This window comes from Micromonospora sp. NPDC000442 (assembly GCF_042898635.1).
Taxonomy (GTDB): Bacteria; Actinomycetota; Actinomycetes; order Mycobacteriales; family Micromonosporaceae; genus Micromonospora.
In genome coordinates, this window is the sequence record NZ_JBIAYZ010000003.1 from 326084 (window position 1) to 383186 (window position 57103).

The window sequence follows — 57103 nt, forward strand, 5'->3', positions numbered from 1 at the left end:
CGACGATCACGGTCTCCACTCCCCGCAGCGAATCCCGGGCGGCCGAGGTGAGCAGCAGGAACAGCGACTCCGGCGTGGTGATCAGGATGTCCGGCGGGGTGCGGGCGAAGGCCCGCCGCTCGTCGGCGGGGGTGTCGCCGGTACGCATCCCGACGGTGATCTCCGGCGGGGGCAGGGCGAGCCGGGTGGCGGCCTGCCGGATGCCGGTGAGCGGGGCGCGGAGGTTGCGCTCGACGTCGACGGCGAGTGCCTTGAGCGGACTGACGTAGAGCACCCGGCAGCGCTGTCGAGGGTCGGCCGGGGCCGTTTCGCGGGACAGCCGGTCGAGTGACCACAGGAACGCGGCGAGGGTCTTGCCGGAGCCAGTGGGCGCCACGACCAGGGCGTGCCGGCCGGCGGCGACCGCGTTCCAGGCACCGGCCTGCGCCGCGGTCGGCGCGGCGAACGCCGCGCCGAACCACTCCCGGGTCGCCGGGCCGAACTGAGAGAGCACCTGCGCGCCGGGGGCCGTGCTGGAATCCGCCACGAACCAATCCTGCCCCCGGGTACCGACATTCGTCCGTCGCGAGTCAGGCGGCCTATGTCTTGTTAAGGCGTTTAAGGCGACTTGCGGCTAGAATCCGTTAAGTCTTACTTAACTGCTTGCTCTTGCAGGGCAACATAAAGTAACTTCACCCGCGTCGTGGTGAGCGGTGGAGGGGGTCGGATGGCCGTCGAGGAGCGGAGTTCGAGGCCCAGCCCCGACATCCTGATCCGCAAGGTCGACAGTCATGTCACCGCCCTGCGCGTCGGGCTGCACGGCCCGGATCTCGAGCTGGCCGAGCGGCTCGCCAGTTGCCTGCGCGAGCTGGTCGTCTCCACCGCGCAGGCCAGCGCCGCCGACCGTGCCCAGGTGCGGGCCGCCGTGCACTACTTCGTACTGCGTCGCGAGAGCCGTGGCCGGTTGTTGTCCGTGCGGTCCCTGGCCGCCGCGCAGCGACTGGTCAACAAGGCCGCCTCCCAGCTGGGCCGGCCGGACCTGGTCGTCGAGGGGTGCCCGGGTCGCGGCAGCGCCGCGACGGACGCCGCCGCGCACAGCTGATTCGGTCTATCCCGGTGGTTCGCCGCATTGACGGCGAAAGTGTGCTTATTTCGGGAAAAGCATCCATAGCGCGCTGAACTGTCGTCTGATCGCTGCTAGACCCCCAACCCCCATGGGGCGTCTCGGCCACGTCGACCGGGAGCGCGCGTGCTCGTACTGCTGATCCTGCACCTCGTGGCGGCCGTCGTGGCGCCACTGCTGGTCCGTCGGTGGGGTCCGCGCGCCTGTTACCTGCTGGCACTGGCGCCGGCGGCCGCCTTCGGCTGGGCGTTGGTACGCACACCCGACGTGGCACGCGGCGGTGCGGTGGTCGAGACGTACCCCTGGATTCCGGAACTGGGGTTGGACCTGGCGCTGCGGATGACCACCCTGTCCTGGCTGATGACACTGCTGGTCGGTGGCGTCGGCGCGCTGGTGCTCGGCTACTGCGCCCGCTACTTCCCACCCGACGCGCTCGGCAACTCGCGGTTCGCCGGCGTGATGGTCGCCTTCGCCGGGGCGATGCTCGGGCTGGTCCTCGCCGACGACCTGCTGCTGCTCTACGTCTGCTGGGAACTCACCACCGTCTTCTCGTACCTGCTGATCGGGCACAGCACGGAACGGCGGTCGAGCCGTTGGGCAGCCGCCCAGGCGCTGACCGTGACCACCCTCGGCGGCCTCGCCATGCTGGTCGGGTTCCTCATGCTCGGTCACCACGCCGGCACCTACCGCTGGTCGGAACTGGCCCAGCAGCCGCTGCCCGGCGGGGCGTACCTGGTCGTCGCGGTACTGCTGATCCTGGTCGGTGCGCTGTCGAAGTCGGCGGTGCTGCCGTTCACCTCGTGGCTGCCGGTGGCGATGGCCGCGCCGACGCCGGTCAGCGCGTACCTGCACGCGGCGGCGATGGTGAAGGCCGGCGTCTACCTGCTCGGCCTGCTCACCCCGGTGCTGGCCGTGGTCGGACCGTGGCGTCCGGTGGTGCTGATCGCCGGCCTGGCCACCATGCTGGTGGGTGGTTGGGCGGCGCTGCGGCAGACCGACCTGAAGCTGCTGCTGGCATACGGGACGGTCAGCCAGCTCGGGCTGCTGACGGTGGTCGTCGGGGTGGGCACCGCGGACGCCGCGCTCGCCGGTGTGGCCATGCTGCTCGCCCACGCGCTGTTCAAGGCGGCGCTGTTCCTGGTGGTCGGCGTGATCGACCATGGTGCCGGAACCCGAGACCTGCGCGAGTTGTCGGGACTGCGGCGCACGGCGCCGGTGCTGACCGGCGTGGCCGTGCTCGCCGCCGCCTCGATGGCCGGACTGCCACCCCTGCTCGGCTTCGTCGCCAAGGAGGCTGTGTTCGCCGCCTTCGCCGACCGGCCGCTGGTCCTGGCGGTGCTCGTGGTCGGCACCGTGCTCACCGTCGCCTACAGCATCAGGTTCATCTGGGGCGCGTTCGCCGACCGCCCCGGCGCCGCCGCCACCGACCTGGGGCGGATCGAGCCGTCGCTGCTGGCCCCACCGGCCCTGTTGGCCGTCGTCGGGCTCGTCGCCGGCCCGGCCGCGGGAGCGCTGGATCACCTGCTCCGCCCGTACCCCGAACTCTTCGGCACCGTCGGGAAACACCTGGCCCTGTGGCACGGGTTCACCCCGGCGCTCGGTCTGTCCGCGCTGGCCCTGGCGGGTGGTACGGCGCTGTTCGCGCTGCGTGGCCCACTGGCACCGGCGCTGGCCCGGCTGCGGTGGCCGGTCACCGGCCAACGGGGATACGAGTTGATCACCCATCGCTTCGACCGGGCCGCGGTGGACGTCACAAGCGTCACCCAGCGGGGCTCGCTGCCGCAGTACCTCGGTCTGATCCTGATCGTCCTGGCCGCGGTGCCGGGCGGGTCGGTGATCCTCATCCAACCCTGGGAGCAGCCACTGGACCTGTGGGCCACCCCCGCGCAGCCGGTGGTACTGCTGGTGGTCTGCGTCGCCGCCCTGCTCGCCGTGGGCGCCACCCGGCGGCTGACCGCGATGCTCCTGGTCGGCATGACCGGTTACGGCACCGCCATGCTGTTCGTGCTCTATGGCGCGCCCGACCTGGCGCTGACCCAGTTCCTCGTGGAGACCATGACCATCGCGATCTTCGTGCTGGTGCTGCGCCGACTGCCCGAGCGATTCTCGATGCGGCCCCTGCGGCGCAGTCGCTGGATCCGGCGGACGATCGGGGTGATCGTCGGTACGACAGTGGCCGCGCTGGCCGTCGGAGCCGCGGCGGCCCGGCAGGCCCGTTCCATCTCGGAGGACTTTCCGCACCTGGCGGTGGACCAGGGACACGGCCGCAACGTGGTCAACGTGACCCTGGTGGACATCCGCGCCTGGGACACCCTGGGGGAGGTGGCGGTCCTGGTGGCCGCGGCGACCGGAGTGGCAAGTCTGATCTTCCACCAGTCGCGCACCGGGCCGCGTCCCCGACGGCGGGAGGTCGCTGAGGACGAGGCGCCCGCAGGCCGGGCGGTCTGGCTGCGCGGCGGGGCGACGCTGCACGAGCGGCAACGGTCGATCGTGCTGGAGGTGGTCACCCGACTGATCTCGCACACCGCGGTGCTCTTCTCGCTCTACCTGCTCTTCTCCGGGCACAACGCGCCCGGTGGCGGCTTCGCCGGAGGGCTGGTGGCCAGTCTCGCGCTGACCATGCGGTACCTCGCCGGTGGCCGGTACGAGCTGGTCGAGGCGGCGCCGATCGGTGCCGGCACGGTCCTCGGTGCCGGCCTGTTGCTATCGGTCGGCAGTGGGGTGGCCTCCGTGATCGTCGGCGGCACCGTGCTGGAGAGCACCACGATCGACCTCTGGCTGCCGTTGATCGGCCACTTCTACCTGGTCACCTCGCTTTTCTTCGACGTTGGTGTGTACCTGGTGGTGATCGGTCTGGCGCTGGACGTGCTGCGCAGCCTCGGCGCCGAGGTGGACCGGCACATCGAGGCGGCCGGCGAGGCCGGGGGCGGGCTGGCCGACCGGCGGGGTGAGGCAGGGTGAGGGCCGCCGGAGCGAACCTGGTCTCCTTCGTCACGATCGGGGTACTCGTCGGCTGCGGCGTGACCCTGCTGCTGGAACGCAGCCTGAGCCGGGTCCTGCTCGGCGTCATCCTGATCGGCAACGGCGTCAACCTGTTGATCGTTTTCGGCGGTCGGTCCGGGAAGGCGCCAGTGGTCGGGGTCGGCGACGAGGCGGCGATGAGCGACGCCCTGCCCCAGGCCATGGTGCTCACCGCCATCGTGATCACTTTCGGCTTCACCGCCTTCCTGCTGGCGATCAGCTACCGCAGCTGGTACCTGAGCGGCGACGACGAGGTGCCCGACGACATCGAGGACCGGGAGATCGTCCGCCGGGCCGCCCAACGGGAGATGTCCGTCGCCGACCTCGCCGGCGAGCCGCCGACGGCCGACCCTCAGCAGGTCGACGCGCCGGCCCCACCCCGCGAGGAGGGCCCGGGATGAGCCGGTACGCGTCGACCGGGCCGGGCCGGTGGCGGCGATGAGCACGCTCGTGCCACTGCCGGTGGTGCTACCGCTGCTGGGTGCCGCGTTGACCCTGCTGCTGGCGGGCCGGCCGGGGAGCCAGCGGACGGTAAGCGTGGGTTGCCTGAGTATCAGCCTGACGGTGGCGGTGGTGCTGCTGGTGCAGGCGTACCGGCAGGGGCCGCTGGTGGTGCAGATCGGCGGCTGGCCGGCACCGGTGGGCATCGTGCTGATCGCCGACCAGTTGGCCGCGCTGATGCTTGTGGTCTCCTCGGCGGTGACCCTCTGCGTGCTGCTGTACTCGATCGGGCAGGGCCAGGCGGAGGTCGGGGAGAGGTCCCCGGTGGCAATCTTCCACCCGACCTATCTGGTGCTGACCGCCGGTGTGTGCAACGCGTTCCTCGCCGGTGACCTGTTCAACCTCTTCGTCGGCTTCGAGATGCTGCTCGCCGCCAGCTTCGTCCTGATCACCCTCAACGGCACCGGGCCGCGCATCCGCACCGGCTCCACCTACGTCATGGTCAACATCCTGGCGTCGATGATCTTCCTGATCTCGGTGGGCCTGGTCTACGCGGCCACCGGCACCCTCAACCTGGCCCAGCTCACCGCGCGGCTGGACGCGCTACCGGCCGGCGTACGCCTGAGCCTGCAACTGATGCTGTTGGTGGCCTTCGGCATCAAGGCGGCGGTCTTCCCGCTGTCGGCCTGGCTGCCCGACAGCTACCCGACGGCCCCGGCCCCGGTCACCGCGGTCTTCGCCGGCCTGCTCACCAAGGTCGGCGTGTACGCGATCATCCGGACCCAGACCCTGCTCTTCCCGGGGCAGCAGGCCGGGGAACTGCTGATGGTGGCGGCCGGACTGACCATGCTGGTCGGCATCCTCGGCGCGGTGGCCCAGTCGGACATCAAGCGGCTGCTGTCGTTCACGCTGGTCAGCCACATCGGCTACATGATCTTCGGGGTCGGGCTTAGCACTGTCGCCGGGCTGGTCGGTGCCATCTTCTACGTGGTCCACCACATCACCATCCAGACCACCCTGTTCCTGATCTCCGGACTGGTCGAGCAGCGGGCCGGCAGCACCGACCTGCGCCGCCTCGGCGGGCTGGCCCGGCTGGCACCCCTGGTGGGCGTGCTCTTCTTCGTCTCGGCGATGAACCTGGCGGGCATCCCGCCGTTCTCCGGCTTCCTGGGCAAGCTGGGCCTGCTCCAGGCCGGTGTCGCCGTGGGCGGGCCGCTGCCCTGGACGCTGGTGGCGGTGGGCACCGTTACCAGCCTGCTCACCCTCTACGTGGCGAGCCGGGTGTGGAACATCGCCTTCTGGCGCTCACCCTGCGAGACGGTCGCACCGACCGCACCGCTGCCGGCGCTGATGGTCGGCGCCACGGTCGCCCTGGTGGCACTCGGGGTGGCGTTGACCTTCGTGGCGGGACCGTTGTTCGAGTTCACCGGGCGGGCGGCGGAGGATCTGATCGAGCGCACCCCGTACGTGCGCGCCGTCCTGCCCGGCGGGGCGTCATGAGCGCGCCCGATGCCGTGCCGCCCGCATCGCCGGACCGGCGGACCCGGACGGGCCGGTGGCGTGACCAGCTGATCGCCTACGGCTGGCTGGTGCTGGCCTGGAACCTGTTCTGGGGCGAGTTCACCTGGGGCAACCTGCTGGGCGGGCTGCTGACCGCCGGCGTGGTGCTGCTGTTCTTCCCGCTGCCCCCGGTGACCTTCCACGGCCGGCTCCGGTTGCGGGGTCTGCTGGTGTTCGGCGGCCGGTTCGTCGTCGAGTTGGTCCAGGCCAGCGCCCACGTCGCCCGGATCGCGGTGCAACCGGGCTACACGCCCCGTTCGGCCATCATCGGCGTGCGGCTGCGGCTGCCCACCGACCTCAACCTGGCCCTCACCGCCGAGGTGCTCTCCCTGGTGCCCGGCACGTTGATCGTGGAGGTGGACCGGGACGCCGGAATCCTCTACGTGCACGTGCTCGACGTACGCGGCCCCGCCGCCCTCGCCGCCAGCCGTGACCAGGTCCGCGCCGTGGAACGGCGGATCGTCGAGGTGATCGGCTCGGACGCCGAGCTGCGCCGGGTGCGAACCGGATCCGTAGACAAGGAGTTCCCGTGACCGTCTTCCTCGCCGTCGTCCTCACCAGCCTGCTGTCGGTGACCGCCCTGCTCGCCCTCGTCCGCCTCTACCGGGGCCCGACCCTGCTGGACCGGGTCGTCGCCGCCGACATGCTGCTCGCCACCATGGTCGGCGCCGTCGGCGCGGAGGCGGCGGTCAACCGGCACGCCACCACCCTGCCGGTGCTGGTGGTGCTCGCCCTGCTCGGCTTCGTCGGTTCGGTGTCACTGGTCCGATTCGCCGTCCGGGACCGGCCGTGACACCCGGTGCCGTCGCGGACTGGCTGGCGGCCGTCAGCCTGACCACCGGTGCGCTGCTGAGCCTGGCCGCCGCCATCGGGGTGCTGCGCTTCCCGGACACGCTGAGTCGGATGCACGCGGCCACCAAGCCGCAGGTGCTCGGCGTGCTGCTCCTGCTGCTGGGGGTGGGCCTGCGGCTGCGCAGCCCGGCCGACCTCGGCATGATCGTTCTCGTCGGGGTCTTCCAACTGGCCACCGCCCCGGTCGCCGCGCAGATGATCGGTCGGGCCGCGTACCGGGCGGGGCGGGTGGACCGGAACCTGCTCGACGTCGACGAACTGGCCGACCGCTGAACCAGCCCACCCTGGCCGGCAGAACAGTACGCACACCCGCCCGGCCCGGGCCGCGACGCCGGTAGAATGACCGCATGATCGACTCTTCTGCCCAGGAGGGCAGCAGTAGCCAGCCGGGTAGGCCCCGGCATCCCCACACACCGACGACCCCGGGAGCCCTGAACCTCCCGTGTTGATCCTCGTCGGTCTTCTTCTGATCGTTGTCTTGACCGTCGCGACGGGTTACTTCGTCGCGCAGGAGTTCGGCTACGTCGCGGTCGACCGCGGCAAGCTGAAGCAAGCCGCCGCCGAGGGGGACCAGGCGTCCGCCCGGGCCCTCGAGGTCGCCGGCCGGCTGTCGTTCATGCTCTCCGGTGCGCAACTCGGCATCACCGTGACCGCCCTGCTGGTCGGTTACGTCGCCGAGCCATACCTCGGTGCCGGCCTGGCCGAGCTGCTCGGCGTGGCCGGCGTCTCCACCGGCGTCAGCCTGCCGTTGTCGGTCGCGCTGGCCCTGGTCATCGCCACCGTGGTGCAGATGGTCGTGGGCGAGCTGGCCCCGAAGAACCTGGCCATCGCCCGTCCCGAACCGGTCGCCCGGGCGTTGTCCCGTTCCACCCTGGTCTACCTGGCCATCGCCGGCCCGCTGATCAAGCTGTTCGACAAGTCCGCGGTGCGGCTGCTGCGGCGGGTCGGCATCGAGCCCATCGAGGAGCTGCCCAGCGGCGCCACCCCGGAGGACCTGGAACAGATCATCGCCGAGTCCCGGCTGGAGGGGCACCTCGACGCCGACATGTCGGCGCTGCTGGACCGGGGGCTCGACTTCCGGCAGTTGACGGCCGGAGAGGCCATGGTGCCCCGCGTCGACGTGCACACCGTGCGGGCACACGAGCCGGTCAGCCGGGTGGTCGAGCTGCTCGACACCGGCCGCTCCCGCTTCCCGGTGCGCGGCGCGGAGGGCGTCGACGACCTGGTCGGCGTGATCGGCATCGCCGACGTGCTCCAGGTGCCGCCGGCCGAGCGCGCCACCACACCGGTCAGCGCGGTGGCCGTACCGCCGCTGCTGGTGCCCGAGACGCTGCCGCTGCCCACCGTGCTGGACCGGCTCCGTTCCGGGCACCGCCAGCTCGCCTGCGTGGTCGACGAGTACGGCGGCTTCGCGGGCGTCATCACGCTTGAGGACATCGCCGAGGAACTGGTCGGCCCGATCCGCGACGAGGACGACCCGCCGGAGCGGGCCCCGGCGCGGCAGGAGGACGGCTCCTGGGTGGTACCCGCCCGCTGGCGCATCGACGAGGTCGCCGACAGCACCGGCATCGCCCTGCCCGAGGGCCCCGAGTACGACACCATCTCCGGGCTGGTCATGCGGGAGCTGGGCCGGGTGCCCGAGGTCGGTGACCGGCTGGAGATCAGCCTGCCGGCCGACGGCGACAACGGGCAGGTGCCGCCGCGCGCCCTGGTCGAGGTGCTCGCGGTGGACCGGCACGTGGCCGACTCGGTCCGCCTCCAGGTAAGCGACGGGCCTGCGGAGGTGACGGCATGAGCACCGGATTCGCGCTGATCACCTCGGTGGTTCTGCTGGCGCTCAACGGCTTCTTCGTCGCCGCCGAGTTCGCCCTGGTGGCGAGCAAGCGGTACCGCCTGGAACAGGCGGCGGCCAGCGGCACCCGGGCCGCCCGGGCCGCTCTCGACGGCGTACGCGAGCTGTCCCTGATGCTGGCCGGTGCGCAGCTCGGCATCACCCTGTGCACGCTGGGCCTCGGCGCCCTGGCCGAGCCGGCGATCGAGCGGCTGCTCAGTCCGCTGCTGCACGCCGTCGGTCTGCCGTACGGTGCCAGCCACGTGATCGCGCTGATCTTCGCGCTGAGCCTGGTCACCTTCCTGCACCTGGTGGTCGGCGAGATGGCACCGAAGTCCTGGGCGATCACCCACCCGGAACGGTCCGCGCTGCTGCTGGCGCTGCCGTTCCGGGCCTTCGCCCGGGTGGCTCGTCCGGTGCTGTCGGTGCTCAACGCGGTAGCCAACGCGATGCTGCGGCTGGTGAAGGTCAACCCGCAGGACCAGTTGGCCCAGGTGCACGGCCCCGACGAGTTGCGGATGCTGCTGGAACAGTCCCGGGAGCACGGGCTGCTCGGTGCCGCCCAGCACGAACTGCTCACCAGCATGCTGGAGTTGCAGGGCACGACGGTCGCCCAGGTGATGGAACCGTTCGACCAGATCGTGACCGTGCGCCGGGACGATTCGGCGGGCCGCATCGAGCAGGTCAGCCGGGACAGCGGCCGGTCACGGCTGGCGGTGCTGGACGCCGCCGGTCACGTCTGCGGCCTGGTGCACGTACGGGAGGCGGTGCGGGCCACGGCCGGCCGGCCCGACGCCACCGCGGCCGATCTGATGAACGACGCCATCACGATCCCGGACACCGCCACCGTGACCGAGGCGGTGGCCGTGATGCGGGCCCGCCAGTCGCAACTCGCTCTGGTCCGCAACGGTGGTGGGCCCACCCGGCCGGTCGGCTTCGTCGCCCTGGAGGACCTGCTGGAGGAGGTCATCGGGGAGTTCGACGACGAGACCGATCCGATCCCGCGCGCGGTACGCCGGCTCAGATAGGGGCACACGGGTGCGGCTGACGGGGGTGTCACCGGGATCGGGCGGAACGGGCCTGACGGTGCAGACCGCGCTGGCCAACCCGAGCACCCGCCCCGGCCTGCGCCTGCCGGGGCGGGTGAACCTCATCGCCGGTTCCGTCGACGTACCGGTCCTGCATGTCCGGCTCGGCCTGGTCGGCACGGTCGAGCCGGACGATCCCGAAGCTCCCCGCCGGCTGGTGCAGTTCCATCAGGCGCGGGTGGCCGGCGTCGGGGTGCTGCGGGCCGGCCGGGCCCGGTCGATTCCGTTCGAGCTTGCGATCCCGTGGGAGACGCCGGTGACCACGTACGGCGGGGTGCCGTTGCTCAGCCTGCGGATGGGACTGCGTACCGAGGTGGCGATCGAGGCCACCCGGGACCAGGGCGCGATGGTGCCGGTCTTCGTCCACCCGCTGCCGACCCAGCAGCACATCCTCGCCGCCCTGAACACGCTCGGCTTCAGCGTCCGCCAGTCCGGCCTGGTCGACGGCCGGCTGCCCGGCGTGGAGCAGGCCCTGCCTCTGCACCAGCGGTGGGGCTTCTGGGTCGGTCCGCTCTACGCCGGGCCGATCACCGAACTGGAGGTGATCTTCGTGGCCAACTCCGCCGGTCTGGAGGTGATCCTCTGGTGTGACCGGCGGCTGGCGCTGGCCGGGATCACCCACACCAGCATCAGCCGGTTCCGGATCTGGCACGTCGGCGCCGACCAGCGGGACTGGATCACCACCGTGGACGGCTGGCTGCGCGAGGCCATCAACCGGCACGCCGCCGCGGCGGCGCACGCCGACTGGTCGGCCCCCATTAACGAGTCGGCCCACGTCAGTCGCCCGCCCGACCGGCCGCTGCCACCCGGTCCGCCGTCTGGTGGCGACGCGGGCGGTGCCGGTGTCGGTGGCGGCGAGGGTGGTGGTGGTGGCGGCGGTGGCGGCGGCACCTGACGCCGTCCGCGCCGGCACCTGACGCCGTTCGCGCCGGCATCGCAGCGGCTCATCTGCCGGGAGCGCGCCCGCGCGTGTGGTCAGCCCTGCGCGAGCTTGAGGCCGAAGCCGAGGAAGAGGGCACCCACGGCGCTGGTCGCGCCGGCCGCCAGCCGGCGGCGCCGGCTGAACTGGACGGCCAGGAACGTGCCCGCGAAGATCAGCGCGGTCAGGTAGAGCGCGCTGGTCACCTGGGCGATCAGACCGAGCAGCAGGAACGACAGCGCGGGCCAGGGGTACGTCGGGTCGACGAACTGGATGAAGAACGAGACGAAGAACAGGATCGCCTTCGGGTTGAGCAGGCTGATCACCAGCGCCTTGCGGAACGGGCTGCGCGTCGCCGCCGGCTCCGCGGCGTCGATCAACCGCGGGGTGCCCGGGTCATTGCGGTCCCGCCAGCGTCGCCACGCCCCGCGCAGCATGGTCAACCCCACATAGCCCAGGTACGCGGCACCCGCGTACTTGATCACGAGGAAGATCGGGGGGTACGCCTTGAGCAGCGAGGCCACTCCGACGGCGGAGAGGAACATGAGTATCGCGTCACCGACCCAGACGCCGCTCGCCGCCTGGTAGCCGACGCCGACACCGCGCCGCGCGGCGGTGGAGAGGACGAACAGCGAGTTGGGGCCGGGCAGCAGCACGATGGCCACGGTCCCCAGCACGTACGTCCAGATGTCGGTGATTCCCAGCACGTCCGACATCATCGGGCCGACACGGGCCGAGCGCGAAGCCTTTCCCGCAGGCTGACCTGTGCTTTCGGCCACTCGTCGACGGTCATCGAATACTGCACGGTGTCCCGCCACGAGCCGTCGGGTCGCAACCGGTGCATCCGCAGCACCCCCTCCCGGGTCGCGCCGAGCCGCTCGATGGCGCGCTGCGAGCGCTCGTTGCGAATGTCGGTGTGCCACACCACCCGCACCGCGTCGAGTTCCTCGAAGGCGCGGGTGAGCAGCAGCAGTTTCGCCTCGGTGTTGATCCCGGTGCGCCACCACGGCCGGCCGAGCATGGTGTGCCCGATCGCCACCGACCGACGCTCCGGGTCGATCTCGTAGTACGAGGTGGTGCCGACCACCGCGCCGGTCACCGCGCAGCGCTGGGCCCAGGCGACCCGCTCCTGCCGGTGCTGCTCGGCCAGGGCCGCGACGATCACCTCACGCAGCTGCTCCGGCCCGCCTGGCAGCGGCCGGCTGAGGTGCCGCCAGACCTCGGCGTCGGCGGTTGCGGCGTACAACTCGTCGGTGTGGGCCTCATCGAGCGGCTCCAGCAGCACGTGTGCGCCGCCCAGCACCGCCGGTTCCTGCCAGGGCGAGCGGTGCGGGCGCAGGTACGCCGGCAGCGGTGCGGTGACCCCGGCGTCCGGCTCCGGCAGGCCGGCGGTCAGCCGCAGCGGCACCACGCCGGCCCAGTGCGCCAGGTCGAGATCGGCCGGGTCGTCGCGTACCCCGCCGGTGCGGGTGCGCAGTGACACCTCCGTCAGCGGCAGCGCCAGCACGGCGGTCTCGGCCAACTCCCGCCGGTTGGGCGGGCGGCTGTCCGCCGCGCGGCCGGTGCCGACCTTCTCCACCAGGGCGGTCAGCACGTCGGACTTCTCGCCCGGGTCGGTGACCAGGTGGGCGGTACCGTGCGCGACCACCGACCGGTAGTTGGCGCTGTGGTGGAACTGGGAGCGGCCGTAGACCAGGCCGTCGAGGAGGGTGACCGCGACGCAGACCGGCAGGCCGTCGGCGCGGGCGGCGAGCAGTGGCCGGCTGCCGGTGGAGCCGTGCAGGTAGAGCGTGTCACCGATGCGTATGTGCAGCGTGGGCAGCACGCGGGGCTCGCCGTCCACGGTGAACCCGAGCGCACAGTGGTACGCCTCGTCGAGCACGGCATGGGTGGCGGTGCGGTCGTAGCTCATCCGGTCCCGGGAACGGCTGGCGGTGGTGCGGGTGGTCGGCGAGTACATGCTTCCACCTTTGTTCTAGTACAATCTCATCTTTGTGTCAGCACGCTACCAGGTGACCGGTGCGACGGCCGTCGAGATTTCGGCCAGCATCGAGTCCGGCATCCGCGAAGCCGCCCTCGCTCCCGGCGACCCACTGCCACCGGTGCGCACCCTCGCCGCCGACCTGACCGTCAGCCCGGCCACCGTCTCCCGCGCCTACGCCGAACTGCGTCGTCGCGGACTCGTCGTCACCGCCGGCCGGCACGGCACCCGGGTACGCCCCCGACCACCCGTCGCCGCCCGCCGAGCCGCACTGCGCCCGCCGCCCGCACCCGGGCTGCGCGACCTGTCCCGAGGCCAACCCGACCAGCGGCTGCTGCCGCCGCTGCGGCGGCACCTGGCCGCCCTCGCCGATACCGTCGGCGACCCGGTGGGCTATCCCGACCTCGGCGTACTGCCCGAGATGTCCGAGGTGGCCGCAGCGCGGCTCGCCGCCGACGGGGTGCCGGCCCCCGGGCTCACCCTCACCGGCGGCGCGCTGGACGGCATCGAACGCCTGCTCGGCGCGCACCTGCGCCACGGCGACGCGGTCGCCGTCGAGGATCCGGGCTGGGCCGGCCTGCTCGACCTGCTCGCCGCGCTCGGGCTACGGCCGATCGGAGTGCCCATCGACGACGACGGGCCGATCGTCGCCGGAGTCGCCGCAGCCCTCGCCGCCGGCGCGCGAGCACTCATCGTGACCAGCCGGGCCCAGAACCCGACCGGCGCGGCCGTCTCCGCCGACCGGGCCGGCGCCCTGCGCGACCTGCTCGCCGGACGGGCCGACCTGCTCCTGATCGAGGACGACCACGCCGCCGAGCTGGCCCGCGTACCGCTGCACCCGCTCGCCGGGGCGACCACCCACTGGGCCTTCGTCCGCTCGGTCAGCAAGCCCTTCGGCCCCGACCTGCGCCTGGCCGTGCTGGCCGGAGACGAGACCACGGTGGCGCGGGTGGCCGGCCGGGCCCGGGTCGGCACCGGCTGGGTCTCCACCGTGCTGCAACGGCTCGTGCTCTCGCTCTGGGAAGATCCGGAGACGGACGCCCTGATCGACCGGGCCGCGGAGAGCTACGAACGACGGCGCCACGCCCTGATCACCGCCCTCGCCGACCGTGGCCTGCCCGCCCACGGTCGCAGCGGCATCAACGTCTGGCTACCGGTGGACGACGAGACCAGTGCGCTGACCACCCTGCGTGACGCCGGCTGGGCGGTCGCCCCGGGCGCGCTCTACCGGCTCGCCGGCCCGCCGGGGCTGCGCATCACCGTCAGCGACCTGCACGAGAAGGAGATCCCAGCCCTCGCCGACGCGGCCGCCCGCGCGGCCCGCCCCACCCCCTCACCAGGCTTCACCGCCTGACCGACCCCCAGGTCTGCGGCAGGATACCGGCGTCATGAGGGCTGGGCGGGCTCCGCTTGCGGCATCTCGGGGCGTCCCGGCCGGCGGATACACCGAGTTGCGGCATGTCGGGCCTGCCTCCCCAGGGCTGCGGGCCGCCCTGCTCGCGTGAGGCGCGCCACAGCGGGTAGAACAGTCGCCATGGCCGACACCGACACCGCGCCCGGCGCCCAGCGGTTCATCCCGCCGCAGACCGACACCCTCGACGACCTGCGGGCCGCCGCCACCGGCTGCCGGGGCTGCGAGCTGTACCGGGACGCCTCCCAGACCGTCTTCGGCCGGGGCGACGCCAGCGCCCGGGTGGTCTTCGTCGGCGAACAACCCGGCGACATGGAGGACCAGAAGGGACTGCCCTTCGTGGGCCCCGCCGGCCGACTGCTCCGCAAGGCGGTCGACGACGCCAAGCTGGACCCGGCCCACATCTACCTCACCAACGCGGTGAAGCACTTCCGCTTCGAGCTGCGCGGCAAACGGCGGATCCACCAGACCCCCGACCGGGTACACATCACCGCCTGCCGACCCTGGCTGGTCGCCGAGTTCGCCCAACTGACCCCCGAGGTGATCGTGGTACTCGGGGCGACCGCCGCCAAAGCGCTGCTCGGCCCGAATTTCCGGGTCACCCGCCAGCGCGGCGAACTGCTGCCCTGGCCGGCCGCCGCCCAACATCCGGAGGACTTTCAGCGGGTACCGGTGGACAACTCCGGCGGGACCACCGACGCGCCCCCGGCCCGACTGCTGGCCACCATCCACCCGTCCGCCGTGCTCCGTGCCGACAACCAGGACGTCGCGTACGACGGGCTGGTCGCCGACCTCACCGTCGTCGCCCGCGCCCTCGCCGGCTGACCTGCCGTCCTCCCGGCTGACCTGCCGCTCCCTCGGCTGACCTGCGGCCCCCGGCCGCGGCACCGACCACGCGCCGGGGTCGCGGGCGGTGCCACACTTGCCGCCATGCAGCAGCACCTCTACGAGCCCGACCACGACGAGTTCCGTGACCTGTGCCGGCGGTTCCTGGACCGCGAGGCCGTGCCGCACCACGACCGCTGGGAGGCCGACGGCATCGTCGACCGCGAGGTGTGGCGGAAGGCCGGCGCCGCCGGACTGCTCGGGCCTGACGTCGACGAGGCGTACGGCGGCGGCGGGCAACGGGACTTCCGGTACAACGCCGTCCTCGTCGAGGAGATCGTCAACTCGGGCTGTTCCGGGCTCGGGTTCGGCCTGCACAACGACGTGGTCGCGCCGTACCTCACCGAACTGACCACCGAGGAGCAGCGCCGGCGCTGGCTGCCCCGGTTCTGCTCCGGCGACCTCGTCACCGCCATCGCGATGAGCGAACCCGGTGCCGGCTCCGACCTGGCCGGCGTACGCACCACCGCCGTCCGTGACGGGGACAGCCTCGTGCTCAACGGGCAGAAGACGTTCATCACCAACGGCGAGCTGGCCGACCTGGTGATCGTGGTGGCCCGGACCGCCGACGAGGGTGCCCACGGGGTCAGCCTGATCGTCGTGGAGACCGGAACCGACGGCTTCACCCGGGGCCGTCGACTGGCCAAGGTCGGATTGAAGGCCAACGACACCGCCGAACTCTTCTTCGACGACTGCCGGGTGCCGGCCGCCAACCTCATCGGCACCGAGAACCACGGCTTCTACCACCTGATGGCCAACCTGCCCCGGGAACGGCTCAGCATCGCCGTCGCCGCGGTCGCCGCCGCGGAACGGCTGCTCGCCCTCACCCTCGACTACGCGCGTACCCGGGAGGCGTTCGGCCGGCCGATCGGGAAGTTCCAGCACAACCGGTTCCTCCTCGCCGAACTGGACACCGAGGTCACCATCGCGCGGACCTTCGTCAACCACTGCGTGGCCGAGTTCAACGCCGGCCGACTGTCGGTGACCGACGCGGCCAAGGCCAAGTGGTGGACCACGGAGCTGCAGAACCGGGTGGCCGACCGGTGCGTGCAGTTGCACGGCGGCTACGGCTTCATGGCGGAGTACCCGGTGGCGCGGGCCTGGTTGGACAGCCGGGTGCAGACCATCTACGGCGGCACCACCGAGATCATGAAGGAGATCATCGGTCGCGGCCTGGGGCTGTGACGAAAACCGGGCTGCCGGCTGTCGGTCGGGTGCGAAAGGATGGTCACCCCTTACCAAGGAGCCTCCCGTTGGCCACTGACCTGACCACACCGGCGTACCCGGATGTCGCGCCCATCCAGCGGCGCACCCTGCGGCTGCTCTTCACCACCCAGGTCGTCGGCGGCATCGGGGTGACCATCGGCATCGCCGTCGGCGCCCTGCTCGCCGCCGAGATCGCCGGCACCGCCGTGGCCGGCCTGGCGCAGAGCGCCGCCGTGATCGGTGCCGCCCTGCTCGCCGTACCGGTCACCCGGATCATCACCGGGTACGGCCGCCGCCCCGGCCTGGCCTTCGCGTACGTGATCGGGGCGCTGGGCGGGGCACTGGTCGTGCTCGCCGCGGCGACCAGGTCGGTCCCGCTGCTCTTCCTCGGCATGCTCCTCTTCGGCGGCGGCTCCGCCGCCAACCTCCAGGCCCGCTACGCCGCGGTCGACCTCGCCGAACCGGACCGGCGCGCCCGGCAACTGTCGCTGATCGTCTGGGCCACCACCATCGGCGCGGTGGCCGCCCCGAACTTCGCCGCCCTTGCCGACCGCACCACCAGCGGCTGGGGGCTGCCGGCGCTGTCCGGCCCGTTCGCGTTCAGCGCCGTCGCGTTCGTGCTCGCCGCCGGCGTACTGCTGCTGTGGTTGCGGCCCGACCCGCTGCTCACCGCGCGCCGGCTCGCGGCGGCCCGCGCCGGCGAGTCCGAGCCGATCCCGTCTGGTCCACCACCGATCCCGGCCGAGGCGACCCCGGCCGCGTCCGCGCTCGCCCCGGCCGGCACGGTTCCGGCGGCGGCCGAGCCCGTCGCGGCACCGGCACCGCCGGCCCGGCGCGGCGTGGGCATGCGCGCCGCCTGGTCGGTGGTACGCGCCCGACCGGCCGCCCGACTCGGCGTGGCCGCCGTGGCCGTGGGCCACCTGGTGATGGTGGCGGTGATGGCGATGACCCCGGTGCACCTGCGGGAGTACTACGCCGTCGACGAGGTGCTGCCGGTGGTCGGGCTGGTGCTGAGCCTGCACATCGCCGGCATGTACGCACTGGCACCGGTGGTCGGTTGGCTCGCCGACCGGTTCGGCCGGCGCCCGGTCATCCTCGGTGGCATCGGGACGCTGCTGGCCGCCTGCGCGGTCGCCGGTACCGCCGGGCACCACACGCCCCGGCTCACCGTCGGGCTCATCCTGCTCGGGCTCGGCTGGTCGGCGACCATGGTGGCCGGTTCCACCCTGCTGTCGGAGTCGGTACCGGACGAGGTGCGCCCCAGCGCCCAGGGGCTGTCCGACCTGCTCATGGGGCTTGCCGGAGCGTTGGCCGGAGCGCTGAGCGGGTTTGTCATGCAACTTGCGGGCTATCCGGTGCTGACCCTGCTCGCCGCAGTCGCGGTGGCGCCCCTGCTGGCGCTAGCGTTGCGTCCGGTGCCGGTGGGTGCACCGGACAGGAAGGACTGATCACGTGCGGCTGACCGACTTCTGGGCGCGCCTGGCCGAGGCGTTCGGGCCGGCGTACGCGGCCAGCATCGCCAGCGACCAGGTGTTGTCGGAACTCGGCGGGCGAACCATCGAGCAGGCCCTCAAGGCCGGCGTGGAGACGCACGTGGTGTGGCGCGCCGTGGTCGCCGCCTATCCGGACCGGGTACCCACCCGGCTACGCTGAGCAGTCGATTCGTTACTTCCGCGTGTCTCTTGCCGAGTCGTACACCTGTTCGGCTATTGTCCACAGCGGGGTGCTCGTCCACAGGCCACGGCCAGTCGGCTGGTTTTCTGTCGGACCCAGCGCCTAGCGTGTCCCGCGTGACGCGAAGCTCAGGAAAGACGCCGGCGAAGGCAGGGGTGGCAACGATGGCGGCAGGACCTGACCGGGAGAAGGCGCTCGACCTTGCTCTCGCTCAGATCGACAAGCAATTCGGCAAGGGCTCGGTGATGCGGCTGGGGGAGCGACCGGTCATCCAGACCTCGGTCATTCCGACCGGTTCCATCGCGCTCGACGTGGCGCTCGGCGTGGGTGGTCTGCCTCGCGGCCGGGTCGTCGAGGTGTACGGCCCGGAGAGCAGCGGTAAGACCACGGTCGCCCTGCACGCGGTGGCCAACGCCCAGCGGGCCGGCGGCATCGCCGCCTTCATCGACGCCGAGCACGCGCTCGATCCGGAGTACGCCAAGGCCCTCGGCGTCGACACCGACGCCCTGCTGGTCTCCCAGCCGGACACCGGCGAGCAGGCGCTGGAGATCGTGGACATGCTGGTCCGCTCCGGCGCGATCGACATCATCGTGATCGACTCGGTCGCCGCGCTGGTGCCGCGCGCCGAGATCGAGGGCGAGATGGGCGACAGCCACGTGGGTCTCCAGGCCCGGCTGATGAGCCAGGCGCTGCGGAAGATCACCGGCGTGCTCAACAACACCGGCACCACCGCGATCTTCATCAACCAGCTCCGCGAGAAGATCGGCGTCATGTTCGGATGCATGTCGTACTCGACCCGGGTCACCCTGGCCGACGGCACGCAGGAGAAGATCGGCAAGATCGTCAACCAGCGGATGGATGTCGAGGTCCTCTCCTACAACCCGGACACCGACCGGGTGGAGCCGAAGCGGATCACCAACTGGTTCAACAACGGGCCGGCGGAGCAGTTCCTCCAGTTCACCGTCGCCAAGTCGGGTGGCAACGGGCGGGCGCAGTTCGCCGCCACCGCCAACCACCTGGTACGCACTCCGGGCGGCTGGCGGGAGGCGGGCGAGTTGATCGCCGGTGACCGGGTGATGCTCGCCGAGTCACGCCGTCTCAGCGAGCAGCAGTGGCAGGTCGTGCTCGGTTCGCTGATGGGCGATGGTGCCCTGTCGCCGAACCGCCAGGATCGCTCCGGTGTCCGCTTCCGTCTCGGCCACGGTGCACAGCAGGTGGACTACCTCGACTGGAAGGTCTCGCTGCTGGGCAACATCGGCCACTCCCGGCGTACCGACGCACGGGGAGCGGCTTTCGTCGACTTCACTCCGCTGCCGGAGTTGGACGAGCTGCGCCGCGCGGTCTACCTGGGTGACGGCAAAAAGCACCTCAGCTGGGACTACCTCAAGGCGCTGACTCCTCTGGCGCTCGCAGTGTGGTACATGGATGACGGCTGCTTCACTGTCCGCTCCAAGGGCTTGCAGGAGCGTACGGTGGGCGGCTCCGGCCGGATCGAGATCTGCGTCGAGGCGATGGCGGAGGGCAGCCGGGATCGCCTGGTGGAGCATCTGCGCGACGCGTACGGCATGGACGTGAAGCTGGTCTCCCGGGGGGCCCGGCAGACGGCGTCGATCATCTTCACCACCGAGTCGTCGGCGAGGTTCCAGGAGCTGGTCGCTCCCTACGTGCCGGCGGCGATGGAGGCCAAACTGCTGCCGCGCTTCCGTGGCCAGTGTGCAGTCGAGCCGCAGTTCGTCCCGGCGGAGCTGATGCCGGTGCCCGCCCGGATCGTCGATGTCCGGGTCAAGCCGAAGACCCGCTCGATGAACCGGTTCGACATCGAGGTCGAGGGCAACCACAACTACTTCGTCGACGGCGTCATGGTGCACAACAGCCCTGAGACCACCACTGGTGGGCGGGCGTTGAAGTTCTACGCCTCGGTCCGGCTCGACGTGCGGCGCATCGAGAGCCTGAAGGACGGCACCGACGTGGTCGGTAACCGGACCCGGGTCAAGGTCGTGAAGAACAAGGTTGCGTCCCCGTTCAAGCAGGCCGAGTTCGACATCATGTACGGCAAGGGCATCTCCCGCGAGGGCTCGCTGATCGACGTCGGCGTCGAGCAGTCGATCATTCGCAAGTCCGGTGCCTGGTACACCTACGAGGGCGACCAGTTGGGCCAGGGCAAGGAGAAGGCCCGCGAGTTCCTCCGGGAGAACCCGGACGTGGCCGCCGAGATCGAGAAGAAGATCCTGGAGAAGCTCGGCGTCGGGGTCGGCGCGGGCGACGCCGCCGGTGGCCCGGAGCTGCCGCCGGTCGACTTCTGATCCTGAGTCGTGGCAGGACGACGTGCCCGCTCGGGGCGGGGCTGGGATGCCAGCCCGCCCCGGGCGGGCGACGCCACACCGCGTCCCCGCCGAGGCCGCCGCGCCGCCGGCAACCCCGCCGACCCGGGTGACCCGGCGTCGGCCGGTTCTCCGGATTCGTCGACGTCAGGTGCGCCGGCATGGGGCACCTCCCGGGGCAGGGCCGGTTCCGCCGGACGGGCCGGCGGTTCGGCACGCGGGGAAGCGGCAGCCGCGCCTCGTGACGAGGCCGAGGTGGCCCGGGAGATCTGTCTGCGGCAGCTCGCGGTACGCCCGCGTACCCGCGCCGAATTGGCCACCGCGTTGGCCCGGCGGGGCGTCTCCGAGGAGACCGCCAACCAGGTGCTCGACCGGTACGACGAGGTCGGCATCATCGACGACGCCGCGTTCGCCCGGGCCTGGGTGAGCAGCCGGCACGCCGGCCGGGGGTTGGCCCGCCGGGCACTCGCCAACGAGCTGCGCCAACGCGGCGTGGATGGCGACACGGCCAGTGAGGCGCTGGACGAGCTGGACGACACCACCGAGGCGGAGACCGCCCGCGCCCTGGTGGAGAGGAAACTGCGTACCGCCCGAGGCGAGCCGGACGCGGTGTTCCGGCGGCTGGTCGGCATGCTGGCCCGCAAGGGCTACCCGGCCGGCGTCGCGATCCGGGCGGTGAAGGACGCGATCGCCGCGCAGAGCGCCGAGGCGGCCGAGTTTGCCGAGCAGATCGACGCCGACGCCCTCGTCGACGCCGAGGGCGAGATCGACCGCTGACCGCGCGCTCCCGCTGTCACGCCGTCCGCCAGACGTGACTTCGGTCGGGCCCCCGGGGCTTGGGGCGATGCGTGTGGCGCGGCTGCGACGACCACCTCCGCAACGTGACCAGCCCGGATGAGTCAACCCGGCGTTGGTTGTTCGTCTTTTTTGCCCGCTGGCGTCCGAGTATTCATTGGCGGAGGGTGACGAGTTAACTTCTCTCCGTCCGGGTGGTTTGATCATCCGTTCTTGACCGGAGCCCGGTTGAGACCTAGCCTCGCCATAAAGGCTCACATTGCCCGACCAAGCGCAGGCTAAGCGCACAACATAGATCCCGTAACAGAACAGCATCACTTTGGCCGGCACGATCGGCCGCGTACGTCAGCTCCGGACAGGCCGGTCCGGGCTCACGTGACAGTGCACCCGGCCCGCCGACGGCCGTCAGGGACGTCGGCGGAGGAAGCCAACCCACGGCCATGCGCTCCGGTCGGGCGTCCAGAGTCGCAGGAGCGTGCCCACCCGGCAGGCTGTTGCGGCGCGACGGTTCAGGGGAGGCGCGCCATGGCGAGGCGGCACAGGTTCACCGGAGTCCCGGCATGAGCGAGCGGAGCGGGTCGACCTTGAGGCTTCGTTCGGCGCTGCCCGCCAGGGGCACGCAGCGGAACGGAGTGCCGGCATGAGCGCGGGGGCAGGCGCTCCCGGTGCGGCGGAGTCCGGGGCCAGCGACGACGGTGAGCAGAGTTCCGGTCCACCTGCCGTCGCGTTGGTGGTCGGCGACGGGCCGGACGGAGCTGACCGATGAGCGCCTTCGATGTCGTGATCCTGACTGCCGTGTTGGTGTTGACCCTCGTGGTACTCGGCGCGGTCCTGTTCGGGGTGCGGCTGATGCGGGGTCTGCTGACGCGTCCGGCACCGGAGGATCCCGCGTACGTCGCGGAGAAGGACCGGCAGGAGCAGTCGCTGGCCGCGCTGCGCACCGCCGCTGACGAAGTCAACAGCACCATCGACGTGGCGAAGTCCGCGGCGGCGGCGGCGCGCGCCGAGGCGGCGGCGGCCAAGGCCGAGGCGAAGGCCGCTCGGGCGGAGGCGCGTCGGGTGCTCGACGACGCCCGCGCCGAGGCGGACACGGTGCTGGAACGGGCGCACAAGCAGGCCGAGGCGGACGCCGAGCAGTTGCGCACGGCAGCCCGGCGCAGCGGTGAGCGGGAGGTGGCGGTGCTGGCCGCGACCACCCGGGAGCAGGCCGCCGAGGTGGAGCGGCGGGCGACCCGGATGGACGAGCGGGAGCGGCTGCACACCGAGGAGGTGGAGCGGCTCGCGGAGCGGGAGCGCCAGCTTACGGCGGCCAACGCCGCGCTGGCGGCCCGCGAGGCGGCGCTGGCCGAGCGGGAGGTCGAGCTCGCCGAGGTGGAGAACCAGCGGCGACGTGAGTTGGAGCGGGTCGCCGGTTTGACCGCCGACGCCGCGCGGGCCGAGTTGGTCGAGGCGATCGAGGGGCAGGCCAAGCGGGAGGCCGCGCTGCTGGTCCGGGACATCGAGTCCGACGCGAGGTCGACTGCCGAGCAGCGGGCCCGGCACATCGTGGTCGACGCCATCCAGCGGGTGGCCAGTGAGCAGACCGCCGAGAGTGTGGTCAGTGTGCTGCACCTGCCGGGCGACGAGATGAAGGGTCGGATCATCGGTCGGGAGGGCCGTAACATCCGGGCCTTCGAGTCGGTCACCGGGGTCAACCTGATCATCGACGACACTCCCGAGGCGGTGTTGCTGTCCTGCTTCGATCCGGTACGCCGGGAGGTCGGCCGGTTGACGCTGGAGAAGCTGGTGTTGGACGGCCGGATCCATCCGCACCGCATCGAGGAGGTGCACGAGCTGGCCCGGCAGGAGGTGGATCAGCTCTGCCACCGGGCCGCCGAGGACGCTCTGGTGGAGGTCGGCATCACCGAGATCCACCCGGAGCTGGTCACCCTGCTGGGCCGGTTGCGCTACCGCACGTCGTACGGGCAGAACGTGCTCAAGCACCTGGTGGAGACGGCGCACATCGCCGGGGTGATGGCGGCCGAGCTGCGGTTGGACGTACCGTTGATCAAGCGGTCGGCGTTCCTGCACGACATCGGCAAGGCGCTCACGCACGAGGTGGAGGGCAGCCACGCCATCATCGGCGCGGACGTGGCCCGTAAGTTCGGCGAGAGCGAGGACGTGGTGCACGCCATCGAGGCGCACCACAACGAGGTGCCGCCGCAGACCGTGGAGGCGGTGCTCACCCAGGCGTCCGACGCCTGTTCCGGTGGTCGGCCGGGGGCCCGGCGGGAGAGCCTGGAGGCGTACGTCAAGCGGCTGGAACGCATCGAGGAGATCGCCGCCGGCAAGGTCGGGGTGGAGAAGGTCTTCGCCATGCAGGCGGGTCGGGAGATCCGGGTGATGGTCAAGCCCGACGACGTCGACGACATCGGCGCGGCGGTGCTGGCCCGGGACGTGGCCAAGCAGGTCGAGGAGGAGCTGACCTATCCGGGTCAGATCCGGGTGACCGTGGTCCGCGAGTCCCGGGTCACCGAGATCGCCCGCTGAGCGGACAGGAGGCCGGCCCGGAAGTTACCGGGCCGGCCTTCTTTACCTCTGTCGGGCCTTAGCTTCCGCCGTAACCGCCGCCGCCGGCACCCTCGGCCTGCGCCGTGAGCGCGGCCGGCGGCGGGTTCTGGGCCGGTGTCCCGGCGGTCTTGCGGCCGCGGGAAAGCCGGTGCTGGACGTACTGGGCCAGCTTGGACAGCGAGTAGTTGACCAGGATGAACAGCAGCCCGATGACGACGTACACCTGGATTGGGTTGTCCAGCACGCCGATGATCTGCTTGCCGATGTTGAGGGTCTCCTCGTAGCTGATGATGAAGCCGAGCGAGGTGTCCTTGAGCACCACCACGAGCTGGCTGATCAGGGCCGGCAGCATGATCCGGAATGCCTGCGGCAGCAGGATCAGGTGGGTGGTCTGCAACGGCGAGAGACCGATTGCGCCGGCAGCCTCGGCCTGCCCGCTGGGCAGGCCCTCCATGCCCGAGCGGAGGATCTCGGCGATCACCACGGAGTTGTAGATGGTGAGGCCGATGACCAGGTACCACAGCGTGTCGAAGGAGATGCCGAACTCGGGGAAGCCGCGAGCCACGAAGAAGATCGTGATGACCACCGGCAGCCCTCGGAACACTTCGACGCAGATCCGGGTGATCGCGGAGAGCACGGCGGTGAGCCCGCGTGCCAGATACGACAGCGGGGTGGCGAGACCGGTGAACCGGCGGCGGCCCAGGTGCTTGAGCTGGATCCTCAGCACGGCCAGCAGGGTGCCGACCACGAGCGAGGAGATGATGGCCAGCGCCGCAGCGGTCAGCGTGTTGCGGAACCCGTAGCCGATCTTGTCCCACACCTGGGAGAAGTACTCGTTCGAGGGGTCGATCAGCGGACCCCACAGCTCCATCGAGAACTGGCCCTTGTCTTCAAGCGGGCGGTAGACCATAAAGTACGCGCCGGCGATCAGGACGAACGTGGCGGCGATGCTGCTGATCAACGTGATCCGGCGTTGGCGGGGCCCGGGTACGTCGTAGAGAACGCTGCCTTGCTGGTTCATCGGGCCACCGCCTGTCGCTTCTCGATGCGGTCCAGCAGCGCGCCGAGCGGGACTGTCATGATCAGGTATCCGATCGAGATGCCGATGGCAACCGGTACGAAGGCATGACCCTCGGCCGAGGTGAGCTGGTCGGCGGTCTGTGAGAGGTCGCCCACCACGCCGAAGAAGCCGACCAGTGCGGAGTTCTTGATCATCGCGATGATCACGGAACCCAGCGGTACCACGGATGCCTTCCAGGATTGTGGCAACACCACGTAGCGCAGGTTCTGGCCGAACGTGAGTCCGAGTGAACGGGCGGCCTCCGCCTGCCCGGCGGGGACGGCGTTCACCCCCGAACGCAACGCCTCACAGACGAAGGCGGCGGTGTAGAGGACCAGGGCGATCAGCGCGAACCGGAAGTACGGCAGGTCGGTGCCGAGCCGGCTGAAGATCAGGTCAAGGCCGGGGATGCGGAGGAAGTCCGCGTTGGAGCCGAGGGCCGGCAGGCCGAACGCGGCGAAGAACATCACCACGGTCAGCGGCAGGTTTCGGAAGATGTTGACGTAGCCGGTGCCGACGGCGCGCAGCGGCGGCACCGGCGAGATCCTCAGTACCGCCACGACGGCACCCAGGATCAGGGCGCCGATCGCAGCGAGGAGGCAGATCTGGAGGGTGAGCCAGAACCCGCCCGCGAAAACGTCGAACTTGTCGATGAGCACATTCACGGGTCGGACTTCCTCCCCACCCTCCAGATCGGTGACTCAGTAGCGGTTGACGGCCGGTGCCTCGCCCAGTTCGGCACCGAACTTACCGGCGGTGTCGTCCCAGGCCTTCTTCCAGCTGCCGTCGGAGTACGCCGTCTCAAGCGTGTCGTTGATGAAGTCGCGGAAGGCGGTGTCGTCCTTCTTGACGCCGATGCCGTACGGCTCCTTGGTGAAGTTGTCACCGGCGAGCTGGAACGACTCCTCGTCCTTGGCGATGAAGCCGAGCAGGATCACGTTGTCCGTGGTGACGGCGTCGACCTGGCCGCCCTTGAGGGCGTCGCGGCACTTGTCGTAGGTGTCGAAGAGCACCAGCTGGGAGCCGACGTCCTTGACGTACTTCTTGATTTCCTCCGCCGGGGTGGAGCCGGTGACGGAGCAGACCTTCTTGGCGCCGTCCTTGAACGAGTCCGGTCCGGTGATGCTGGTGTCGCCCTTCTTCACCATGATGTTCTGCCCGGCCTCGTAGTACGGCCCGGCGAAGGCGATCCGCTCCTTGCGCGCGTCGTTGATCGTGTAGGTGGCCACGACCATGTCGACGGTGTCGTTGACGATCACGTCCTCGCGGACCTTCGAGGGGGTCTCCACCCACTCGATCTTGCTCTCGGGGATGCCGAGTTCCTTGACGATGATCTTTGCGACCTCGACGTCGAAGCCTTCCGGGCTGTCGGAGAGCCCCTTCTGGCCGAAACCGGGCTGGTCGAACTTCGTGCCGACCTTGATGGCCTGCGCCTTGTTCAGCCGCTCCATGGTGCTGCCGGCGGCGAAGGACTTGTCGCCGGCACCGGTGTCGTCCCCAGCGTCGTCTCCGCCGCAGGCGGTCACGCCGAGCGCGAGGGTCGCGGCTGCCGCGAGCGCCGCAATGCGCGTGATACGCATACTCATCTCCTTCTTCGTCGGAGCACGCCACGGAACGGCGGGCTCCTCATCGGGTCAGCTAGTGGGTGAGGATTTTGGAGAGGAAGTCTCGGGCCCGCTCGCTGCGGGGGTTGGCGAAGAACTCGGTCGGGGGAGCGTCCTCGACCAGTTGTCCGTCCGCCATGAAGATGACCCGGTTTGCCGCGTGCCGCGCGAAGCCCATCTCGTGGGTGACCACGACCATGGTCATGCCGTCGCTCGCGAGGGAGGTCATCACGTCCAGCACCTCGCCGACCATCTCCGGGTCCAGCGCGCTGGTGGGCTCGTCGAAGAGCATCGCCTTGGGCTGCATGGCCAGCGCGCGGGCGATCGCGGCGCGCTGCTGCTGGCCGCCGGAGAGCTGGGCCGGGTACTTGTCGGCCTGGTTGGCGATGCCGACCCGGTCGAGCAGGGCCAGACCCCGCTCGCGGGCCGCCGCCGGCTTCTCCTTGCGGACCTTGACCGGGCCGAGGGTGACGTTCTCCAGGATCGTCTTGTGCGCGAAGAGGTTGAACGACTGGAACACCATGCCGACCTCGCTGCGCAGCTTGGCCAGGGCCTTGCCCTCGGCCGGCAGCGCCTGCCCGTCGAAGGTGATGGTGCCGGAGTTGATCGGCTCCAGCCGGTTGATGGTGCGGCACAGGGTCGACTTGCCGGAGCCGGACGGGCCGATCACCACGACCACCTCGCCCCGCCCCACCGACAGCGAGACGTCGTCCAGTACGTGCAACGGCCCGAACCATTTGTTGACCGAGTCCAGCACGATGAGCGGTTCGCCCGTCGCCACGTCGTCTGTCCTCCTCGTCGCTGTCGGGAGTCGGTCGACCCCCGGTAGCGGCCACTGTAGGCGGGGTGAAGTGGCGGAACACAACCCAGATGGTCACGGAGCGGTAACACCCTGGATGATCCGACTGCGGCGTCCGAATTTGACCCGCCCGGCTGGTGTCCCGCCCGGGTGACGGAGATCATGAGGGGATGACCGAGCCTGTGCGGCTGACCCGGTACGCCCGTGGCGGCGGGTGCGCTTGCAAGATCCCGCCCGGTGAGCTGGAGGCGATGGTCGCCGATCTCGGGCCCGCCGCCGGCACCGCCGAGCTGCTGGTCGGGCTCGACCATGGCGACGACGCCGCGGTGGTCCGGCTGGACGAGCGCACCGGCCTGGTCACCACTGCGGACTTCTTCACGCCGGTGGTCGACGACGCGTACGACTGGGGTCGGATCGCCGCCACGAACGCCCTGTCCGACGTGTACGCGATGGGCGGCACTCCGCTTGTCGCGCTCAACCTGCTCTGCTGGCCGCGCGAGGTGCTGCCGCTGGACCTGGCCCGGGAGGTGCTGCGGGGCGGCCTGGACGTGGCCCGGGCGGCCGGCTGCCACCTGGCCGGCGGGCACAGCGTCGACGACGACGGCCCGAAGTACGGTCTGGCCGTCACCGGGCTGGTCCGGCCGGAAGAGTTGATCACCTTGGACGCCGGGCGGGCCGGGTTGCCGCTGTCGCTTACCAAACCGCTCGGCGTCGGGGTGCTCAACACGCGCCACAAGAGCACCGGCGAGAGTTTCCCGGCGGCGGTGGCGGCGATGACCACGCTGAACCGGGACGCCGCGCGGGCGGCGGTGGCGGCGGGCGTGCGTTGCGGCACCGACGTGACCGGGTTCGGTCTGCTCGGCCACGCCTCGAAGCTGGCCCGGGCGAGCCGGGTCACGGTGGCGATCGACACCGCCCGGGTGCCGTACCTGGCCGGTGCCCGCGAGGCGGTCCGCGACGGGTACGTCAGCGGTGGTTCCCGCCGCAACCTGGAGTGGGTGACCCCGTGGACGTACTTCGGTGCGGCGACCGAGGAGGACCGGCTGTTGCTGGCCGACGCGCAGACCTCCGGCGGGCTGCTGATCGCCGGGGAGATACCGGGCGCTCCCGTGATCGGTGAGCTGCTGCCCCCCGGCGAACACCGGATCGTCCTGCGCTGAACGCGGGTTTTCGGTACGCGTGCCGCTGCGTGGGAACGCGCACCATACCCGATAAACTGTCATCTTCCCGCTACCTGGAGCGATGAAGCTCGGGGAAATTTGGGCCAGAATGGTCACAGACCGGTAACTTGCCCACGGCTGGGGGCAAATGCCCCCCACCATCGTCGGTAAGGCCCGATCCGGAGGCCGGTGGGGACGAGCACAGCGAGGAGACGGCATGACCGAGCTGTGGAACTGGAGAATCGACCAGGTACGACCGGTGGAGGTCTACCCGGCGCTGGCCGACGCGCTCGGTCGGGTGGTGATGCCACTGGCGGTGGCGGATCCGCTGCGACTGCCGACGTACGCCGTGGTCTGCGACGTCTGGCAGGCACCGGGGGAGTTCGCCACGATCGTGGACTGCTACGGCGTGCCGGACGAGCTGCCCGAACTGCCCAGCATCGCGGCGCTGGCCCGGCTGCTGGGCCGCAACTGCCTACTGCGGGACGACACGCTCGACGACACCCGGCACCTGCTGGTGGCCCCGGACGGCAGCATCCGCCCGGTCCACTTCGACGTGCGGGAGACCGACGACGGCGAGGTGCTCAGCGACCGCCGCCTGTGCACCGAGGCGGACCCGCGGTGCCGGGGCTGGTCGCGCTGCCACCGCTCCCGCTGGGCGCCCGACTCGGTCAACCCGGCCCTGGCCGCCGCCTGACGACCGGCCGGCGACTGGCCGACACCGTCTGGCTGCCGCCGTCACCGATTGCAGCAGGTCCGGCAGTCGCGGCGACTCAGTTGCCGGCCGGGGCGGCCGGCCGGGTGCCGCCGCGTACCACCAGCTCGTCGAGCAGGGTGCGGGTGGCGGCGGCGATCGTGGCCACCGCCGCGTCGAACGCCTCGGCGTTGTGGGCCGCTGGCGCCCGGAAGCCCGAGATCTTTCGGACGTACTGCAACGCCGCGGCCCGCACGTCCGCGTCGGTGACCTCCGGGGTGTACGGCTCACGCAGGGTCTTGATGCTGCGGCACATGGCTTCTCCTCGTTTGCGTCCGATTCCTCGGACCCGGCTACGCTGTGCACGTCATGACTACCGCAGCGGCGGGCGGCCCGCGCACCTACCAGGTGCGCACCTACGGCTGCCAGATGAACGTGCACGACTCCGAGCGCATTTCCGGCCTGCTGGAGCAGGCGGGGTACGTCCGCGCGGGCGAGGCCGAGGACACCCCCGACGTGGTGGTGTTCAACACCTGCGCGGTCCGCGAGAACGCGGACAACCGACTGTACGGCAACCTCGGTCACCTGCGTCCGGTCAAGAACCGGCACCCGGGGATGCAGATCGCCGTCGGTGGCTGCCTGGCTCAGAAGGACCGGGGCGACATCGTCCGCCGGGCACCCTGGGTCGACGTGGTCTTCGGCACCCACAACATCGGCTCGCTGCCGGTGCTGCTGGAACGTGCCCGGCACAACGCCGCCGCCGAAGTGGAGATCCTCGAAGCCCTCGACGTCTTCCCGTCGACGCTGCCGACCCGCCGCGAGTCGACGTACGCCGGCTGGGTGTCGATCTCGGTGGGCTGCAACAACACCTGCACCTTCTGCATCGTGCCGTCGCTGCGCGGCCGGGAGAAGGACCGCCGCCCCGGCGACATCCTCAGCGAGGTGCGGGCGCTTGTCGACGAGGGCGTGCTTGAGGTGACCCTGCTCGGGCAGAACGTCAACTCCTACGGCGTCGAGTTCGGTGACCGGTACGCCTTCGGCAAGCTGCTGCGGGCCTGCGGCGAGATCGACGGTCTGGAGCGGGTCCGGTTCACCAGCCCACACCCGAAGGACTTCACCGACGACGTGATCGCGGCGATGGCCGAGACACCCAACGTCTGCCCCTCGCTGCACATGCCGTTGCAGTCCGGCTCCGACGACGTGCTGCGCGCGATGCGCCGGTCGTACCGGTCGGAGAAGTACCTCGGGATCATCGAGAAGGTCCGCGCGGCGATGCCCGACGCGGCGATCACCACCGACATCATCGTCGGCTTCCCCGGCGAGACCGAGGCGGACTTCGAGCGCACCCTGGACGTGGTCCGGGCGGCGAGGTTCTCCTCCGCGTTCACGTTCCAGTACTCGAAGCGCCCCGGCACCCCGGCCGCGAGCATGGACGGTCAGCTGCCCAAGCAGGTCGTGCAGGAGCGGTACGAGCGGTTGATCGCCTGCGTCGAGGAGATCACCTGGGCGGAGAACAAGAAGCTGGTCGGCGAGACGGTCGAGGTGCTTGTCGCCGTCGGCGAGGGCCGCAAGGACGAGCGGACCGGCCGGATGTCCGGCCGGGCCCGCGACGGCCGCCTGGTGCACTTCGCGACGGGCCCGGTCGAGGCGGGTGCGATCCGTCCCGGCGACATCGTGCAGACCACGGTCACCTACGCGGCACCGCACCACCTCAACGCCGACGGTGCGCCGCTGTCGCACCGGCGGACCCGGGCCGGCGACGCGGCCGAGGCGGGTCGCTCACCGCGTACCCCCGGAGTGCTGTTGGGGCTGCCCACGCTCGGCGCCCCGGCTGCGGCGCCCGCGCCGACGACCGGCTGCGCCGTCTCGCCCTGAGCTAGGTCGGCCTTTCTCCAGGCGGAGTACATGAAGCGTCGGTCGTCGGATCGCAGCAATCCGGCGGGCGACCTCGTGTGTCAGGGCAAGTCGGTCACCTCTTCTGGCGACCAGGGGTCGATGGGTATCTCGTAGACGAGGCGGTATCGGTCGCCGGGGAAGACGATGTCGGCGGTCTCGACTGCGGTCGGCCCGGCGTAGTAGGTGCGTTCGATCGCGATGACCCATCGACCGCCGCGCTGATCGAGGTCGAGGGCAGTGATCTCCGCAGGCGTTGCCGGCCGCGCGGCCACTTCTTCGATGAACCGGTCGATGGTCACGCCGATGAAGTCCATCCGGGCGACGACGCCGATGATCGGCCCCTGCTCGGGGTGCTCGACCTGGGTGCCGCCGGTGACGGCGATCGGCTCGTACGAGTCGGCAAGCTGGATGGGATCGCCGTTCGCCAGGTACCGATACCTGGTGTGCATCACCGTGTCGCCAGGCCGGATGCCGAGTCGTTCCGCGATGTGCGGCGTCGCGGGGATCTTCTCGCTCTCCGACTCCCAGGTCGGTTGCCTCCCAGCCGCTTCGCTGTCTCGCGCGAATGGCGATGTACTGCCGAGGCGCTTGCGCATGTCTCGAGAGTGGGCGCGACGCACGAGCTGACTCCGGTCGCGTACGTAATTGCCGGAGCCGCGTCGACCCTCGATGAGCCCTTCGCTGCGCAGCAGGGTGAGGGCGTGTTTGACGATCGTGGTGGAGTAGCCCCACCGCTGTTGTAGTTCCTTCTCGGTGGGGAGCTTCTCACCCGGAGCCAGTTCACCAGAGAGGATCCGCGAGCGCAGGTCGTCCACGACGCGCTGGTAGTTCGGCGGTTCCTTGTTGGTCATCGACAGCCTTTCCGGGTTGGTGCAGGTGTTCGCGTCAAGTCGACCATGCTCCCAGGGCCGTAGCAACGAGGGCACCATCGCGACCCGAGCATAGTTCGTGCACTTAGATTCTTCACAACGTGAAGTTAGTGCGATAACTTTGGTTGGCGAAGACAGGAGAAAGCCCTCACCCGGTCATCCGACCAAGATGCTCCGGTGCGAAGGCTTGCCAGAACCCCGAAGGGATCTGCGGTGGTGATGATGGTGCTCAGTGGATTGCTGCTGGGATTCCTGGCCGGGCTGTTCGCGTTTCGGGTGAAGTCGCGGTGGTGTCCACGCTGCGGGGCGTCCACTCACGCCATGCCGCCGGTTCAGGGGGACCAATGAATCGTCCCCACCGCCGCGACCACAACTCCGTACCCATCGGGCGGCGGGTGGCCGAGCTGCGGGCCCGCCGGGGCATGAGCCAACAGACGTTCGCCGACCGGCTCGGCAAGTCGAAAAGCTGGGTCGACAAGATCGAACGAGGCGTACGCCGACTCGACCGCTACTCGGTCATCCGGGAGATCGCCGACGTGCTCCGCCTCGACCCGGACCTGCTCCTCGGTCCCCGCCAACCCCCACCCACCGCACCCAGCCTGGACGGGGTCGACGGGGTTCGTGCCGCCCTCGCCCGCTACCACGACGGACCCCAGCGCACCGTCGCGGCGCAGCAGGCCAGCAGGCAGGTCGCGTACTCCTGGATGGCCTACCAGCACGCCCGCTACCCGCAACTCCTCGACGCCCTACCCGCCCTGCTCGACGCCACCCGCGGCACCCGGAGCCTGCTGGTATCCACCTACCGGATCACCGCCGGCGTCCTGATCAAACTCGACCACCCTCACCTCGCCTGGCTCGCCGCCGATCGGGCCGTCACCACCGCCACCGGTGGTCCCACCCTCGCCGCCACCGCCACGATCGCCGTCGCGCAAGCCCTGCGTGCCCTCGGCCACCACCACCTCGCGCTGTCCACCGCCCTCACCGCGAAGGACACCGCAGACGACCCTGGAGTGCGCGGAACCCTGTACCTCCAGGCCGGGCTCGCCGCCGCCGGCAGCGGCGACCGCCGCAACACCGACGACCTGCTCGACCACGCCGCCGCCCTCGCCGACCGACACACCAGCGACAGCGACCCGCACCACACCGGCTTCGGGCCCGCCGCTGTCCAGGTGGCCCGCTTCCTCGCCGCCCACCACCTCGGCGACACCACCGAGGCCCTCCACCGCCACATGCACGCGATCCGCAACGACGGCTGGCGACGCCTACCCCCCGAACACCGCGCCGCCCACCTCGTCGACGCGGCCCGCGCCTACCTCGACACCGGCGACCCCGCGCAGGCTGGGCAAGCCCTGCTGCACGCCGACCGCATCGCCCCCGCCGAAGTCCGCAGCCGCCCTGCCGCCCGTACCCTCCTCGCCCAGGTCATCCAACGCGGACCCGCAACGGCCGATGTCGCGCGCCTGGCCACCATCGTCGGTCTGACCCGTCAACCCTGACCCACAACACCGGCCGACATCAGAGATGGCGCGGAAGCGATCGACGTCGCGACCGTGATCACCCGTAGTGCGGTGGTCATCTTCGCCCAGAGCCGCCGGGAGCTGTTGTGCTCGAACAACACCAGCGCGAGTACGAGTAGATCGCTACCCGTGTCAAACACCTTGTTGATCATGAGGTTAGCGGCAGTTTTCGATCTCTATCAAGCCGCTAACCTCATGATCAACACATCTCAGGCGAGCCCGGAAGGAGTGCAGGCCCCCTGAGCTTGCGGTCAGACCGAGATTCGACCGGCGCCCGCGCCGCCCGTCACGATCGACTTGACGTTGCTCGGGGTGTCCAGGGTGTACGAGTACGGGATGCCGGCGACGCTGCCGCCGGTCTGCCCGCTGCCGGAGTTGACGAAGTGGTTGTTGCGGGCCACCAGGGAGCCCGGGCCGGAGCTGCCCTCACCCAGGTGGTACGGGTCGGGGGTGTTCTCGAAGTAGTTGCCCTCGACAAGCACGCCGGCGTTCATCGTGGACGCCACGCCGTAGCCGCGTACGTTGCTGTAGTAGTTGTTGTAGACGTGCACCGGGTTGCCGAAGCGGACCCGGGGGTGCCGCTGGTTGCTGCCGTCGAACCAGTTGTGGTGGTACGACACCCGCAGATGGCCGACGTCCTGGCCGGCGTTGCTGTCGCTGTGCCCGAGCAGCATCGACTTGTCGTGGCCGTAGACCCGGTTCCAGGACACGGTGATGAAGTCCGAACCGCGCTTGATGTCGACCGCACCGTCGTACCCGGCGGTGAAGCTGTTGTGGTCGATCCAGATGTTGGTGGCGGACTCCTGGACGTTGATCGCGTCGTCGTCCCAGTTCCGGAAGGTCAGGTTCCGGATGATGACGTTACGGTCGCCGTTGATGTTGAAGCCGCAGCCGGCGATGGTGGCTCCGGAGTTGCCGAGGATGGTCTTGTTGGACCGGACCCGGAGCATCCCCGAGCAGTTGATGGTGCCGGAGACCCGGATCACCGCCGCGCTGCTGGAGTTGAGCGCGCTGGTCAACGCCGAGGCGCTGGTGACGGTGGTGGTGCCGGCGTTGCCGCCGCCGGTGGTGCCGCCGTTCTGGGTGGCCCAGCCGACCAGCCCGGTCTGCGGCGTGGTGGGCGGGTTGGTTGGTGGGGGAGTGGTGCCGCCGCTCAGCCGCACCAGCTGCCACCGCTGGTTGGCACCGTCCAGGTCGGCGTACTGGGAGATCATCGCACCGTCGGCCGTGGACCACCCCCAGAGGTCGAGGGCCTTGTTGCTGTGCCGGTTGATGAACCGCACGTCGCCGTTGGCGGAGTCCGCGAGCCGCCAGTGCTGCTTGGTGTCGCTGCTCGCCGTGACCTGGGTGATCTGCACCCCGTCGTTGGAGTTGGGCACCGTGACGACCTTGCCGGAGTGCCGGTTGCGCAGCTGGTAGTAGCCGCTGCCCACATCGACGAACTGGAACTGCTGGTTGTTGCCGTCGAGGCGGCTGAACTGCCGGATCTCGCCGCCGTCGGCGGTGGACCAGTTCCAGAGGTCCATGGCCTTGCCGCTGTGGCGGTTGACGAACACGTAGTAGGCGCCGGTGTCGACGGTCGCCGCGGCGGCCGGGGTGATGGTCACCGCGACGGCGGCGGCGGGCACCGCGACGGCTGTCGCGGCCAGCACCGCCAACCGTCGCGTCAGGCGAGGCTTGACGTCTGCAAGCACGGTCGTTCTCCTCATCCTCGATAAATGGGACGGTTCGGGTGACGCGTCGGCGCACCGGGGGACCGGCGTTCAGAACCGGCCCGGACCGGTCCGTGACGTGGGCGGCCACGGCGGCTGAGGGGTGGCGTGGGCCGTGGCGGACGCCCGGATGCGTCATCCGGTGCGGTCGGCAGGGGGTGCGCCCCGGCGGTGGAGGCTGCCGTGCCCGGCGGCAGCGATGCCGTGGCGGTCGCAGGATGCGCCCTGCCGTGGGATGAACTGGTCGGAATGGCTCCCGTGCCTCGCCCCTTGCCAGGGCAAGCGCTTTCCCAGGTAATCACAGATCGACGTCGATGTAAATGTCGTACGCTAACATCGCGGCGACCTGCGAAAAGAACGATGCCCCCGACTCCCGTGGAGGGGAGCCGAGGGCGTCGACGGTTTCGTCAGCCGGCCTGCTCGGCCAACTGGAGGAACTGGCGCTTCGAGGCGAGCGCCTGCTCGGCCTCCTTGATCCGCCGAGGGTCGCCCGCGGCCTGCGCCCGGGCCAGCCGCTCCTCTGCCTCCGCGACCTGCGAACGCATCTGGGCCAGCAGCGGATTGTCCTCCCGGCTGGTCCGCCGCCAGGCCGAGTCCATCACCTCGCGGACCTTCTCGTCGACCGCGCGCAGCCGGCGCTCCAGCCCGGCGGCCGCCTCGCGCGGCACCCGACCGGCCTCGTGCCACTGCGCCTGGATCTCCCGCAGCTTCGCCTGGGCGCCCTTCGGGTCGCCGTCGACGTCGAGCGCCTCGGCCTCGGCGAGCAGCGCCTGCTTGCGCTCCAGGTTCGCGCGCTGCTCGTTGTCCCGGGCGGAGAAGACCTCGCTACGGCGGCTGAAGAAGGAGTCCTGGGCGGCCCGGAACCGCTCCCAGAGCCGCTGCTCGGCCTCCTTCGACGCGCGCGGCGCGGCCTTCCACTGCGTCATCAGGTTCTTCAGATGGTTGGCCGTCGCCGCCCAGTCGGTCGATTCGGCGACCTTCTCAGCCTCGGCGACCAGTTCCTCCTTGACCGTCTGCGCCTGCTTGCGCTGCGCGTCCAGGGAGGCGAAGTGGGCGCCCCGGCGGCGGGTGAAACCGTCCCGCGCGGCCGCGAACCGCTTCCACAGCTCGCCGTCGGTCTTCTTGTCGACCCCCCGGATGGCCTTCCACTCGTCGAGGATCTCCTTTAGCCGGTCACCGGCGGTCTTCCAGCCGGTCGACTCGGCAGCCAGCTTCTCGGCCTCTTCCACCAGGGCGGTCTTGCGGGCGAGGGCCTCGACGCGAGCGGCCTCCTTCGCCGCCCGGGCCTCACCGGCCTTTTCCTCGGCCACGGTGGCGAGCTTGTCGAGCCGGGTCGCCAGGGCGTCGATGTCGCCGACGACGTGCGCCTCGGCGAGAGAGGCGCGGATCCGTCGGATGGTGGCGAGCGAGTGGTTGGCGTCCGCCGCACCGGAATTGAGCCGTGCCTCGGTCAGATCCACCTCGGTCACCAGGTCGGCGAAGCGGCGTGCGAAGTGTGCCAGCCCTTCCTCCGGTGCTCCCGCCTGCCAGGATCCGACCACCCGCTCGCCCTCGGCGGTCTTGACGTAAACGGTGCCGTCCGCGTCCACCCGTCCGAAGGCAGTCCAGTCGCTCATGTGCCCATCCTCGTTCTCCCGGCACCAGGGAGCAGCCTCCCGGGCGCCGCCACGGCGCAGCCAAGTTTCTCCGGGCATTGTCACAGGTGCGCCCCGGTCCGCGTCGAGCGCCTATCGCCGACCGTGACCATACGGTGTCCTAGGGCCTGTCTGGGCCATCCGACCGGCGTGCCGCTTTCGACCGTACGGCGTACGTGCGGCGCGACGGTCCTCTCCGGCGGCACGCGGCCACCCGGCCGAACCGGGCCGCTACGGTTGCCTGGTGCCACTGGTCGCCGCCGCCGTCTGCCCCCACCCGCCACTGCTCGTCCCCGAGATCGCCGGCGCCGCCGCGTCCGAGCTGGACGACCTGCGTACCGCCTGCGACACCGCCGTCGCCCGGCTGCTCGACTCGGGAGCGCGTACCGTCCTGGTGATCGGAGCCGGCGACCGCAGTGCCGACCTCGACCTTCCGTTCCGGGGCAGCTTCGCGCCGTGGGGAGTGCCGCTGGAAGTGCACCTCGGCAACCACCCCGACGGGCTGGTGGGCACCGACCGGCTCCCGCTCGGCCTGCTGGTCGGTGCCTGGCTGCTCGACCGGCAACCGACGGCCAGGACCCGCGGCATGGGCTGGCGGATGACGACGGTCGGGGTCGACGAATCGGTCGAGACCTGCGCCGACCTCGGTGCCCGGCTCGGCTCGACCCAGCCGTGGGCGCTGCTGGTGATGGGGGACGGTTCGGCCTGCCGGGGGGAGAAGGCGCCCGGCTACGCCGATCCGCGCGCGGAGGCGTACGACGAGACGGTCGCGCGGGCCCTGGCCGACGCGGACGGCGACGCCCTGCTCGGCCTGGACGCCGACCTGTCGGCGCAGCTCAAGGTCGCGGGACGGGCGCCGTGGCAGGTGCTCGCGGGTGCCGCGCGGGCAGCGGGCGGCCAGTGGCGCGGCGAGCTGCGGTACCACGCCGCGCCCTACGGGGTGGGCTACCTCGTGGCGAACTGGGAGCGGTCGTGACCGCCCCGGGTGTCGTGGTCGCGGTCGTCGGGCCGACGGCGGCCGGCAAGTCGGCTCTGAGCATCGCGCTGGCGCACGCGCTCGACGGCGAGGTGGTCAACGCCGACTCGATGCAGCTCTACCGGGGTATGGACATCGGTACGGCGAAGCTCACCGTCGCCGAACGTGACGGCGTGCCGCATCACCTCCTCGACATCTGGGAGGTCACCGAGCCGGCCAGCGTGGCGGAGTACCAGCGGCTGGCCCGGGCGGCGGTCGACGACGTCCTCGCTCGGGGCCGGGTGCCGCTGCTGGTCGGTGGGTCCGGGCTCTACGTGCGGGCGGTGCTGGAACAGTTCGAGTTCCCCGGCACCGACCCGGCGCTGCGACAGCGCCTGGAAGGCGAACTGGCCGCGCTCGGGCCGGCGCCGCTGTACGCGCGGCTGCGCGAGGCCGACCCGGTCGCGGCGGCCGGCATCCTGCCCGGCAACGGCCGGCGCATCGTGCGCGCGCTGGAGGTGATCGAGCTGACCGGTGGGCCGTTCACCGCGGCGCTGCCGGAGCCGACGCCGTACTACCCGGCGGTGCAGATCGGCGTGGACCTGGACACCGCCCTGCTCGACGAGCGGATCGCGCTGCGGGTCGACCGGATGTGGACCGACGGGCTGGTCGCGGAGACCCGGAAGCTGGTCGAGCGCGGCCTGCCGCAGGGGCGTACCGCGAGCCGGGCGCTCGGCTACCAGCAGGTGCTGCGTTTCCTGGGTGGGGAGCTGACCGAGACCGAGGCGCACGACGAGACGGTCCGTGCCACCCGTCGCTTCGTCCGCCGTCAGCGCTCCTGGTTCCGGCGCGATTCCCGGGTGAACTGGCTCGACTCGGCCGATCCGGGGCTGGTCGAGGCCGCGATGCGGATCCTCGGCGAGACTGCGCGATGATGGGGGCGTGGAGTTCACCAAGGGACACGGCACCGGCAACGACTTCGTGATCCTGCCCGACCCGGACGGCGCGCTCGATCTGACGCCCGAGCTGGTGGCGGCGATCTGCGATCGGCGGCGTGGCCTCGGCGGGGACGGCGTGCTGCGGGTGGTCCGCGCCGCGAAGCACGCCGACGGCGCTGCCCTGGCCGGCGAGGCCGAGTGGTTCATGGACTACTGGAACTCCGACGGCTCCTTCGCCGAGATGTGCGGCAACGGTGCCCGCGTCTTCGTCCGGTACCTGCTGGCCAGCGGGCTCGCCGTACCGTCCGGCGACGCACTGCCGGTGGCCACCCGGGCCGGCGTGGTACGGGCACGGGTCGAGGGCGACGCCATCGCCGTCGAAATGCGACGACCCCGGCTGTACGGTGCCTCCGCCGCCGCCCTGGGCGGACTGACCCTGCCCGGCACGGCGGTGGACGTCGGCAATCCCCACCTGGTCTGCCCGGTACCCGCCGGACTGGACCTGGCCGGGCTGGACCTGACCCGCGCCCCCGACGTCGACCCGACGGTCTTTCCCAGCGGGGTCAACGTCGAGTTCACCACCACCGGTGGACCGGTCCCCGGCGTCGACGCACACGTGCTGATGCGCGTCCACGAGCGTGGCTCCGCCGAGACCCTGTCCTGCGGCACCGGTGCCTGCGCCGTCGCTGCGGTGGCCCTACGAGACGCCGACCGGGAGACCGGCACTGTCGCCGTAGACGTCCCCGGCGGCCGCCTGACCGTGACCGTCACCCCCGACTCCTGCTGGCTCTCCGGCCCCGCCCTCCTCGTCGCCACCGGCCAACTCACCCTCCCCCCGGCCTGACCCGCGTTGACCCACCCACCCGCCCCCCCACTCGCGTTGATTATGAGGTTAGCGGCAGCTTGAAGATCGACAACTGCCGCTAACCTCATGATCAACACGGGTGGCGGGCGGGGGGTGGGGGCGGGCGGAGGCCGTCAGGGGGTGGCGGAGGCGGTGGCGGCGATCTCGGGGAGATCGGCCGGGCCGGGGTCGGCGGCGGGGGGTGGGGTGACGGTGGGGTTCTGGGCGGCGGCGCGTACGGCCGCGGCGACCGCCGGAGCCACCCGGGAGTCGAAGACGCTGGGCACGATGACCGTCGGGTTGATCTTTTCCTCGCCCACCACGTCGGCGATGGCCCGGGCGGCGGCGATCGCCATCTCCTCGGTGAACTCCTCGGCGTGCGCGTCGAGCATGCCCCGGAAGACGCCGGGGAAAGCGAGCACGTTGTTGATCTGGTTCGGCTGGTCGGAGCGGCCGGTGGCGACGACCGCGGCGTGCTTGCGCGCCTCCCGTGGGTCGACCTCCGGGTCCGGGTTCGCCAGCGCGAACACGATCGCGTCCTTCGCCATGGTGGCGATGTCGTCGCCGGTGAGCAGGTTCGGGGCGCTCACCCCGATGAAGACGTCGGCACCGGCCAGCGCACCGGGCAGGTCACCCGAGTAACCGTCCCGGTTGGTGTTCTCGGCCAGCCACCGCCAGGCCGGGTTGAGGTCGGCCTGGCCACGGTGCAGGGCACCCTGCCGGTCGTACGCGATGATGTCACCGACGCCCTGACGCAGCAGCAGCTTCATGATCGCGGTGCCTGCGGCACCCGCACCGGAGACGACCACCCGCACGTCCGCGAGCTGCTTGCCCACGACGCGCAGCGCGTTTGTCAGTGCGGCCAGCACGCAGATGGCGGTGCCGTGCTGATCGTCGTGGAAGACCGGAATGTCCAGCGCCTCGCGCAACCGGGCCTCGATCTCGAAGCAACGCGGCGCGGCGATGTCCTCCAGGTTGATTCCGCCGTACGCGGGTGCGATCGCCTTGACGATGGCGACGATCTCGTCGGTGTCCTGCGTGTCGAGCACCACCGGCCAGGCGTCCACCCCGCCGAAGCGCTTGAACAGCGCCGCCTTGCCCTCCATCACCGGCAGCGACGCGGCGGGACCGAGGTTGCCCAGCCCCAGCACGGCGGAGCCGTCGCTGACCACCGCCACCGTGTTGCGCTTGATGGTCAGCCGGCGGGCGTCGGCAGGGTTGTCGGCGATCGCCTGACAGACCCGAGCCACCCCGGGGGTGTACGCCCGCGACAGCTCGTCCCGGTTCCGCAGGGCGACCTTCGGAGTCACCTCGATCTTGCCGCCGAGGTGCAGCAGGAAGGTGCGGTCGGAAACCTTGCGCACGTCCACGCCGTCGAGCGCGCTGAGCGCGTCGACCACCTGGTCGGCGTGACCGGAGTCGGCGGTGTCGCAGGTCAGGTCGACGATCACGCAGGTCGGGTCGGAGTCCACCACGTCCAGCGCGGTGACGACCGCCCCGGCCTCACCCACCGACGTGGTGAGTCGGCCGATCGAGGAGGCGTCGGCGGGCACGGCGATCCGGATCGTGATCGAGAATCCGGCACTGGGCAGTCGGGTCGTGGCCACGCAGGTCCCTCCGTCGGCGCTGAACGGCTCGTCCGCATTTCTACTCGCCCGCCCTGGGCAGTCGGCATCCGCCCCCGCTCTCGCCGCTCTGTTGGCGGGCATATACCAGGTGCAGCGGGCGTTGACACATGTCAGGATTACTCGGTACGTGCACAGAACGGACAGGAGAGATCGCTTGCGAGACCAGGAGACCTACGTTTCCATCCCCGACGACGAGCTCGACACCACCACCGGCGAATACGAGCTCTCCGAACGGCAGGCACTGCGACGGGTCCCCGGTCTCTCCACCGAGCTGACCGACGTCACCGAGGTCGAATACCGACAGCTCCGGCTGGAGCGGGTGGTGCTGGTCGGCGTCTGGACCGAGGGCACCCAGGTCGACGCGGAGAATTCCCTCACCGAGCTGGCCGCGTTGGCGGAGACCGCCGGCTCGCAGGTGCTCGAAGGGCTCATCCAGCGACGCAACCGCCCCGACCCGGCGACCTACATCGGTCGCGGCAAGGTCGACGACCTCAGTTCGATGGTGCTCTCCGCCGGCGCCGACACGGTGATCTGCGACGGCGAGCTGTCCCCGTCCCAACTGCGCAACCTGGAGCAGCGCACCAAGGTCAAGGTGGTCGACCGCACCGCGCTGATCCTCGACATCTTCGCCCAGCACGCCAAGAGCAAGGAGGGCCGGGCGCAGGTCGAGCTGGCCCAGCTGGAATACCTCCTGCCCCGGCTGCGCGGCTGGGGCGAGACGCTGTCCCGGCAGACCGGTGGGTCGGGCCGGGGTGGCGGTGCCGGCGGTGGCGTCGGTGTGCGTGGTCCCGGTGAGACCAAGCTGGAGACCGACCGGCGGCGCATCCGCCACCGCATCGCCCGGCTCCGCCGGGAGATCAAGGCCATGCGGACGGTACGCGAGACCAAGCGCGCCCGGCGCACCCGCAACGCGGTGCCCGCGGTGGCGATCGCCGGCTACACCAACGCCGGAAAGTCCAGCCTGCTGAACCGTCTGACCGGGGCGGGCGTGCTGGTGGAGGACGCGCTGTTCGCCACGCTCGACCCGACCACCCGCCGGTCCACCACGTCCGACGGGCGGGTCTACACCCTGAGCGACACCGTGGGCTTCGTTCGGCATCTGCCCCACCAGATCGTCGAGGCGTTCCGCTCGACGCTGGAGGAGGTCGCCGAGGCGGATCTGGTGGTGCACGTGGTCGACGGTGCCCACCCCGATCCGGAGGAGCAGGTCCGGGCCGTCCGCGAGGTGCTCGGCGAGGTCGGCGCCGATCGGCTGCCCGAGCTGCTGGTGGTCAACAAGACCGACGCGGCCGACGAGGAGACCCTGCTCCGGCTCAAGCGGCTCTGGCCCGAGGCGGTGTTCGTCTCCGCACACCGCGGTCGCGGCATCGACGAGCTACGCGAAACGATCGAGCGGCGGCTGCCCCGCCCGGCGGTCGAGGTGCGCGTGATGCTGCCGTACGACCGGGGCGACCTGGTGGCCCGGCTGCACCGGCAGGGCGAGGTGCTCAGCACCGCCCACCTGCCGGAAGGGACGATGCTGCACGTACGGGTCAACGAGGCACTCGCGGCCGAACTGGCCCCGTACCACGACACGGCGCAGGCGGCCCGTATCACGCGGTGATCGCCTGCGGTGGCCGCACCGCCGCGTCACCCGATGGAAACCTGCGGCATGCGACACTTCTTTCATGCTCCGCACTGTTTCTTCCGTCACGGTTGCCCTCGGCCTGGTCGGGGCCACCGTGACGGTCACCGGTGCCGCGCTCGCCGCGCCCGGCTCGACACCCGCCAAGGCAGCGTCTTCCGTGGCGGCGGCCTTCCCGGCCGCCGTTGTGGGGCCGCCGGTCACGGCGGCGGGCAAGAAGCAGTGCTCGGTCACCGACTCGCGGCTGCGTGAGCTGTCCGGCCTGGTGGCGACGAAGAACGGCTACATCGTCGTCAACGACAGCAGCGAGCAGAACGACCGCAAGCAGGTCTTCTACCTCAACAAGGACTGCCAGGTCGTCCGCGAGGTCCCCTACTCCGGGGCGGGGCCGTTCGACACCGAGGATCTCGCCGTCTCCCCGGACGGCAAGACGCTGTGGATCGCCGACACCGGCGACAACGTGACAAGCCGCGAGCGGCGCGAGCGGGTGGCGGTCTGGAGCATGCCGATCGGCGGCGGCAGTCAGCCGAAGCTGCACCGGCTGTCGTACCCGGACGGCAAGCCGCGCGATGCCGAGGCGCTGCTGATCGGCGACGACAAGCTACCGATGATCATCACCAAGGTCACCGCCGGCAAAGCCGAGATCTTCACGCCGGACGGGGCGCTCAAGACCGGTAACACCGAGCCCGTGCCGATGAAGAAGCTCGGCGACATCGAGCTGCCGAGGACGGACACCGAGAACCCGCTGAGCACCTTCGGCCGGGTCGCGATCACCGGTGCGGCCCGATCTCTGGACGGCTCACGGGTGGTCCTGCGCACCTACGCCGACGCCTTCGAGTACGACGTCCAGAACGGCGACATCGTCACCGCCCTCACCACTACCACCCCCCGGGTCACCGCCCTCGCCGACCCGTTCGGCGAGGCGATCGCCTACTCGACCGACGGCAAGACGTTCCTGACCGTCTCCGACGCCGGCCACCTGGAGGACGACGACCCCGTCAACATCCTCAGCTACACCCCCTCCACCGAAGGGCCGAAGGACCTGGCCGGTGATCCCGACGCGGCACAGAAGTCCGGGCAGTCGTTCCTCGACGGGCTGACCCCGACCGACATCATGTACCTGATCGCCGCGGTCGGCGTGCTCGGAGCCCTGCTGGTCGGCGCGGGCATTTTCGGCATCCTGCGCGCCCGGAAGCGCCCGGCCCCGGCCGGCAGGAACCGCGACGGCGACGATGACGGCGCTGCCGCGAAGCGTAAGGGCGACGGATTCGGCCCGGCCCAGGACCGGGGCCGTGGCGGGGTGTACGGCGGGGCGGCGGCCGGTGGCGTCTACGGGGGCGCGCCGGCTGGCGAGCGGCCCGGCGGTGGCGCACGCCCGGGCGGCGGCGTGTACGGCGGCGGTGGCCGACCGGCCGCCGGCAACGGTGCTCGCCCGGGGCAGGGCGGCGGCGTCTACGGCGGTGGTGGCCGGCCCGGCGGTGAGGGTGCTCCCGTCTACGGCGGGAGGCCGGGCGGTGGCCGACAGTCCGGTGGCGGTGGACGCCCCGGCGGTGGGGTCTACGGCGGCAATGGCGCACGCGGCGGCGGGCAGCCCGGCGGGGGAGGGCGCGCGGAGCCACCCCGGCGTGGTGGTCCGGCCGAGCCGGACTACCGGGGGAGACGCTCCTCTCGGTACCGGGAGGACGACGGCGAGCCGTACGGTCAGGTGCGCGGTGGCAACTACGGCTACCGGGGCGACCGGTACTGATCTGACGACCGGTACTGACCTCGGGCCGGTACCGGTCGCCGCAGACCGCCGAGTCAGATGCGGCGCAGCACCGCGACCACCCGACCCATGATGGTGGCGTCATCGCCGGCGATCGGATCGAAGGCCGGATTTTGCGGCATCAGCCAGACGTGACCGTCGCGTCGGCGGTAGGTCTTCACGGTCGCCTCGCCGTCCAGCATGGCGGCGACGATCTCACCCGAGTCCGCGGTCGGCTGTTGCCGGACGACCACCCAGTCGCCGTCGCAGATCGCCGCGTCGAGCATCGAGTCACCCTTGACCTGGAGCATGAAGACCTCGCCCTCGCCGACCAGCTCGCGCGGCAGCGGGAAGACGTCCTCCATCGACTGCTCGGCGAGGATCGGCCCACCGGCGGCGATGCGACCGAGCATCGGGACGTAGGCCGGGGTGGGCCGCTGGGAGCGGGTCAGCTCGTCGTCGACGTCGTTCGGGGAGCGGACGTCGACCGCCCGGGGGCGGTTCGGGTCGCGTCGGAGAAAGCCCTTCTTCTCCAGCTCCTTGAGCTGGTAGGCGACGCTGGACGGGGAGACCAGCCCGACCGCCTCACCGATCTCGCGCACGCTCGGCGGGTAGCCGTGACGCTCCACCCAGGTGCGGATGAAGTCCAGGATGCGTCGCTGCCGGGCGGTCAGGTCGACCGTCGCCGGGTCGGGGAAGCTGCTGACCACCGGGGTCACCGGGCGCACGGTCGGCTGACCGGAGCGGGCACGGGTGACACTCCGGCGTCGGGCGGCCGGGGGGCCCGCCTCGACGCTCTGCTGCGGGCTCTGTGGCCGGTTGGCCCGGTCCTCGGTCACGTCCGTCCTCCCTGGTCGGCGCTGAGTGCCTCGGCGGCTCGTGGTGCGCACGGTGATCTGCTGGCCGGTGGGTCGACCATGGTCACCTCCGGCTGTTCATGACCGTATAGGTGAGATCGGTCTTTTTCAAACATCTGTACGACCTTCCACCGCGTGTCGATGCGGAAAATCAGCACGGCTCCCGCCCCGTACTGATAAATAGTACGGGTGTTCGAGTGGATGGGAATTGTCAATGCTCCCGCCCGACGGGGTGGTAACCGGTGCGGCCGGGTTCGCGTTGGGTTCTCCGGTTGCGGAGAACGGGTGGTGCGGGTGAGGTCTGAGGTGACGCGCCGGACACGCCGGCCAACTTGACCCCGGATCGCCGGCGACATACGGTCAACCCCTAGATGTAGTAGTCACATGGGCGTAAGTTGCCTACAGGTTGGGTTCGACTACCGACCGCACTCCCGTACCGCCAAGCTGGCGGCCATCCTGCGGGATGGCTCCGGCTTACCGAGGCGTGCCCGGAGCGCGGGCGGACGGACCTGTGGTCGATCAAGGAGGTCGGGCGATGCGGTGTCCGTACTGCCGGCACGCCGACTCCCGGGTGGTCGACTCGCGCGAGGCCGACGACGGCCAGCTGATCCGGCGGCGGCGGTCCTGCCCCGAGTGTGGCAAGCGGTTCACCACGGTCGAGGAGGCGGTGCTCGCCGTGGTCAAGCGCAGCGGCGTGACCGAGCCGTTCAGCCGGACGAAGATCATCGGCGGGGTGCGCAAGGCGTGCCAGGGTCGGCCGGTCGACGAGGATTCGATCGCGCTGCTGGCGCAGCGGGTCGAGGAGACCGTCCGGGCCAAGGGGGCGGCCGAGATTCCCAGCCACGAGGTGGGGCTGGCCATCCTGGGTCCGCTGCGGGACCTGGACGAGGTCGCCTACCTGCGGTTCGCCAGCGTCTACCGGTCGTTCGACTCGCTCGCCGACTTCGAGCGGGAGATCGAGACGCTACGGGCTGCGGCGCGGGCCCGAGAGGCTGCCGGTGCCGAGCCGGCCGGCGCGCAGTGAGTTTTCAGCAGTACCAGTGACAGTCGGATCGCGCGGCGGGCCCGCGCGGACGAGGGGGCGGATGAGATGCCGGGGGACGGTGTGACGACAAGCAGGTCACGAAGCAAGGCGGGCGCGGGGCTCAAGGTCGAGCGGGTCTGGACGACCGCGGGGGTGCACCCGTACGACGAGGTCAGCTGGGAGCGCCGCGACGTCGTGATGACGAACTGGCGGGACGGCTCGATCAACTTCGAGCAGCGAGGCGTGGAGTACCCGGAGAGTTGGAGCGTCAACGCGGCCAACATCGTGACCACCAAGTACTTCCGGGGCGCGGTGGGGACCCCGGAACGCGAGTGGTCGCTCAAGCAGTTGATCGACCGGGTGGTCACCACCTACCGCACCGCCGGTGAGGAGTACGGCTACTTCGCCTCCCCGGCCGACGCCGAGGTCTTCGCGCACGAGCTGACCTGGATGCTGCTGCACCAGGTGTTCAGCTTCAACTCCCCGGTCTGGTTCAACGTCGGCACGCCCTCACCCCAGCAGGTCAGCGCGTGTTTCATTCTCGCCGTCGACGACTCGATGGACTCCATCCTGGACTGGTACAAGGAGGAGGGGCTGATCTTCAAGGGTGGCTCCGGCTCCGGGGTCAACCTGTCCCGGATCCGTTCCTCCCGGGAGTTGCTCTCCTCCGGCGGCACCGCCTCCGGCCCGGTCAGCTTCATGCGCGGCGCCGACGCGTCCGCCGGCACCATTAAGTCCGGCGGTGCCACCCGGCGGGCGGCCAAGATGGTCATCCTCGACGTCGACCACCCCGACATCGAGGAGTTCGTGGTCACCAAGGCGCGCGAGGAAGACAAGATCCGCGCGCTGCGCGACGCCGGGTTCGACATGGACCTCGGCGGTTCCGACATCGTCAGCGTGCAGTACCAGAACGCCAACAACTCGGTCCGGGTCTCCGACGAGTTCATGTCGGCGGTGGAGAACGGCGGCAGCTTCGACCTGCGCGGCCGGCTCGACGGGCAGACCATCGACACCATCGACGCCAAGAACCTGTTCCGCACCATCTCCCAGGCCGCCTGGGAGTGCGCCGACCCCGGCCTCCAGTACGACGACACCATCAACGACTGGCACACCTGCCCGGAGACCGGCCGGATCACCGCGTCGAACCCGTGCTCGGAATACCTGCACCTGGACAACTCCTCGTGCAACCTGGCCTCGTTGAACCTGATGAAGTTCCTCCGCGCCGACGGCGGCTTCGAGGTGGAGAAGTTCGTCAAGTCGGTCGAGCTGGTCATCACCGCGATGGACATCTCGATCTGCTTCGCCGACTTCCCGACCGAGAAGATCGGCGAGACCACTCGGGCGTACCGGCAGCTCGGCATCGGCTACGCCAACCTGGGCGCCCTGCTGATGGCCTCCGGCCTGCCGTACGACTCGGACCAGGGCCGCTCGCTGTCGGCCGCGATCACCTCGCTGATGACCGGCACGGCGTACCGCCGCTCGGCCGAGCTGGCCGGCATCGTCGGCGCGTACGACGGTTACGCCCGCAACGCGGAGCCGCACAAGCGGGTGATGCGCAAGCACGCCGCCGCCAACGACGAGATCAAGCCGTCCGGCACGGTGGCCACCGCGGTGGTCCGCGAGGCCACGAAGCAGTGGACGCTCGGCAACAAGATCGGTGACAAGAACGGCTGGCGCAACTCCCAGGCCAGCGTGCTCGCGCCGACCGGCACCATCGGCCTGATGATGGACTGCGACACCACCGGCGTGGAGCCGGACCTGGCGCTTGTCAAGTTCAAGAAGCTGGTCGGCGGCGGCTCGATGCAGATCGTCAACCAGACCGTGCCGCGCGCCCTGCGCTCCCTCGGGTACCCGGAGGAGCAGGTCGAGGCGATCGTCGAGCACATCGCCGACCAGGGGCACGTGGTGGACGCCCCCGGCCTCAAGCCGGAGCACTACCCGGTCTTCGACTGCGCCATGGGTGAGCGTTCCATCGCGCCGATGGGTCACGTGCGGATGATGGCGGCGGTCCAGCCGTTCATCTCCGGCGCCATCTCCAAGACGGTCAACATGCCGGAGCAGGCGACCGTCGAGGACGTCGAGAAGATCTACTTCGAGGGCTGGAAGCTCGGCCTCAAGGCGCTGGCGATCTACCGGGACAACTGCAAGGTCGGCCAGCCGCTGTCGGCAGCGAAGAAGAAGGTTGCCGAGCCGGAGGCGACCGCCACCGCCGTCGAGCCGGTGGTGGAGAAGGTCGTCGAGTACCGTCCGGTGCGCAAGCGGCTGCCGAAGAAGCGCCCCTCGGAGACGGTCAGCTTCTCCGTCGGCGGCGCTGAGGGTTACCTCACCGCCTCGTCGTACCCGGACGACGGCCTCGGCGAGGTCTTCCTCAAGATGTCGAAGCAGGGCTCCACTCTGGCCGGCGTGATGGACGCCTTCTCGGTGGCCATCTCCATCGGCCTGCAGTACGGCGTTCCGCTGGAGACGTACGTCAGCAAGTTCACGAACATGCGCTTCGAGCCGGCCGGCATGACCGACGACCCGGACGTGCGGATGGCCGCCTCGGTGATGGACTACATCTTCCGTCGCCTGGCACTGGACTTCCTGCCCTACGAGCGCCGCGCCGAACTGGGCATCTTCACCGCCCAGGAGCGGGCCGCCCAGTTGCGGGCCGAGGCCGAGGCGGAGGCGAACGGCACCGACCTCACCGCCATGGCCGCCTCCGCTCCGGTGGAGAGCAAGCCGGAGGAGCCGAAGGCCGGCCCGGTCGCCCAGCCGGCCCAGGAACTCGCCGACGTCGCCGCGGTCAAGCCGGCACCGTCGGTCGGTTCCAGCACCGAGCTGCTGGAGGCCGTGATCGGCAAGGCCGCCGACGCGCCGCTCTGCTTCACCTGCGGTACGAAGATGCGCCCCGCCGGTAGCTGCTACGTCTGCGAAGGCTGCGGCTCCACCAGCGGTTGTAGCTGACCCGAGTACGCGACGAGCCCCGGGCGGAGCACCGTCCGGGGCTCGTTCGGCTCCTGGCACCTTGGAGCGGAACCGCCCTCCCAGGGGTACTTTTTTACCAAGACTGGTCGAGCCGGCGCTTCATGGGATGGATTCGGTAGCGAGGTGTCCGCGCAGCTCGATGGCGAGGGTGTCCATGTCGGCCTCGGGGACACGCTCGTCGGGTGGCGCGTGGAGGTAGGCGAAGGCACGCGGGCCTCGGTGGTCGAGTGGGATGTCCGCCGGGCGCGGCACCACATGGAAGTGGACGTGCGCGAAGCCGGCCTGTTCGGCGTACTGCATGACGTAGGTCTTCACGCAGCCGGTGACGGCGGTAAGCGCCCGGGAGAGCCGGACCTGCCAGGTGCCGAGGCTCGCCGCCTCGGCGTCGGTCAGTTCGGCTATCGAGGTGACGTGCCGGCGGGGGACGAGCACCAGCCAGCCGGGTAGCCGGCTGTCGAACGCGTGCACCACCCGCCAGTGCTCGTCGGCGTCGACGCGTTCCCGTGGCGGCAGCGAGTCGAACCGCTCCTCGCTACGACACACATGGCAGTCCACCCCCGCACCGTATCGAGCGACGACCACGGGATCTTGGCGCGAAACCGCCCTCGGAGGGGCAGCTTCGCACCAAGATCCCGTGACGAGCGGCGGCGATGAAGGTCACCGTTCTCCGGGAGCGGATTGTTGCGATGATCGGGTCATGACGATCGCTGAGCGCTACGTCAGGTTCGCCGAGCGCGAGGCGCGCGGGGTCTCTCCCTCGTACGAGCGGCTGGCCCGCTCGGTGTCCGGCGACGAGGAACTGCTCAGTCTGCTCGGCACCCTGCCGGAGGCCAAGCAGCAGCCGAACCTGTTGTTCGGGGTGGTACGCCTGCTCGGCGGCCCGGTCGACGAACCGGCCGCGTTCCGTGACTACACGCTGGCCAACTGGTCGACGGTCGAGGCGGAGATCCGCACCCGGGTCACCCAGACCAACGAGGCCGGCCGCTGCGCCGTACTGCTGCCGTTGCTCGCGGCGCTGCCGCAGCCGCTGGCGCTGCTGGAGGTCGGTGCCTCCGCCGGACTCTGTCTCTACCCGGACCGGTACGCCTACCGCTATGCCGGCAGGACACCCGGTGGTCACCTGATCGGCGCGGGGGAGCCGGTGCTCGATTGTGTGGTCACGAACCTGACGCCGCCGGACCACCGGCCGGAGGTGGTGTGGCGGGCCGGCCTGGACCTGAATCCCCTCGACGTGACCGATCCCGACGACGTGGCGTGGCTCGACGCCCTGATCTGGCCGGAGAACGAGCACCGCCGGGACCGACTGCGGGCGGCGGCGGCCGTCGCCGCCGCCGACCCGCCGCTGCTGGTGCGTGGCGACCTAGTCGACGACCTGCCGGCGCTGGCCGCGCAGGCACCGGCCGACGCCACCCTGGTCGTCTTCCACACCAGCGTGCTCTACCTGGTGCCGGCGCCGCGCCGGACGGCCTTCGCCGAGACGGTACGCGGGCTGCCCGGTCACTGGATCTCCAACGAGGGGCCGAGCGTGCTGCCGTATGCCGCGCTGCCGCAGCCACCGACCGATGCGCACCTCAACGTGCTCGCGCTCGACGGGCAGCCCCTGGCCTGGACCCGCGGGCACGGTCAGGAGATCACCTGGTTCGGTTAGCCGCCACGGCTGCGCTGGCCGTCGGCGGAGCAGGTGGTCCCGCAGCGACCAGCCACCGGTCAGGCACCAGAGCGCGATGACCGGGTCGCAGATCGCGCAGCCGACGAACCTCGCCCACCCTGCACGTAGCGCGTCGATCTTGCACTTTCTGTCGGGACGAAGTGGCTGAAGACGGCCATTTCGGCGACCACAAGTGCATGATCGACGGGCAGGGGGTGGGGAGCTTCAGGGGGTGGGCTCGGATAGGCGGGTGGTGAGGAAGTCGCGTTCGGCGTCGTTGTCGACCAGGTCGATGGCGGCGCGGTAGGCCTGGGCCGCCTCGGCGTCGCGGCCCAGTCGGCGCAGCAGGTCGGCCCGGATCGCCGGCACGTAGTGGTAACCGGCCAGTCGTGGGTCGCGGGCGAGGGCGTCGACCTCGGCGAGCGCCACGCCGGCTCCGTCCACCATCGACACCGCCACCGCCCGGTTCAACGCGACCACCGGTGAGGGCCAGCGGTCCAGCAACGCGTCGTAGAGTCGAACGATCTGCGGCCAGTCGGTCGCCTCGTAGCTGGGCGCGAGGGCGTGCAGTGAGGCGATGGCGGCTTGGAGCGCGTACCGGCCGGTCCGTCCGGTGCGGAACGCGTCGAGCACCAGGCGGTGTCCCTCGTCGATGGCGTCCCGGTCCCAACCGGAGCGGTCCTGGTCCTCCAGCCGCAGCAGCCGGCCCGTGGCGTCGGTACGGGTGGTCCGGCGGGCGTCGGTGAGCAGCAGCAGCGCGAGCAGCCCGCGTACCTCCGGTTCGTCGGGCAGGAGGGCCGCCAGCATCCGGGCCAGGTGCAGCGCCCGGTCGACCAGGTCGGCACGGACCAGGTCGCTGCCGGTGGGCGCGGTGTGTCCGGTGGTGTAGAGCAGGTGTACGACGGTGAGCACCGCGTCGAGCCGTTCGGGCAGTTCGGCGGCCTCCGGGACCCGGTAGGGGATCCGGGCGGCGGCGATCTTCTTCTTGGCGCGGGTGATGCGTGCCGCCATGGTCGGCTCGGGGACCAGGAAGACGCTGGCGATGTCGGCGGTGCTCACCCCGCAGACCAGGCGCAGGGTGAGCGCCACCTGCGCCTCCCGGGCGAGCGCCGGATGACAGCAGGTGAAGACCAGGCGCAGCCGGTCGTCCGGCACGGCCACCTCGTCCGGGACATCCGGTTCTGCCTGGTCCGGTTCCAGGAGCAGGGGCAGTTTGGTACGCAGCACCTGCCGCCGGCGCAGCACGTCGAGAGCCTTGCGCCGGGCGGTGGCGGTGAGCCACGCACCGGGCCGGTCCGGTACGCCGTCGCGGGCCCAGGCGTCGAGCGCGGCCACGTACGCCTCCTGGACGCTCTCCTCGGCGAGGTCGAAGTCACCGGCGACGCGCGCCGTGGCGGCGAGTACGAAGGTCCACTCGCGGCGGTGCGCGTCCGCGACGGCCCGTTCGACCTCGGCGGTCGTGGCCGGCCCGACGGTGCGCTCGCCGTCGCTCACTCGGCGGGCGGCTGGAACAGCGGCCGGACCTCCACCCCGCCGTGGATGGTGGCCGGGTTCAGCTTGGCGATCTTCACAGCGGTGTCCGGGTCGGGTGCCTCCAGGACGAAGAACCCGGCGACGACCTCCTTGGCCTCGATGAACGGGCCGTCGGTGACGAGGTCGCCGCGTACCGCGGTGGCGGTGGTGCTCGGTTGCAGCGCGAAGCCCGTCACGATCTGCCCGCCCAGTTCCGCCACCTGCGCGGGATACCGCTCCAGCAGGGCGACGTAGTCGGGGGTGAGGTCCATCGGGTCGGCCGGTGCCGGCGAGTAGATCAGGACTGCGTACTGGGCCATGAGGTCTCCTTCATCGACTTCATCCTCTGTCCCGCCAGTGGACGGGGCCAGCGCGGATCGACGCCGCCGGGGAAAACCTAGACTGCCGGTGATGAGCGAAGAACGACGGCCCCTGGCGGCCCGGCCACTGACCGAGCCGCACCCGTCGCGGTTGCCGCTCGATCACCCAGGCCGGCAGCGCATCCTCAGCGTGCACGCCGCCGCCCTCGCCGCCGGTGACGCCGGCTACCTCGACCCGGACACCGGGCTGTTCGTCCTCACGGCCGGGTTCCTGGCCCGCCGCGGCACCTGCTGCGGCCGGGGCTGTCGACACTGCCCGTACGTCAGCTGAGCGACGGGGTCAGGCGGCGGCGACGAAGACCCGGGAGGCGACCTCACGGGGCAACCGGACGCTCTCGCCGGAGCGGTCGATCGACACGGAATCGCGCTCCTGCGCCACCGTCACCGTGGCACCCGGGTCGACGCCGGCTGCGTGCAGTTGTCGGAGCACCTCGGCGTCGGTCTGTACGCTCTCGCAGATCCGCCGTACGACGACCGTGCCGGTCAGGCCGGGGAAGGCCAGGTTGCGCTCGCCGTCGGTCGGCTCGGGCTCGGCCTGGCCGGGCGAGCCCAGCTCGTCCAGGCCCGGGATCGGGTTGCCGTACGGCGACCGGGTCGGCCGATTGAGCAGGTCGTAGACCCGCTTCTCGACCGCGTCGCTCATCACGTGCTCCCAGCGGCAGGCCTCTTCGTGGGCCTCCTCGTAGGGCATCCCGATCACGTTGACCAGCAGCAACTCGGCGAGCCGGTGTTTGCGCATCACCGATACGGCGGTGCTGCGCCCCTGCTCGGTGAGGCTGAGGTGCCGGTCACCTTCGACGGTGAGCAGACCGTCGCGCTCCATCCGGGCGACGGTCTGACTGACCGTGGGGCCGCTCTGGCGCAAGCGTTCGGCGATCCGGGCGCGCAACGGAGGCACACCCTCCTCCTCGAGTTCGAGGATCGTACGCAAGTACATTTCGGTCGTATCGACCAGGTCGTGAGACTTCATGGTGTCAGCGGCCCTCCAGCCTTGATGGTACCCTCCCGGGCCCCGGACGTCTGTCGCCGAACCGTCGGGCATGTCACTCATGGTGTTGACTGTCGGCCATGTCTGCTACAGAGGATCTCCTGGTCGAGCCCGAGCGGCTCGCCGCCGAACTCGACGGTGCCGACCCGCCCACCCTGCTCGATGTCCGCTGGCGCCTGGCCGGGCCGCCCGGGCGGGACGACTATCTGGCGGGGCACCTGCCGGGCGCCGTCTTCGTCGACCTGGACACCGCGCTGTGCGGCGCACCCGGCCCGGCCGGGCGGCATCCGCTGCCCGAGCCGGACGATCTGGAGGCGGCGTTGCGGGCGGCCGGTGTGCGGGCGGGTCACCCCGTGGTGGTGTACGACGGCGGCGACGGCATGTCGGCGGCCCGCGCCTGGTGGACGCTGCGCTGGGCGGGGCACCGACCGGTCCGGTTGCTGCACGGCGGCTACCCGGCCTGGACGGCGGCCGGCCTGCCGGTCGGCACCGATCAACCTGCTCCGGCGCCGGGCGACGTGACCGTCCGCCCGGGAGCCCTGCCGGTGCTGGACGCCGCGGCTGCCGCCCGCCTGACGGCCGGCGACGGCGTCCTGATCGATGTGCGGGCCGCGCCCCGCTACCAGGGCGAGCACGAGCCGATCGACCCGGTCGCCGGCCACATCCCCGGTGCGGTGAATCTGCCCGCACCCGAGTACGTCGCCGAGGGACGCTTCCCGGCTGCGGAGGCGCTGCGGAGCCGCTTCGCCGCTGTCGGCGTTGCCGCCGAGGCTCCGGTCGGGGCGTACTGCGGGTCCGGGGTGACCGCGGCCCAGGCCGTGCTCGCGCTGCATCTGGCCGGCCGCACGGACGCCGCGCTCTACGTCGGCTCGTGGAGCAACTGGGTAGCCGACCCGGACCGACCGGTGGCCACCGGTCCGACGCCTGACCGGTCCGACGCCTGACCGGCCGCGTCGGCGATGCGGCGGGTGTCGAGCCGGGGCGGCGTCCGACCGTCGGAGGCCCGGCGACGCGCCGCCGGCCGGCCATCGTGCGACCATGGGCAGATGTCCGACGACACGGTGGTGGTGTGGGACGAGTCGCTGCTCGCCTACGACCTCGGTGACCACCCACTCGATCCGGTGCGGGTGGAGTTGACCATCGCCCTCGCCCGGGAACTGGGCATCCTCGAACGGGCCGGGGTGCGGCTGGTGCCGCCGGTGCCCGCCGATGACGCCCTGCTCACCCGGGTGCACGACCCGCGCTACCTCGACGCGGTCCGGATCGCGCCCCGCGACCCGCTCTTCGCCGGGTTCGGTCTGGGCACCTCGGACAATCCCGTCTTCGACCGGATGCACGAGTCCAGTGCGCTGGTCGCCGGGGCGAGCGTGATCGCGGCCGAGGCGGTGTGGCGGGGTACGGCCCGCCGGGCGGTCAACGTCGCCGGTGGCCTGCACCACGCGATGCCCGCCCGAGCCGCCGGGTTCTGTGTCTACAACGACCCGGCGGTGGCCATCGCCCGGCTGCTCGACCTGGGCGCGGAGCGCATCGCGTACGTCGACGTCGACGTGCACCACGGCGACGGGGTGCAGCAGATCTTCTGGGACGACCCCCGGGTGCTGACGGTCAGCCTGCACGAGACCCCGCTCGCCCTGTTCCCCGGCACCGGTTTCCCGGACGAGACCGGCGGCCCGAACGCCGCCGGCACCGCGGTCAACATTCCGTTGCCACCCGGGGTCGAGGACGCCGGTTGGCAGCGGGCCTTCCACGCGGTCGTGCCATCGGTCCTGCGGGCGTTCCGCCCACAACTTCTGTTCACCCAGTGCGGGGCGGACGCCCACCGCGTCGACCCCCTCGCCGACCTGCACCTGTCCGTCGACGGTCAGCGTGCCACCTATCTGGCGTTGCGGGCGCTCGCCGACGAGTTGTGCGACGGGCGCTGGGTGGCCACCGGCGGTGGCGGGTACGCCCTGGTCGAGGTGGTGCCCCGGGCCTGGACGCATCTGCTGGCGGTGGCCACCGGCACGCCGCTGGACCCGGCGACGCTGACCCCGCCGGCCTGGCGGGGACTGGCCACGGCCCGTCGGCCCGGCTTCGACGTGCCGCTGCGGATGACCGACGACGTCGACCCGGGCTACGAGCCGTGGCAGCCCACCGGAGAGCCGAGCGGGGTGGACCGGGCGATCGCGGCGACCCGGAAGGCGGTCTTCCCGCTGCTCGGCCTCGACCCCCACGATCCGCGTGACTGACTGAGCCGGCCGGGGGAGGGCGGTCCGAGGTGACCACAGCCGAACACGCCGTGGACGTGCTGCTCAGCGACGGCAGCACGGTCCAGTTGCGACCGATCGAGCCGTCCGACGCGCCCGAGATCGTGGCGATGCACTCCCGGTTCTCCGAACGCACCCGCTACCTGCGCTACTTCTCGCCGTACCCACGGATCCCGGAGCGGGATCTGCACCGCTTCGTCAACGTCGACCACCGCGACCGGGAGGCGTTCGTGGTGCTGGCCGGCGACCGGATCGTCGCGGTGGGCCGCTACGAGCGGCTCGGCCCGCAGTCGCCGGACGCCGAGGTGGCCTTCGTCGTCGAGGACGCCTACCAGGGGCGGGGTATCGGCTCGGTACTGATGGAGCATCTCGCCGACGCCGCCCGCCGGGCCGGGATCGTCAACTTCGTGGCCGAGGTGCTCCCGGCCAACGGGCAGATGCTGCGGGTCTTCGCCGACTTCGGGTACCAGATCCAGCGTCAGTTCGCCGACGGGGTGGTGCACCTCAGTTTCCCGATCGCGCCCACCGAGGCGACCCTGGAGGTGCAGCGCGGACGGGAGCACCGCACCGAGGCGCGCTCCATCGCCCGGCTGCTCGCCCCGCGTGGCGTCGCCGTCTACGGTGCCAGCGCCACCGGCCAGGGTGTCGGCGCGGCGGTGCTCGGGCATCTGCGTGACGGCGGGTTCACCGGGTCGGTGGTGCCGGTGCACCCGAGTGCCGCGCGGGTGGCCGGGCTTCCCGCGTACCCCTCGGCGGCCGATGCCGGGCTGCCGGTCGACCTGGCGGTGGTGGCGGTGCCCCCGGAGGCCGCCGCCGCGGTCGTCGCCGACGCCGCGGCGGCCGGGGTGCACGGCCTGGTCGTGATCTCCGCCGGCTTCGCCGAGGCCGGCGTCGAGGGTGCCGCCGCGCAGCGTGCCCTGGTCCGCGCTGCCCACGCCGCGGGCATGCGGGTGATCGGCCCGAACTGCCTGGGGGTGGCCAACACCGACCCGGGCGTACGCCTCAACGCCACCCTCGCCCCGCGCCTGCCGGTGCCGGGCCGGGTCGGCATCTTCAGCCAGTCCGGCGCGTTCGGCGTGGCACTGCTGGCGGAGGCGGACCGGCGGGGGCTCGGTCTGTCCAGCTTCGTCTCGGCCGGCAACCGGGCCGATGTCTCCGGTAACGAC

Annotated in this window: 53 protein-coding genes and 2 pseudogenes (2 of these 55 cut by a window edge); 37 read left to right on the forward strand and 18 right to left on the reverse strand. The window is 71.1% G+C overall.

The window, feature by feature from the left end; genetic code table 11:
• Positions 1–526, reverse strand: partial view of an ATP-dependent helicase gene (locus ACFY2A_RS06430; protein WP_387169217.1) — the beginning only. 4043 nt of this gene lie to the left of the window's left edge; only the first 526 of its 4569 coding nucleotides appear in the window; its start codon is at positions 524–526; its stop codon lies off the left edge, out of view.
• Between the two features lie 180 nt (positions 527–706).
• Between ACFY2A_RS06430 and ACFY2A_RS06435 the strand changes: the two genes are divergently transcribed.
• The 10 genes from ACFY2A_RS06435 (at position 707) to ACFY2A_RS06480 (ending at position 10790) form a co-directional block, all read left to right on the forward strand.
• Positions 707–1081 carry a hypothetical protein gene (locus tag ACFY2A_RS06435; RefSeq protein ID WP_387169220.1) on the forward strand — a complete coding sequence of 125 codons (375 nt, stop codon included), beginning with the start codon at positions 707–709 and terminating at the stop codon, positions 1079–1081.
• Between the two features lie 147 nt (positions 1082–1228).
• A complete protein-coding gene (locus ACFY2A_RS06440; RefSeq protein WP_387169223.1) occupies positions 1229–4063 on the forward strand; it encodes a Na+/H+ antiporter subunit A in 2835 nt (944 codons plus the stop codon).
• On the forward strand, positions 4060–4524 hold the full coding sequence (locus ACFY2A_RS06445; protein ID WP_387169226.1) for a Na(+)/H(+) antiporter subunit C: 465 nt from the start codon (positions 4060–4062) through the stop codon (positions 4522–4524). Before ACFY2A_RS06440 ends, ACFY2A_RS06445 begins: the two co-directional genes overlap by 4 nt.
• Positions 4525–4561: 37 nt before the next feature.
• Positions 4562–6064 (forward strand): Na+/H+ antiporter subunit D, encoded by a 1503-nt coding sequence (locus ACFY2A_RS06450; RefSeq protein ID WP_387169229.1) that lies wholly within the window; start codon positions 4562–4564, stop codon positions 6062–6064.
• A complete protein-coding gene (locus ACFY2A_RS06455; RefSeq protein WP_387169232.1) occupies positions 6061–6657 on the forward strand; it encodes a Na+/H+ antiporter subunit E in 597 nt (198 codons plus the stop codon). Before ACFY2A_RS06450 ends, ACFY2A_RS06455 begins: the two co-directional genes overlap by 4 nt.
• The gene (locus tag ACFY2A_RS06460; protein WP_281566540.1) at positions 6654–6917 is read left to right on the forward strand and encodes a monovalent cation/H+ antiporter complex subunit F; all 264 of its coding nucleotides are present in this window, start codon (positions 6654–6656) and stop codon (positions 6915–6917) included. The genes ACFY2A_RS06455 and ACFY2A_RS06460 overlap by 4 nt, the downstream gene beginning before the upstream one ends.
• Entirely contained in the window at positions 6914–7249 is a 336-nt protein-coding gene (mnhG, locus tag ACFY2A_RS06465; RefSeq protein WP_387169235.1) for a monovalent cation/H(+) antiporter subunit G, read from the forward strand. Before ACFY2A_RS06460 ends, mnhG begins: the two co-directional genes overlap by 4 nt.
• Positions 7250–7418: 169 nt before the next feature.
• On the forward strand, positions 7419–8771 hold the full coding sequence (locus tag ACFY2A_RS06470) for a hemolysin family protein (RefSeq protein ID WP_363917194.1): 1353 nt from the start codon (positions 7419–7421) through the stop codon (positions 8769–8771).
• Complete coding sequence (locus ACFY2A_RS06475) at positions 8768–9835, forward strand: hemolysin family protein (RefSeq protein ID WP_363917196.1); 1068 nt, start codon at positions 8768–8770, stop codon at positions 9833–9835. The genes ACFY2A_RS06470 and ACFY2A_RS06475 overlap by 4 nt, the downstream gene beginning before the upstream one ends.
• A 10-nt stretch (positions 9836–9845) precedes the next feature.
• A complete protein-coding gene (locus ACFY2A_RS06480) occupies positions 9846–10790 on the forward strand; it encodes a sporulation protein (RefSeq protein ID WP_387169239.1) in 945 nt (314 codons plus the stop codon).
• Positions 10791–10870: 80 nt separating this feature from the next.
• Here ACFY2A_RS06480 and leuE read toward each other — a convergent pair whose 3' ends face one another.
• Positions 10871–11533: a leucine efflux protein LeuE gene (leuE, locus tag ACFY2A_RS06485; RefSeq protein WP_387169242.1), complete on the reverse strand. Its 663-nt coding sequence runs from the start codon at positions 11531–11533 to the stop codon at positions 10871–10873.
• Positions 11530–12774, reverse strand: a complete 1245-nt coding sequence (locus tag ACFY2A_RS06490) for a bifunctional pyridoxamine 5'-phosphate oxidase family protein/GNAT family N-acetyltransferase (RefSeq protein ID WP_387169245.1) — start codon at positions 12772–12774, stop codon at positions 11530–11532. Before ACFY2A_RS06490 ends, leuE begins: the two co-directional genes overlap by 4 nt.
• A 34-nt stretch (positions 12775–12808) precedes the next feature.
• Between ACFY2A_RS06490 and ACFY2A_RS06495 the strand changes: the two genes are divergently transcribed.
• From ACFY2A_RS06495 to rny, 11 genes and pseudogenes are all read left to right on the forward strand, one after another.
• The gene (locus tag ACFY2A_RS06495; protein ID WP_387169248.1) at positions 12809–14149 is read left to right on the forward strand and encodes an aminotransferase class I/II-fold pyridoxal phosphate-dependent enzyme; all 1341 of its coding nucleotides are present in this window, start codon (positions 12809–12811) and stop codon (positions 14147–14149) included.
• Positions 14150–14329: 180 nt separating this feature from the next.
• Entirely contained in the window at positions 14330–15031 is a 702-nt protein-coding gene (locus tag ACFY2A_RS06500; RefSeq protein ID WP_387169251.1) for a UdgX family uracil-DNA binding protein, read from the forward strand.
• Positions 15032–15136: 105 nt separating this feature from the next.
• Positions 15137–16276: an acyl-CoA dehydrogenase family protein gene (locus tag ACFY2A_RS06505; RefSeq protein WP_363917208.1), complete on the forward strand. Its 1140-nt coding sequence runs from the start codon at positions 15137–15139 to the stop codon at positions 16274–16276.
• Positions 16277–16344: 68 nt separating this feature from the next.
• Positions 16345–17745, forward strand: coding sequence for an MFS transporter (locus ACFY2A_RS06510; RefSeq protein ID WP_387169255.1), 1401 nt, complete (start codon positions 16345–16347; stop codon positions 17743–17745).
• Positions 17746–17749: 4 nt separating this feature from the next.
• Positions 17750–17950: a DUF3046 domain-containing protein gene (locus tag ACFY2A_RS06515; protein WP_269739281.1), complete on the forward strand. Its 201-nt coding sequence runs from the start codon at positions 17750–17752 to the stop codon at positions 17948–17950.
• A gap of 185 nt (positions 17951–18135) precedes the next feature.
• Positions 18136–18987 (forward strand): annotated as a pseudogene (recA, locus tag ACFY2A_RS06520) (recombinase RecA); the annotation flags it as partial.
• Between the two features lie 39 nt (positions 18988–19026).
• A pseudogene (locus ACFY2A_RS06525) lies at positions 19027–19602 on the forward strand (LAGLIDADG endonuclease); the annotation flags it as partial.
• Positions 19603–19773: 171 nt separating this feature from the next.
• Positions 19774–20274, forward strand: coding sequence for a hypothetical protein (locus ACFY2A_RS06530; RefSeq protein WP_269742610.1), 501 nt, complete (start codon positions 19774–19776; stop codon positions 20272–20274).
• A 9-nt stretch (positions 20275–20283) separates the two neighbouring features.
• Positions 20284–21069 carry a regulatory protein RecX gene (locus ACFY2A_RS06535; RefSeq protein WP_387169258.1) on the forward strand — a complete coding sequence of 262 codons (786 nt, stop codon included), beginning with the start codon at positions 20284–20286 and terminating at the stop codon, positions 21067–21069.
• Positions 21070–21727: 658 nt separating this feature from the next.
• A complete protein-coding gene (locus tag ACFY2A_RS06540; protein ID WP_387169261.1) occupies positions 21728–21853 on the forward strand; it encodes a hypothetical protein in 126 nt (41 codons plus the stop codon).
• Complete coding sequence (rny, locus tag ACFY2A_RS06545; RefSeq protein WP_387169264.1) at positions 21850–23616, forward strand: ribonuclease Y; 1767 nt, start codon at positions 21850–21852, stop codon at positions 23614–23616. The genes ACFY2A_RS06540 and rny overlap by 4 nt, the downstream gene beginning before the upstream one ends.
• Before the next feature lie 58 nt (positions 23617–23674).
• Here rny and ACFY2A_RS06550 read toward each other — a convergent pair whose 3' ends face one another.
• Genes ACFY2A_RS06550 through ACFY2A_RS06565 form a run of 4 tightly spaced genes read right to left on the reverse strand, consistent with a single transcriptional unit; the run spans position 23675 to position 27082 of the window.
• Positions 23675–24658 carry an amino acid ABC transporter permease gene (locus ACFY2A_RS06550; RefSeq protein ID WP_387169267.1) on the reverse strand — a complete coding sequence of 328 codons (984 nt, stop codon included), beginning with the start codon at positions 24656–24658 and terminating at the stop codon, positions 23675–23677.
• Complete coding sequence (locus ACFY2A_RS06555; protein WP_387169270.1) at positions 24655–25362, reverse strand: amino acid ABC transporter permease; 708 nt, start codon at positions 25360–25362, stop codon at positions 24655–24657. Before ACFY2A_RS06555 ends, ACFY2A_RS06550 begins: the two co-directional genes overlap by 4 nt.
• 36 nt (positions 25363–25398) lie before the next feature.
• Positions 25399–26277 (reverse strand): glutamate ABC transporter substrate-binding protein, encoded by an 879-nt coding sequence (locus ACFY2A_RS06560; protein ID WP_387169273.1) that lies wholly within the window; start codon positions 26275–26277, stop codon positions 25399–25401.
• Positions 26278–26335: 58 nt separating this feature from the next.
• Positions 26336–27082 (reverse strand): amino acid ABC transporter ATP-binding protein, encoded by a 747-nt coding sequence (locus ACFY2A_RS06565; protein WP_387169276.1) that lies wholly within the window; start codon positions 27080–27082, stop codon positions 26336–26338.
• 188 nt (positions 27083–27270) lie between these two features.
• Between ACFY2A_RS06565 and selD the strand changes: the two genes are divergently transcribed.
• Both selD and ACFY2A_RS06575 read left to right on the forward strand, forming a co-directional pair.
• Positions 27271–28260 carry a selenide, water dikinase SelD gene (gene selD / locus ACFY2A_RS06570; protein ID WP_387169280.1) on the forward strand — a complete coding sequence of 330 codons (990 nt, stop codon included), beginning with the start codon at positions 27271–27273 and terminating at the stop codon, positions 28258–28260.
• A gap of 217 nt (positions 28261–28477) precedes the next feature.
• On the forward strand, positions 28478–28957 hold the full coding sequence (locus tag ACFY2A_RS06575) for a hypothetical protein (RefSeq protein WP_093410236.1): 480 nt from the start codon (positions 28478–28480) through the stop codon (positions 28955–28957).
• 76 nt (positions 28958–29033) lie between these two features.
• Here ACFY2A_RS06575 and ACFY2A_RS06580 read toward each other — a convergent pair whose 3' ends face one another.
• Positions 29034–29270 carry a DUF2277 domain-containing protein gene (locus ACFY2A_RS06580; protein WP_204011077.1) on the reverse strand — a complete coding sequence of 79 codons (237 nt, stop codon included), beginning with the start codon at positions 29268–29270 and terminating at the stop codon, positions 29034–29036.
• A 53-nt stretch (positions 29271–29323) separates the two neighbouring features.
• Here ACFY2A_RS06580 and miaB point away from each other — a divergent pair, with 53 nt between their 5' ends.
• Entirely contained in the window at positions 29324–30829 is a 1506-nt protein-coding gene (miaB, locus tag ACFY2A_RS06585; RefSeq protein ID WP_363917232.1) for a tRNA (N6-isopentenyl adenosine(37)-C2)-methylthiotransferase MiaB, read from the forward strand.
• Positions 30830–30909: 80 nt separating this feature from the next.
• Here the strand turns inward: miaB and ACFY2A_RS06590 are convergent, their stop codons facing one another.
• A complete protein-coding gene (locus ACFY2A_RS06590; RefSeq protein ID WP_387169286.1) occupies positions 30910–31665 on the reverse strand; it encodes a GntR family transcriptional regulator in 756 nt (251 codons plus the stop codon).
• Positions 31666–32063: 398 nt separating this feature from the next.
• On the opposite strand from ACFY2A_RS06590, the gene ACFY2A_RS06595 reads away from it, so the two are divergent.
• Positions 32064–33215 (forward strand): helix-turn-helix domain-containing protein, encoded by a 1152-nt coding sequence (locus ACFY2A_RS06595; RefSeq protein WP_387169289.1) that lies wholly within the window; start codon positions 32064–32066, stop codon positions 33213–33215.
• On the opposite strand, the gene ACFY2A_RS06600 is transcribed toward ACFY2A_RS06595, so the two are convergent.
• The 3 genes from ACFY2A_RS06600 to ACFY2A_RS06610 form a co-directional block, all read right to left on the reverse strand.
• Entirely contained in the window at positions 33206–33388 is a 183-nt protein-coding gene (locus ACFY2A_RS06600; RefSeq protein WP_387169292.1) for a hypothetical protein, read from the reverse strand. The two genes, ACFY2A_RS06595 and ACFY2A_RS06600, sit on opposite strands and share 10 nt — an antisense overlap.
• Before the next feature lie 99 nt (positions 33389–33487).
• Positions 33488–34930: an RICIN domain-containing protein gene (locus ACFY2A_RS06605; RefSeq protein ID WP_387169295.1), complete on the reverse strand. Its 1443-nt coding sequence runs from the start codon at positions 34928–34930 to the stop codon at positions 33488–33490.
• 425 nt (positions 34931–35355) lie between these two features.
• A complete protein-coding gene (locus ACFY2A_RS06610; protein WP_363917242.1) occupies positions 35356–36564 on the reverse strand; it encodes a DUF349 domain-containing protein in 1209 nt (402 codons plus the stop codon).
• A 262-nt stretch (positions 36565–36826) separates the two neighbouring features.
• Between ACFY2A_RS06610 and ACFY2A_RS06615 the strand changes: the two genes are divergently transcribed.
• From ACFY2A_RS06615 to dapF, 3 genes are read left to right on the forward strand one after another with little or no spacing between them, the layout of a single operon-like run.
• Positions 36827–37558 (forward strand): class III extradiol dioxygenase subunit B-like domain-containing protein, encoded by a 732-nt coding sequence (locus ACFY2A_RS06615; protein WP_387169298.1) that lies wholly within the window; start codon positions 36827–36829, stop codon positions 37556–37558.
• A complete protein-coding gene (miaA, locus tag ACFY2A_RS06620) occupies positions 37441–38472 on the forward strand; it encodes a tRNA (adenosine(37)-N6)-dimethylallyltransferase MiaA (RefSeq protein ID WP_387169301.1) in 1032 nt (343 codons plus the stop codon). The genes ACFY2A_RS06615 and miaA overlap by 118 nt, the downstream gene beginning before the upstream one ends.
• A 7-nt stretch (positions 38473–38479) precedes the next feature.
• Positions 38480–39319 carry a diaminopimelate epimerase gene (dapF, locus tag ACFY2A_RS06625; protein ID WP_387169303.1) on the forward strand — a complete coding sequence of 280 codons (840 nt, stop codon included), beginning with the start codon at positions 38480–38482 and terminating at the stop codon, positions 39317–39319.
• Positions 39320–39453: 134 nt separating this feature from the next.
• Here dapF and ACFY2A_RS06630 read toward each other — a convergent pair whose 3' ends face one another.
• Positions 39454–40926 carry an NAD-dependent malic enzyme gene (locus ACFY2A_RS06630; RefSeq protein WP_387169306.1) on the reverse strand — a complete coding sequence of 491 codons (1473 nt, stop codon included), beginning with the start codon at positions 40924–40926 and terminating at the stop codon, positions 39454–39456.
• A gap of 175 nt (positions 40927–41101) precedes the next feature.
• Between ACFY2A_RS06630 and hflX the strand changes: the two genes are divergently transcribed.
• Positions 41102–42550 (forward strand): GTPase HflX, encoded by a 1449-nt coding sequence (hflX, locus tag ACFY2A_RS06635; RefSeq protein WP_387169309.1) that lies wholly within the window; start codon positions 41102–41104, stop codon positions 42548–42550.
• Positions 42551–42614: 64 nt separating this feature from the next.
• The gene (locus ACFY2A_RS06640) at positions 42615–44318 is read left to right on the forward strand and encodes a hypothetical protein (RefSeq protein ID WP_387169312.1); all 1704 of its coding nucleotides are present in this window, start codon (positions 42615–42617) and stop codon (positions 44316–44318) included.
• A 53-nt stretch (positions 44319–44371) separates the two neighbouring features.
• On the opposite strand, the gene lexA is transcribed toward ACFY2A_RS06640, so the two are convergent.
• Entirely contained in the window at positions 44372–45154 is a 783-nt protein-coding gene (gene lexA / locus ACFY2A_RS06645) for a transcriptional repressor LexA (protein WP_387169315.1), read from the reverse strand.
• A gap of 553 nt (positions 45155–45707) precedes the next feature.
• Here lexA and nrdR point away from each other — a divergent pair.
• Both nrdR and ACFY2A_RS06655 read left to right on the forward strand, forming a co-directional pair.
• Positions 45708–46196, forward strand: a complete 489-nt coding sequence (nrdR, locus tag ACFY2A_RS06650; protein ID WP_387169318.1) for a transcriptional regulator NrdR — start codon at positions 45708–45710, stop codon at positions 46194–46196.
• A gap of 66 nt (positions 46197–46262) precedes the next feature.
• Complete coding sequence (locus ACFY2A_RS06655) at positions 46263–49142, forward strand: vitamin B12-dependent ribonucleotide reductase (protein ID WP_387169321.1); 2880 nt, start codon at positions 46263–46265, stop codon at positions 49140–49142.
• A gap of 120 nt (positions 49143–49262) precedes the next feature.
• Here ACFY2A_RS06655 and ACFY2A_RS06660 read toward each other — a convergent pair whose 3' ends face one another.
• On the reverse strand, positions 49263–49718 hold the full coding sequence (locus tag ACFY2A_RS06660) for an HIT family protein (protein ID WP_387169324.1): 456 nt from the start codon (positions 49716–49718) through the stop codon (positions 49263–49265).
• A gap of 142 nt (positions 49719–49860) precedes the next feature.
• On the opposite strand from ACFY2A_RS06660, the gene ACFY2A_RS06665 reads away from it, so the two are divergent.
• A complete protein-coding gene (locus tag ACFY2A_RS06665) occupies positions 49861–50811 on the forward strand; it encodes a DUF2332 domain-containing protein (RefSeq protein WP_363917264.1) in 951 nt (316 codons plus the stop codon).
• Positions 50812–51036: 225 nt separating this feature from the next.
• Here the strand turns inward: ACFY2A_RS06665 and ACFY2A_RS06670 are convergent, their stop codons facing one another.
• Complete coding sequence (locus ACFY2A_RS06670; RefSeq protein WP_387169327.1) at positions 51037–52305, reverse strand: RNA polymerase sigma factor; 1269 nt, start codon at positions 52303–52305, stop codon at positions 51037–51039.
• On the reverse strand, positions 52302–52643 hold the full coding sequence (locus ACFY2A_RS06675) for a YciI family protein (RefSeq protein ID WP_363917268.1): 342 nt from the start codon (positions 52641–52643) through the stop codon (positions 52302–52304). The genes ACFY2A_RS06670 and ACFY2A_RS06675 overlap by 4 nt, the downstream gene beginning before the upstream one ends.
• Positions 52644–52734: 91 nt before the next feature.
• On the opposite strand from ACFY2A_RS06675, the gene ACFY2A_RS06680 reads away from it, so the two are divergent.
• Complete coding sequence (locus tag ACFY2A_RS06680) at positions 52735–52974, forward strand: DUF5522 domain-containing protein (RefSeq protein ID WP_363917270.1); 240 nt, start codon at positions 52735–52737, stop codon at positions 52972–52974.
• 9 nt (positions 52975–52983) lie between these two features.
• Here the strand turns inward: ACFY2A_RS06680 and ACFY2A_RS06685 are convergent, their stop codons facing one another.
• Positions 52984–53673 (reverse strand): metal-dependent transcriptional regulator, encoded by a 690-nt coding sequence (locus ACFY2A_RS06685; RefSeq protein ID WP_387169331.1) that lies wholly within the window; start codon positions 53671–53673, stop codon positions 52984–52986.
• A 98-nt stretch (positions 53674–53771) separates the two neighbouring features.
• On the opposite strand from ACFY2A_RS06685, the gene ACFY2A_RS06690 reads away from it, so the two are divergent.
• The 3 genes from ACFY2A_RS06690 to ACFY2A_RS06700 form a co-directional block, all read left to right on the forward strand.
• Positions 53772–54635, forward strand: coding sequence for a sulfurtransferase (locus ACFY2A_RS06690; protein WP_387169334.1), 864 nt, complete (start codon positions 53772–53774; stop codon positions 54633–54635).
• 102 nt (positions 54636–54737) lie between these two features.
• Positions 54738–55919 carry an acetoin utilization protein AcuC gene (locus ACFY2A_RS06695; protein WP_387169337.1) on the forward strand — a complete coding sequence of 394 codons (1182 nt, stop codon included), beginning with the start codon at positions 54738–54740 and terminating at the stop codon, positions 55917–55919.
• A 29-nt stretch (positions 55920–55948) separates the two neighbouring features.
• On the forward strand, positions 55949–57103 hold the 5' end (the start) of the coding sequence (locus tag ACFY2A_RS06700) for a GNAT family N-acetyltransferase (RefSeq protein ID WP_363917278.1). The gene runs 1404 nt beyond the window's last position; the window shows 1155 of its 2559 coding nt (coding positions 1–1155); it begins with the start codon at positions 55949–55951; its stop codon lies beyond the right edge, outside the window.

What these genes read in the sequence shown, in the direction of transcription:
- ACFY2A_RS06595 (WP_387169289.1), top strand. Translation starts at nt 32,064, where the DNA reads ATGAATCGTCCCCACCGCCGCGACCACAACTCCGTACCCATCGGGCGG.
- ACFY2A_RS06450 (WP_387169229.1), top strand. Translation starts at nt 4,562, where the DNA reads ATGAGCACGCTCGTGCCACTGCCGGTGGTGCTACCGCTGCTGGGTGCC.
- selD (WP_387169280.1), top strand. Translation starts at nt 27,271, where the DNA reads ATGACCGAGCCTGTGCGGCTGACCCGGTACGCCCGTGGCGGCGGGTGC.
- ACFY2A_RS06685 (WP_387169331.1), bottom strand. Translation starts at nt 53,673, where the DNA reads ATGAAGTCTCACGACCTGGTCGATACGACCGAAATGTACTTGCGTACG.
- ACFY2A_RS06500 (WP_387169251.1), top strand. Translation starts at nt 14,330, where the DNA reads ATGGCCGACACCGACACCGCGCCCGGCGCCCAGCGGTTCATCCCGCCG.
- ACFY2A_RS06600 (WP_387169292.1), bottom strand. Translation starts at nt 33,388, where the DNA reads ATGATCAACAAGGTGTTTGACACGGGTAGCGATCTACTCGTACTCGCG.
- miaB (WP_363917232.1), top strand. Translation starts at nt 29,324, where the DNA reads ATGACTACCGCAGCGGCGGGCGGCCCGCGCACCTACCAGGTGCGCACC.
- ACFY2A_RS06560 (WP_387169273.1), bottom strand. Translation starts at nt 26,277, where the DNA reads ATGCGTATCACGCGCATTGCGGCGCTCGCGGCAGCCGCGACCCTCGCG.
- ACFY2A_RS06665 (WP_363917264.1), top strand. Translation starts at nt 49,861, where the DNA reads ATGACGATCGCTGAGCGCTACGTCAGGTTCGCCGAGCGCGAGGCGCGC.
- ACFY2A_RS06675 (WP_363917268.1), bottom strand. Translation starts at nt 52,643, where the DNA reads ATGGCCCAGTACGCAGTCCTGATCTACTCGCCGGCACCGGCCGACCCG.
- ACFY2A_RS06455 (WP_387169232.1), top strand. Translation starts at nt 6,061, where the DNA reads ATGAGCGCGCCCGATGCCGTGCCGCCCGCATCGCCGGACCGGCGGACC.
- ACFY2A_RS06695 (WP_387169337.1), top strand. Translation starts at nt 54,738, where the DNA reads ATGTCCGACGACACGGTGGTGGTGTGGGACGAGTCGCTGCTCGCCTAC.
- ACFY2A_RS06550 (WP_387169267.1), bottom strand. Translation starts at nt 24,658, where the DNA reads ATGAACCAGCAAGGCAGCGTTCTCTACGACGTACCCGGGCCCCGCCAA.
- ACFY2A_RS06690 (WP_387169334.1), top strand. Translation starts at nt 53,772, where the DNA reads ATGTCTGCTACAGAGGATCTCCTGGTCGAGCCCGAGCGGCTCGCCGCC.
- ACFY2A_RS06505 (WP_363917208.1), top strand. Translation starts at nt 15,137, where the DNA reads ATGCAGCAGCACCTCTACGAGCCCGACCACGACGAGTTCCGTGACCTG.
- ACFY2A_RS06475 (WP_363917196.1), top strand. Translation starts at nt 8,768, where the DNA reads ATGAGCACCGGATTCGCGCTGATCACCTCGGTGGTTCTGCTGGCGCTC.
- ACFY2A_RS06610 (WP_363917242.1), bottom strand. Translation starts at nt 36,564, where the DNA reads ATGAGCGACTGGACTGCCTTCGGACGGGTGGACGCGGACGGCACCGTT.
- ACFY2A_RS06575 (WP_093410236.1), top strand. Translation starts at nt 28,478, where the DNA reads ATGACCGAGCTGTGGAACTGGAGAATCGACCAGGTACGACCGGTGGAG.
- ACFY2A_RS06580 (WP_204011077.1), bottom strand. Translation starts at nt 29,270, where the DNA reads ATGTGCCGCAGCATCAAGACCCTGCGTGAGCCGTACACCCCGGAGGTC.
- nrdR (WP_387169318.1), top strand. Translation starts at nt 45,708, where the DNA reads ATGCGGTGTCCGTACTGCCGGCACGCCGACTCCCGGGTGGTCGACTCG.
- ACFY2A_RS06490 (WP_387169245.1), bottom strand. Translation starts at nt 12,774, where the DNA reads ATGTACTCGCCGACCACCCGCACCACCGCCAGCCGTTCCCGGGACCGG.
- ACFY2A_RS06435 (WP_387169220.1), top strand. Translation starts at nt 707, where the DNA reads ATGGCCGTCGAGGAGCGGAGTTCGAGGCCCAGCCCCGACATCCTGATC.
- ACFY2A_RS06530 (WP_269742610.1), top strand. Translation starts at nt 19,774, where the DNA reads ATGAACCGGTTCGACATCGAGGTCGAGGGCAACCACAACTACTTCGTC.
- ACFY2A_RS06540 (WP_387169261.1), top strand. Translation starts at nt 21,728, where the DNA reads ATGAGCGCGGGGGCAGGCGCTCCCGGTGCGGCGGAGTCCGGGGCCAGC.
- ACFY2A_RS06640 (WP_387169312.1), top strand. Translation starts at nt 42,615, where the DNA reads ATGCTCCGCACTGTTTCTTCCGTCACGGTTGCCCTCGGCCTGGTCGGG.
- rny (WP_387169264.1), top strand. Translation starts at nt 21,850, where the DNA reads ATGAGCGCCTTCGATGTCGTGATCCTGACTGCCGTGTTGGTGTTGACC.
- ACFY2A_RS06655 (WP_387169321.1), top strand. Translation starts at nt 46,263, where the DNA reads ATGCCGGGGGACGGTGTGACGACAAGCAGGTCACGAAGCAAGGCGGGC.
- leuE (WP_387169242.1), bottom strand. Translation starts at nt 11,533, where the DNA reads ATGATGTCGGACGTGCTGGGAATCACCGACATCTGGACGTACGTGCTG.
- ACFY2A_RS06680 (WP_363917270.1), top strand. Translation starts at nt 52,735, where the DNA reads ATGAGCGAAGAACGACGGCCCCTGGCGGCCCGGCCACTGACCGAGCCG.